Annotated in this window: 46 protein-coding genes and 1 tRNA gene; 24 read left to right on the forward strand and 23 right to left on the reverse strand. The window is 69.7% G+C overall.

Translation table 11 applies throughout. The features are described from left to right. Positions 1-262: 262 nt before the first annotated feature. A complete protein-coding gene (locus ON19_RS24700) occupies positions 263-541 on the reverse strand; it encodes a hypothetical protein (RefSeq protein ID WP_043697685.1) in 279 nt (92 codons plus the stop codon). Further along, positions 538-1,422 carry a mycothiol conjugate amidase Mca gene (gene mca / locus ON19_RS24705; protein WP_227954620.1) on the reverse strand — a complete coding sequence of 295 codons (885 nt, stop codon included), beginning with the start codon at positions 1,420-1,422 and terminating at the stop codon, positions 538-540. The genes ON19_RS24700 and mca overlap by 4 nt, the downstream gene beginning before the upstream one ends. A 102-nt stretch (positions 1,423-1,524) precedes the next feature. Between mca and ON19_RS24710 the strand changes: the two genes are divergently transcribed. After that, positions 1,525-1,995: a DUF4307 domain-containing protein gene (locus tag ON19_RS24710; RefSeq protein ID WP_043697690.1), complete on the forward strand. Its 471-nt coding sequence runs from the start codon at positions 1,525-1,527 to the stop codon at positions 1,993-1,995. Between the two features lie 298 nt (positions 1,996-2,293). After that, positions 2,294-2,788 carry a transcription elongation factor GreA gene (greA, locus tag ON19_RS24715; protein WP_043697694.1) on the forward strand — a complete coding sequence of 165 codons (495 nt, stop codon included), beginning with the start codon at positions 2,294-2,296 and terminating at the stop codon, positions 2,786-2,788. A 97-nt stretch (positions 2,789-2,885) separates the two neighbouring features. On the opposite strand, the gene ON19_RS24720 is transcribed toward greA, so the two are convergent. Then, positions 2,886-4,028, reverse strand: coding sequence for a cystathionine gamma-synthase (locus ON19_RS24720; RefSeq protein WP_043697695.1), 1,143 nt, complete (start codon positions 4,026-4,028; stop codon positions 2,886-2,888). Between the two features lie 230 nt (positions 4,029-4,258). Here ON19_RS24720 and ON19_RS24725 point away from each other — a divergent pair, with 230 nt between their 5' ends. Further along, the gene (locus tag ON19_RS24725) at positions 4,259-5,434 is read left to right on the forward strand and encodes an acyl-CoA dehydrogenase family protein (RefSeq protein WP_043697696.1); all 1,176 of its coding nucleotides are present in this window, start codon (positions 4,259-4,261) and stop codon (positions 5,432-5,434) included. A gap of 134 nt (positions 5,435-5,568) precedes the next feature. On the opposite strand, the gene ON19_RS24730 is transcribed toward ON19_RS24725, so the two are convergent. After that, positions 5,569-6,540 (reverse strand): mechanosensitive ion channel family protein, encoded by a 972-nt coding sequence (locus tag ON19_RS24730; protein ID WP_083899612.1) that lies wholly within the window; start codon positions 6,538-6,540, stop codon positions 5,569-5,571. A 280-nt stretch (positions 6,541-6,820) separates the two neighbouring features. Here ON19_RS24730 and ON19_RS24735 point away from each other — a divergent pair, with 280 nt between their 5' ends. Together ON19_RS24735 and ON19_RS24740 are read left to right on the forward strand one after the other, a co-directional pair. After that, the gene (locus tag ON19_RS24735) at positions 6,821-8,452 is read left to right on the forward strand and encodes an HD domain-containing phosphohydrolase (protein WP_043697700.1); all 1,632 of its coding nucleotides are present in this window, start codon (positions 6,821-6,823) and stop codon (positions 8,450-8,452) included. Positions 8,453-8,748: 296 nt separating this feature from the next. Next, the gene (locus ON19_RS24740) at positions 8,749-9,228 is read left to right on the forward strand and encodes a DUF4254 domain-containing protein (protein WP_051169277.1); all 480 of its coding nucleotides are present in this window, start codon (positions 8,749-8,751) and stop codon (positions 9,226-9,228) included. 13 nt (positions 9,229-9,241) lie between these two features. On the opposite strand, the gene ON19_RS24745 is transcribed toward ON19_RS24740, so the two are convergent. Continuing rightward, a complete protein-coding gene (locus ON19_RS24745) occupies positions 9,242-10,630 on the reverse strand; it encodes a cystathionine beta-synthase (protein ID WP_043697701.1) in 1,389 nt (462 codons plus the stop codon). A gap of 103 nt (positions 10,631-10,733) precedes the next feature. Between ON19_RS24745 and ON19_RS24750 the strand changes: the two genes are divergently transcribed. From ON19_RS24750 to ON19_RS24760, 3 genes are all read left to right on the forward strand, one after another. Next, positions 10,734-11,195, forward strand: a complete 462-nt coding sequence (locus ON19_RS24750; RefSeq protein ID WP_043697702.1) for a hypothetical protein — start codon at positions 10,734-10,736, stop codon at positions 11,193-11,195. Positions 11,196-11,293: 98 nt separating this feature from the next. Further along, positions 11,294-12,181: an SGNH/GDSL hydrolase family protein gene (locus tag ON19_RS24755; RefSeq protein ID WP_043697703.1), complete on the forward strand. Its 888-nt coding sequence runs from the start codon at positions 11,294-11,296 to the stop codon at positions 12,179-12,181. A 44-nt stretch (positions 12,182-12,225) separates the two neighbouring features. After that, positions 12,226-13,446: an acetyl-CoA C-acetyltransferase gene (locus ON19_RS24760; protein WP_043697705.1), complete on the forward strand. Its 1,221-nt coding sequence runs from the start codon at positions 12,226-12,228 to the stop codon at positions 13,444-13,446. 58 nt (positions 13,447-13,504) lie between these two features. On the opposite strand, the gene ON19_RS24765 is transcribed toward ON19_RS24760, so the two are convergent. Both ON19_RS24765 and ON19_RS24770 read right to left on the reverse strand, forming a co-directional pair. After that, positions 13,505-14,368, reverse strand: coding sequence for a Bax inhibitor-1/YccA family protein (locus tag ON19_RS24765; RefSeq protein WP_043697707.1), 864 nt, complete (start codon positions 14,366-14,368; stop codon positions 13,505-13,507). 134 nt (positions 14,369-14,502) lie between these two features. Further along, positions 14,503-15,654, reverse strand: coding sequence for a class I SAM-dependent methyltransferase (locus tag ON19_RS24770; protein ID WP_043697708.1), 1,152 nt, complete (start codon positions 15,652-15,654; stop codon positions 14,503-14,505). A gap of 672 nt (positions 15,655-16,326) precedes the next feature. Between ON19_RS24770 and ON19_RS24780 the strand changes: the two genes are divergently transcribed. The 5 genes from ON19_RS24780 to ON19_RS24800 all read left to right on the forward strand — a co-directional run bounded on the left by ON19_RS24780 (position 16,327) and on the right by ON19_RS24800 (position 25,412). Then, positions 16,327-16,902, forward strand: a complete 576-nt coding sequence (locus ON19_RS24780) for an AMIN-like domain-containing (lipo)protein (protein WP_043697710.1) — start codon at positions 16,327-16,329, stop codon at positions 16,900-16,902. A 61-nt stretch (positions 16,903-16,963) separates the two neighbouring features. Further along, complete coding sequence (locus tag ON19_RS39160) at positions 16,964-17,668, forward strand: hypothetical protein (RefSeq protein ID WP_051169271.1); 705 nt, start codon at positions 16,964-16,966, stop codon at positions 17,666-17,668. Between the two features lie 93 nt (positions 17,669-17,761). Continuing rightward, the gene (locus tag ON19_RS24790; protein ID WP_043697712.1) at positions 17,762-18,373 is read left to right on the forward strand and encodes a DUF305 domain-containing protein; all 612 of its coding nucleotides are present in this window, start codon (positions 17,762-17,764) and stop codon (positions 18,371-18,373) included. Positions 18,374-18,511: 138 nt separating this feature from the next. Further along, a complete protein-coding gene (locus ON19_RS24795; RefSeq protein WP_043697714.1) occupies positions 18,512-19,063 on the forward strand; it encodes an Rv2240c family protein in 552 nt (183 codons plus the stop codon). 181 nt (positions 19,064-19,244) lie between these two features. Further along, positions 19,245-25,412, forward strand: coding sequence for a non-ribosomal peptide synthetase (locus ON19_RS24800; protein WP_157229832.1), 6,168 nt, complete (start codon positions 19,245-19,247; stop codon positions 25,410-25,412). A 7-nt stretch (positions 25,413-25,419) separates the two neighbouring features. Here the strand turns inward: ON19_RS24800 and ON19_RS24805 are convergent, their stop codons facing one another. Next, on the reverse strand, positions 25,420-25,755 hold the full coding sequence (locus ON19_RS24805) for a hypothetical protein (RefSeq protein WP_051169273.1): 336 nt from the start codon (positions 25,753-25,755) through the stop codon (positions 25,420-25,422). A 98-nt stretch (positions 25,756-25,853) separates the two neighbouring features. After that, a complete protein-coding gene (locus ON19_RS24810; RefSeq protein WP_227954619.1) occupies positions 25,854-27,257 on the reverse strand; it encodes a three-helix bundle dimerization domain-containing protein in 1,404 nt (467 codons plus the stop codon). Between the two features lie 451 nt (positions 27,258-27,708). On the opposite strand from ON19_RS24810, the gene ON19_RS24815 reads away from it, so the two are divergent. Both ON19_RS24815 and ON19_RS24820 read left to right on the forward strand, forming a co-directional pair. Continuing rightward, the gene (locus ON19_RS24815; RefSeq protein WP_043697716.1) at positions 27,709-28,512 is read left to right on the forward strand and encodes an SDR family oxidoreductase; all 804 of its coding nucleotides are present in this window, start codon (positions 27,709-27,711) and stop codon (positions 28,510-28,512) included. A gap of 19 nt (positions 28,513-28,531) precedes the next feature. After that, a complete protein-coding gene (locus tag ON19_RS24820; protein ID WP_043697717.1) occupies positions 28,532-28,762 on the forward strand; it encodes a hypothetical protein in 231 nt (76 codons plus the stop codon). 120 nt (positions 28,763-28,882) lie between these two features. Here ON19_RS24820 and ON19_RS24825 read toward each other — a convergent pair. The 4 genes from ON19_RS24825 to ON19_RS24840 form a co-directional block, all read right to left on the reverse strand. Next, positions 28,883-28,959, reverse strand: a tRNA-Leu gene (locus ON19_RS24825). Between the two features lie 231 nt (positions 28,960-29,190). Beyond that, on the reverse strand, positions 29,191-30,108 hold the full coding sequence (locus tag ON19_RS24830) for a ribonuclease Z (RefSeq protein ID WP_043697719.1): 918 nt from the start codon (positions 30,106-30,108) through the stop codon (positions 29,191-29,193). A 52-nt stretch (positions 30,109-30,160) separates the two neighbouring features. Beyond that, positions 30,161-31,666: an amino acid permease gene (locus tag ON19_RS24835; RefSeq protein ID WP_043697721.1), complete on the reverse strand. Its 1,506-nt coding sequence runs from the start codon at positions 31,664-31,666 to the stop codon at positions 30,161-30,163. A 9-nt stretch (positions 31,667-31,675) separates the two neighbouring features. Beyond that, on the reverse strand, positions 31,676-31,945 hold the full coding sequence (locus tag ON19_RS24840) for a hypothetical protein (RefSeq protein ID WP_043697723.1): 270 nt from the start codon (positions 31,943-31,945) through the stop codon (positions 31,676-31,678). A gap of 403 nt (positions 31,946-32,348) precedes the next feature. On the opposite strand from ON19_RS24840, the gene ON19_RS24845 reads away from it, so the two are divergent. After that, on the forward strand, positions 32,349-32,867 hold the full coding sequence (locus ON19_RS24845; protein ID WP_051169274.1) for an SRPBCC family protein: 519 nt from the start codon (positions 32,349-32,351) through the stop codon (positions 32,865-32,867). 37 nt (positions 32,868-32,904) lie between these two features. On the opposite strand, the gene ON19_RS24850 is transcribed toward ON19_RS24845, so the two are convergent. The 9 genes from ON19_RS24850 to ON19_RS24895 all read right to left on the reverse strand — a co-directional run bounded on the left by ON19_RS24850 (position 32,905) and on the right by ON19_RS24895 (position 42,490). Beyond that, positions 32,905-33,852 carry a Ppx/GppA phosphatase family protein gene (locus ON19_RS24850; RefSeq protein WP_043697725.1) on the reverse strand — a complete coding sequence of 316 codons (948 nt, stop codon included), beginning with the start codon at positions 33,850-33,852 and terminating at the stop codon, positions 32,905-32,907. After that, positions 33,849-34,385 carry a DUF501 domain-containing protein gene (locus ON19_RS24855; protein ID WP_043697726.1) on the reverse strand — a complete coding sequence of 179 codons (537 nt, stop codon included), beginning with the start codon at positions 34,383-34,385 and terminating at the stop codon, positions 33,849-33,851. The genes ON19_RS24850 and ON19_RS24855 overlap by 4 nt, the downstream gene beginning before the upstream one ends. Beyond that, positions 34,382-35,005, reverse strand: a complete 624-nt coding sequence (locus tag ON19_RS24860; RefSeq protein WP_043697728.1) for an FtsB family cell division protein — start codon at positions 35,003-35,005, stop codon at positions 34,382-34,384. Before ON19_RS24860 ends, ON19_RS24855 begins: the two co-directional genes overlap by 4 nt. Positions 35,006-35,095: 90 nt before the next feature. Continuing rightward, the gene (eno, locus tag ON19_RS24865) at positions 35,096-36,382 is read right to left on the reverse strand and encodes a phosphopyruvate hydratase (RefSeq protein ID WP_043697729.1); all 1,287 of its coding nucleotides are present in this window, start codon (positions 36,380-36,382) and stop codon (positions 35,096-35,098) included. 114 nt (positions 36,383-36,496) lie between these two features. Further along, entirely contained in the window at positions 36,497-37,222 is a 726-nt protein-coding gene (locus ON19_RS24870) for a lytic transglycosylase domain-containing protein (protein ID WP_051169279.1), read from the reverse strand. An 87-nt stretch (positions 37,223-37,309) separates the two neighbouring features. Beyond that, positions 37,310-39,226 (reverse strand): ABC transporter ATP-binding protein, encoded by a 1,917-nt coding sequence (locus ON19_RS43960; protein ID WP_227954618.1) that lies wholly within the window; start codon positions 39,224-39,226, stop codon positions 37,310-37,312. Positions 39,227-39,228: 2 nt separating this feature from the next. Beyond that, the gene (locus ON19_RS24885) at positions 39,229-40,050 is read right to left on the reverse strand and encodes an ABC transporter permease (RefSeq protein ID WP_043697731.1); all 822 of its coding nucleotides are present in this window, start codon (positions 40,048-40,050) and stop codon (positions 39,229-39,231) included. After that, the gene (locus ON19_RS24890; protein ID WP_227954617.1) at positions 40,047-40,976 is read right to left on the reverse strand and encodes an ABC transporter permease; all 930 of its coding nucleotides are present in this window, start codon (positions 40,974-40,976) and stop codon (positions 40,047-40,049) included. Before ON19_RS24890 ends, ON19_RS24885 begins: the two co-directional genes overlap by 4 nt. Then, positions 40,973-42,490: an ABC transporter substrate-binding protein gene (locus ON19_RS24895; RefSeq protein ID WP_043697732.1), complete on the reverse strand. Its 1,518-nt coding sequence runs from the start codon at positions 42,488-42,490 to the stop codon at positions 40,973-40,975. The genes ON19_RS24890 and ON19_RS24895 overlap by 4 nt, the downstream gene beginning before the upstream one ends. A gap of 324 nt (positions 42,491-42,814) precedes the next feature. Here ON19_RS24895 and ON19_RS24900 point away from each other — a divergent pair, with 324 nt between their 5' ends. The 7 genes from ON19_RS24900 to ON19_RS24930 all read left to right on the forward strand — a co-directional run bounded on the left by ON19_RS24900 (position 42,815) and on the right by ON19_RS24930 (position 51,265). Next, positions 42,815-43,969, forward strand: coding sequence for a TauD/TfdA family dioxygenase (locus tag ON19_RS24900; RefSeq protein WP_051169276.1), 1,155 nt, complete (start codon positions 42,815-42,817; stop codon positions 43,967-43,969). Then, a complete protein-coding gene (locus tag ON19_RS24905; protein ID WP_174377728.1) occupies positions 43,941-44,951 on the forward strand; it encodes an ornithine cyclodeaminase family protein in 1,011 nt (336 codons plus the stop codon). The genes ON19_RS24900 and ON19_RS24905 overlap by 29 nt, the downstream gene beginning before the upstream one ends. Positions 44,952-44,994: 43 nt before the next feature. Beyond that, entirely contained in the window at positions 44,995-46,344 is a 1,350-nt protein-coding gene (locus tag ON19_RS24910; RefSeq protein WP_043697737.1) for an alanine racemase, read from the forward strand. Between the two features lie 34 nt (positions 46,345-46,378). Further along, positions 46,379-47,410, forward strand: a complete 1,032-nt coding sequence (locus ON19_RS24915; protein WP_043697739.1) for a PLP-dependent cysteine synthase family protein — start codon at positions 46,379-46,381, stop codon at positions 47,408-47,410. 73 nt (positions 47,411-47,483) lie between these two features. Beyond that, the gene (locus tag ON19_RS24920; protein WP_043697741.1) at positions 47,484-48,887 is read left to right on the forward strand and encodes an MATE family efflux transporter; all 1,404 of its coding nucleotides are present in this window, start codon (positions 47,484-47,486) and stop codon (positions 48,885-48,887) included. 172 nt (positions 48,888-49,059) lie between these two features. Continuing rightward, positions 49,060-50,148, forward strand: a complete 1,089-nt coding sequence (locus ON19_RS24925) for a glycerol dehydrogenase (RefSeq protein ID WP_043697743.1) — start codon at positions 49,060-49,062, stop codon at positions 50,146-50,148. A 163-nt stretch (positions 50,149-50,311) separates the two neighbouring features. Then, a complete protein-coding gene (locus ON19_RS24930) occupies positions 50,312-51,265 on the forward strand; it encodes a phosphodiesterase (RefSeq protein ID WP_043697745.1) in 954 nt (317 codons plus the stop codon). Here the strand turns inward: ON19_RS24930 and ON19_RS24935 are convergent. Further along, the gene (locus ON19_RS24935; protein WP_043697747.1) at positions 51,213-52,676 is read right to left on the reverse strand and encodes a stealth family protein; all 1,464 of its coding nucleotides are present in this window, start codon (positions 52,674-52,676) and stop codon (positions 51,213-51,215) included. The genes ON19_RS24930 and ON19_RS24935 overlap by 53 nt on opposite strands. 504 nt (positions 52,677-53,180) lie before the next feature. Here ON19_RS24935 and ON19_RS24940 point away from each other — a divergent pair. Beyond that, positions 53,181-53,500: flavodoxin domain-containing protein (locus tag ON19_RS24940; protein ID WP_043697774.1), on the forward strand; the 320-nt coding region annotated here is incomplete at its 3' end.

Raw genomic sequence — 53,500 nt, forward strand, 5'->3', positions numbered from 1 at the left:
GGCTGGGCGACCGTTGTCGTCCACGGCCTGGCCGCGCTCTCGAAGCCCTCGTCACCGGCCACCAGCACGCGGCCGGGCAGCGCGGTCCGCAGTTCGTCGAATGTCATTGCCTGTCCTGACTCTCAGCCTTCGGAAGCAGACGCGAGCAACGAATTCGATACCGGCCGCCCGGGAGGGGCCGTGGTTCGTGCCGCGACTATCTCAGTGACGAAAGAGAACGCGGAAAGGTAACAACGCGCAGCTCAGCGGGGCCGTGCGCCGGTCAGCTCGACTCGGCGCGCCCGTCGGGGTCGGCGCCCTTCGACTCCTCGGCACGCCGGGTGATGCCGTGCTCGGTCCCCTCGTCGGCCTCCTGGTCCGGCTCCGGGTGCTCGGGCTCGAAGGTCGCGGGCAGGCCCTTGATGTGCCGGTTCATCGACCGGATCAGCAGGAAGGTGCCCGCGAGCAGGAGCAGCACGATGACCAGGCCGAGCGGCGACGCCTTGCCGAACTCGGGGCCGGTCGGCGTGCCGGGCGTCTGGGCGAGCAGGACCAGCGTCACGACCGCTCGTCCTCGATGCCCGCGAACAGGTCGGTCTCCGGCAGCTCGGTGCTCACCCTGGTCTTGGCCAGCTCGAACTCCTCGGTCGGCCACAACCGCTGCTGCATCTCCAGCGGCACGGCGAAGAACGCGCCGTTGGGGTCGATCTGCGTCGCGTGCGCGCGCAAGGCGTCGTCGCGCTGCGGGAAGTACTTGGAGCACTCGATCTGGGTGGTGATCCGGGAGAACAAGTCACCGCGCTCGGCGGTGTACTTGCGCATCCGGTCCAGCCACTCCTGCATCGGGAACGGCTCGCCGAGACGCTCGTACTCCGCGGCGAACACCTCCATCCGCCGCACGCTGAAGCCGTGGTCGTAGTACAGCTTGAGCGGCGTCCACGGTTCGCCCGCCGCGGGGAAGCGCTCGGGGTCGCCCGCCGCCTCGAACGCGGCCATCGACACCTCGTGGCAGCGGATGTGGTCGGGGTGCGGGTAGCCGCCGGTCTCGTCGTAGGTGGTGATCACGTGCGGCTTGAACTCGCGCACCACGCGCACCAGGGCCTCGGTGGCCTCCTCCAGCGGAACCAGCGCGAAGCAGCCCTCGGGCAGCGGCGGCAGCGGGTCGCCCTCGGGCAGGCCCGAGTCGACGAAGCCGAGCCAGTGCTGGCGCACGCCGAGCGCGCGGGCCGCGGCGGCCATCTCCTCGCGGCGGATCTCGTGGATCCGCTCCAGGACGCCTGGCGTGTCCATGGCCGGGTTAAGAATGCTTCCGCGCTCTCCGCCGGTCAGCGTCACGACGAGGACGTCGTGTCCTTCGTCGGCGTAGCGGGCGGTCGTCGCGGCACCCTTGCTGGATTCGTCGTCTGGGTGGGCGTGCACCGCCATGAGGCGAAGGCCACTCACGTCTCGTTCTCCGTCGCTCTCGGTCGCGGGTGTCGGGGCTTCGTTACCTATAGTTCCATTCGACCCACATTTGTTCCGACGTACCCCCCGGGAGCGACCAGCATGAGCCAGCCCGCGCCGGAAGCCGGCGGTGACGCCGAGGCCAGGGCCGCGTCGCCCGGCGGCCCGCCCGCCGACCGCTACGGCACCCGGCCCCGCAAGCGGCGCCGCTGGGTCGCGCCCGCGCTCGGCGTGGTCGTGGTGCTCGCCGGGCTCGGCATCGCCTATCTCGGATACCAGAAGTACGGGCCGGACGACATCGAGGCCGAGCAGCTCGGGTACGTCGTCGTCGACGACTCGACCATGACCATCCGGCTCAAGGTCACCAGGGCCGACCCACAGCGGCCGGTCGTGTGTTTCGTTCGCGCCATGGCGCGTGACGGCTCCGAACTCGGCCGCCGCGAGGTGCTGGTCGAACCGTCGGGCAGCGGGACGGTGGAACTGACCACCGTCGTGCGCTCATCCGCACGGCCCGCCTCTGGCAGCGTTTACGCGTGCAGCGATCAGGTACCCGGCTATCTACGAGCTGGCTGATTTCCGCGCATTCACCGGCGACCTGCCCACGAAATCAACTCCGACCTGCACATTTGTGAATCATGCTAAAATGGCGTGATACACGGTTCCGGGGCTCGGAGCCGTGTTTGCTGCATTGGCGGCCAGCGCTGACGGTTCGGGCTTGCGAGCTTGCCCGCGACCAAGGGCCTGTCGGGGTTCGTTGAACTTCCCAGGATCGCTCTAGCCGTCGACTGGTGCGTGCCCGCTTCCGGGTGGGTACACGCCGGTGCTCAGGGAATCCCGGCCCGCCGGGAACAACTACTAGGGAGTGATCGAGATGACTGAGACGCAAGTGACCTGGCTGACCCCGGAGTCGCACGACAGGCTCAAGAGCGAACTCGACGCGCTCATCGCCAACCGTCCGGTCATCGCCGCCGAGATCAACGAACGCCGGGAAGAGGGCGACCTCAAGGAGAACGGCGGGTACCACGCCGCGCGCGAGGAGCAGGGTCAGCAGGAGGCGCGCATTCGCCAGCTGCAGGAGCTGCTGAACAACGCCAAGGTCGGGGTCGCCCCCACCAAATCCGGCGTCGCGCTTCCCGGGTCGGTCGTCAAGGTCTACTACGACGGCGACGAGACGGACACCGAGACCTTCCTGATCGCCACGCGCGAGGAGGGCCTCAACGATTCCAAGCTGGAGACCTACTCGCCGAACTCCCCGCTCGGTGGCGCGCTCATCGACGCCAAGGTGGGCGAGACCAGGGAGTACACGCTGCCCAACGGCAACACGATGAAGGTCACCCTGCTCAGCGCCGAGCCCTACCACAGCTGATGCACTCGGCCGTGGCCCCGCGCCCGGCCGACACCCCCGCGGACACGAGCGGCCGCGCCCGATCATCGGGTGCGGCCGCTTCCTCATATCCGTGAACCTAGCTCAATGCCTGCTCGATGTCCGCAAGCAGGTCGCTGACATCCTCGATTCCGACCGAGAGCCGCACCAGATCCGCGGGCACCTCCAGCTCGGAACCCTCCGTGGAGGCGTGCGTCATCGCGGCCGGATGCTCGATCAACGATTCGATGCCGCCCAGGGACTCGGCGAGGGTGAACACTTCGGTGCGCGAGCAGAATTTGCGCGCCGCCTCGACATCGCCGTGCAGGCGCACCGAGATCATCCCGCCGAACCGCCGCATCTGCTTGCCCGCGACGGCATGGCCCGGGTGCTCGGGCAGGCCGGGGTAGATCACCTGCGAGATCGCGGGGTGCCCGGACAGGAACTCGGCCAGGGTTTCGGCGTTGTCGCAGTGCCGCTCCATCCGCAGCGCGAGGGTCTTGATGCCGCGCAGCGTGAGGAAGGCGTCGAACGGGCCGGGCACCGCGCCCGCGCCGTTCTGCAGGAACGCGAACGCCGTGTCGAGTTCCGGATCGTTCGTGATCAGCGCGCCGCCGATGACGTCGGAGTGCCCGCCCAGGTACTTGGTGGTGGAGTGCACCACGATGTCGGCGCCCAGCAGCAGGGGCTGCTGCAGATAAGGGGTCGCGAAGGTGTTGTCCACCACCAGTTTCGCGCCCGCGGCGTGCGCGACGTCGGCCAGCGCGGGGATGTCGCCGATGCTCAGCAGCGGGTTGGTCGGGGTCTCGATCCACACCAGCTTGGTGTTCGGCCGGATCGCGGCGCGCATCTCGTCCACGTTGAACACGTGCGCGGGGGAATGCTCGATGCCCCACTGGCTGAAGACCTTGTCGATCAGCCGGAAGGTGCCGCCGTAGGCGTCGTCGGGGATCACGATGTGATCACCCGGACGCAGCGTGGCGCGCAGCGCACAGTCGGTCGCGGCCATGCCGGACGCGAACGCCCGGCCGTAGCGGCCCGATTCCAGCGCGGCGAGGTTCGCCTCCAGCACCGACCGCGTCGGGTTGCCGGTGCGGGCGTATTCGAAACCGCCGCGCAACCCGCCGACGCCGTCCTGGGCGAACGTCGAACTCGCGTAGATGGGCACATTCACCGCGCCGGTCTGCGGATCGGGTTCGTACCCGGCGTGCACGGCCCGTGTGGAGAATCCCAGCTCGCTCATGAGGGCCAGCCTAATCGGGGCGATGCCCGGGCAACTTCCCGGTCTTGCATATCGCGACCGTGCGCGCGGGCAAATCGGGCAAATCTCCGCAACGGCGTCGGCACGGCGCCCTCGCGCCCTTCGATGCGATCGAATTTACGTGCGCATCACTTCTGTGCCGGAAATCTTGCGTCCGAGACCGGCGACGTGAGCTCGGTCTCCTCGCATCCGTCCCCGTTTACGCTGAGTCCATGGTCACCGTGGAAGAACTCTTCGCCACCGATGCGCTGCTGTCCGAGGACGAGCGCGAGATCCGGGACACCGTCGCGGCCTTCGCGGCCGAGCGGCTGCGTCCGCACATCGCGGAGTGGTTCGAGGCGGGCACCTTCCCGGCCCGCGAGATCGCCCCGGAACTGGGCGAGCTCGGCCTGCTCGGCATGCATCTGGAGGGATACGGCTGCGCGGGCATGTCGGCGACCACCTACGGCCTGGCCTGCCAGGAGCTCGAGGCGGTCGACTCCGGCGTCCGCAGCATGGTCTCGGTCCAGGGCTCGCTGGCGATGACCGCGATCCACAAATACGGCTCAGAGGAACAGAAGCAGCAGTGGTTGCCCGAGCTGGCCGCGGGCCGCGCGCTCGGCTGCTTCGGGCTGACCGAACCCGACTTCGGCTCGAACCCGGGCGGCATGCGCACCCGGGCCGAGCGCGACGGCGCCGACTGGGTGCTGAACGGCTCGAAGATGTGGATCACCAACGGGTCGGTGAGCGACGTCGCGGTGGTCTGGGCGCAGACCGAGAACGAGGGCAAGCAGGTGATCCGCGGGTTCCTGGTACCCGCGGGCACGCCCGGGTTCACGGCGCGGGAGATGCACCGCAAACTGTCGCTGCGCGCGTCGGTCACCGCGGAGCTGGACTTCGACGACGTCCGCCTGCCCGCCGACGCGGTGCTGCCCGGGTCGCGCGGCCTGGCCTCGCCGCTGGCCTGCCTGGGCGAGGCGCGGTTCGGCATCGTCTTCGGCGCGCTGGGCGCGGCTCGCGAATGTCTGGCGTCCACCATCGAGTACGCCAGGACCCGCGAGGTGTTCGACAAGCCGCTTGCCGCCTACCAGCTCACCCAGGCCAAACTCGCCGACATGGCGCTGGAGTTCGGCAAAGGTCAGCTGCTCGCGCTGCACATCGCGCGGCTCAAGGACCGCGGCGCGGTCACGCCCGAACAGGTGAGCGCGGGCAAGCTGAACAGCACGCGCGAGGCCATCGCCATCGCTCGCGAGTGCCGGACCATCCTCGGGGCCAACGGCATCACGCTCGACTACCCCGTGCTTCGCCATGCGAACAATTTGGAGTCGGTGCTCACCTACGAAGGCACCGCCGAGGTGCACCAGCTGGTGCTCGGCCGGGCCTTGACGGATGCGAATGCCTTCCGCTGAAAACGCTTCGGACTTCGAATTTCTGGAGTTCGATTATCTGACGAACCGTGGCGGATAAAAATCGCCGATCAGAGAAAACTGGACAATTGCCACGCTGAGGCACATCACAACGGGGTGTGCCTCCAGGCGGGTCGCTAGCGGAAATCGTCCCCATCGAGGTAGTCCCCCGGCTGCGGATAGACCGGCCTCGACCCCTCCCCACGGTGCCGCCCCCGGGGCCGCGCGCCGTGCTGTTCCCAGTGCCGCGCCGGACCACCTTGCCACTGCCCTCCCTCGTCGGTACCGACCGACCGGTCCCACAGCCAGTCTTCATCGGGGCCGGGCCGGTCCTCCCACTGCTGCCCCCGCGCCGCTTGCTGATCCATCCACAGTTGCTCGCGAGCGGCGTCCGCGCGGCCGTGCCGGTATGCCGCGGCGTGTCCACGGACCGCGGGCATCTGCTCCTCGAGACCACTGAGCCAGTTCTCCCAGCGCTGCTGCATCGGGCGGATCATGCCGCCGCCGACCCCGACCACCAGGATGCCGCCGATGGTGGCGAGCACGGTGACCAGGATCGGCAGCGTCACCGAGGTGGCCACGCCGACCTGGTCGAGTGCCGCCACGATGCCGACGCCCCACACGAACACCGCCGCGATCCGGCCGACCATCGCGCCGTAGGACAGCCCGCCGAGCAGGCTGCCCACCATGTCGCGCACCGCGTGGGCGACCGCGCCCGCGACCACCAGGATGACGATCGCGACCCCCGCCTTGGGCAGCCAAGCGACCACGCCGGTGATCGTTTCGCTCACCGGGTTCGGGCCGAACACCCCGAAGCCGAGTTGCAGCGCGATCAACAGGACCGCGTAGTACGCCAGCTTCGCCAGGACCTCACCGGCGTCGTACCGGCTGCGCGACAGCACCTGCCCGATGCCGCCGCGCTCGGTGAGCCGGTCGAATCCGATCCGTCGCAGCACCTTGCCGACGATCGCGGCGGTCGCTTTCGCGACCAGCCAGCCGATGAACAGGATGACGAGAAACCCGGCGAACTCGGGCACGAACGTCGCCACGGAACTCCACGCGTCGGACAGCCCCTGCTGGTAATCGATGGCCGAACCGGAGGTGCGCATTACCTTCCCTTCGCTGTCTGTCGGCGACATGAGTGTTTGCCAGGATTGCGTCCCGCCTGGTTATACCTCCAATACTTGCCTCGAAGTCCGCATTCGCGAGTAAATTGCCATATTTATTTCCGACCGGTGTGGAATCGAATTCACCGTGTCGGAGACCGGAAGTGAGCCTGTTCCGGTCGCGCACGGGCTAATTCCCGGCATGCGGCACGGGACGCGGATTCCGTTCCACGAGAAGCGAATCGGTCCTGCGCGACCCGCGCGCGGACACTACTGTCGGTGCATGTCGTCGATCCGCGCCACCGAGGTGCTCGCGGCGCTGTCGCTCACCACCGATCTCGCCACCGGAATGCCGTTCGAGAAGGGGCTGGCCACCTGCCTGCTCGCCACCGGCCTCGCCGAACGGATCGGACTGCCGGACGCCGAGCGCCGCGCGGTCTTCCTCGCCGCCCTGCTCGGCGCGGTCGGGTGCACCAGCCGAGCCTCGGAGAACGCGGAGGCCTACGCCGACGACATCGCCTTCCAGCGTGCGTGCCACGTGCTCGATCCCGGCGATCCCGGCGTCTTCACCGCGCAGTTGCGCCGGTTCGGGAGTTGGTCGCCCGCGGCCCAATCGGCACTGCGCAATCGGTTCGTCGCGCAGATGCCGGCCGGCGCGCCGCAACAGGCCCTGCGCTCGTCGTGCGAGATCGTCCGGACGTTCGGGTCACGACTGGGTCTGCCGAACGCCGCCGTTCGCGCGCTGACCGAGGTGGAGGAACGCTGGGACGGACTCGGTGCGCCGGAACAGCTGCACGGAGAAGCCATCTCGCTTCCCGGTCGAATCCTGCACGTGGCCGAACAGGCGGTGCTCGCGCTCGACGCGGTCGGCCAGGAACCCGCGACCGGGCACGGCGACACCTCGCCCAGTGGCATCGGACATCCGGCGGACCCGGCAGCCGAGCCGGACCGGCCCCGCGCCGCCTTGGGCACTATCGCGCGGCGGCTGCACATCGTCCTCGCCGAGTTGCGGCGACGGGCAGGCGGGCACCTCGATCCCGACCTGGTCGCCGTCTGCGACGCCGCCCTCATCCGAGAGGCGCTCGACGTACCCGACCTGCTCGCCGCCGTCCTGGCCGCGGAACCGGGCACGCCGAGCTCACTTCCGGTCGAAGAACTCGACCGGCCCAGCCTGGCGCTGGCCATGATCGTCGACTTGAAGGGCCGCTACCTGCTGGGACATTCGGCGCATGTCGCCGGACTGGCCGCGGCCGCGGCCACCAGGATGGGCCTGCCCGCCGACGAACGGGCGGCACTGCGGGCCGCCGCCCTGCTGCACGACCTCGGCCGCGCCGCGGTGTCCAGCGCGGTCTGGGACCGCGGCGGCCCGCTCGGCCGCGCGGACTGGAAACGCGTTCGCCTGCACAGCTATTGGACCGAACGTATCCTGCGCCGCTGCCCCGGGCTGGCAGATCTGGCCGAGCTCGCGGCAGGTCATCACGAGCGGCTCGACGGCAGCGGCTATCCCCGGGGCAAGCAGGACACTTCGCCCGCCTCCCGACTACTCGCGGCCGCGGACGTCTTCGCGGCCTGCACCGAGGCGCGGCCCTATCGTCCCGCGGCCCGTCCCGCCGAAGCCGCGGCTCACCTGGGCGCCGAGGTCACCGCGGGCCATCTCGACGGCGACGCCTGCGCCGCCGTGATCGCGGCCGCCGAGGACCGCGCCCACCACGCCGCCCACGGGCTCTCCGACACCGAGGTCGACGTCCTCCGCCTGACCGCCCGTGGCCGCAGCGGCCGCGAGATCGCCGCCGAACTCCTTCTTCCCGAACGCACCGTCACCCACCACCTCACCGAACTCCGCGGCAAGACCGGCCAGCACACCCGCGCGGGCGCCGCCGTCTTCGCCATGTCCCATCAGCTCTTGCCCGGCTGACCGACCGCACGCCCCGGATGAGGTTCTCGCGCCTCGCACACCGAGCGAGGATGTATCGGGATGTGCCGCGGTAGACCTCACAGGATCGGGGCTGGAAGCGGTAGAGGATTGTTACCTCTTGTCATTCAGGTGCCATTTGAGCGTCACCCTCAGGCCAGCGCGAACGCGGATGATATAGGAGGACACGGGCATTGGGGCGATGCCTCCACCACCACCCAATCGGAGGTGCACGATGCACACGTTCTCGATCGACCGCAGCGCACTCCGGTCGGTTCCGAATGCACTGGGAGCCGACCATGTTCGTGCGTGACCACCTGCCGCGGCGCTCGCACGGCGTCGCCCGCACACTGCCGGATCAGCGCGAACTGGTCGCCGCCTTCGGCGGTCACCCGAGCGATTCGGGCGAAGACCACCCGCTGGTCGCCTGGGCCAGGGCACTGGCCGCGCTACACCGGCAGCGCCACTGCGATCCGCTGGCCGCCGCCGGAATAGATTGCCGCCGAGCCGAACTGGTGGCGACCATCGACGCGTGGGTGGTCGAGCAACTGCCGCGCAAGCGTTCGGCCGACCGTCTGCGCGCCGAATCCCTCGGCGCCACGGTCGACCGCATGGCCGCCGCCCACGTCCACGCCAGCCACCTACTGCACACCGCCGAGAAGGTGTCCGACGCCCGCGTGCACGCCGCCTGGTACCGGCTGGCCCTGCTGGCCGACGAATGGACCGACCTGATCACCGGCGGCGTGCGCGAAACGGTGCGCGGCAGGAGACCGGCCTAGCGCGCGGCCGCGCCTACTTGCCGAGGCTGCCCGTGCTGAGGAAGCCGAGCAGGTCGTGGCGGGTGATCACGCCGACCGGTTTGCCGTCCTCGACGACCATGAGCGCGTCGGTGTCCGAGAGCGCCTTGGTCGCGGCGGAGATGGGCTCACCCGAGCCGATCAGCGGGAACGAGGGGCTCATGTGCTGGGCCACCGAATCGGTCAGGTGGGCGCGGCCCTCGAAGACCGCCGACAGCAGATCGCGTTCGGAAACGCTGCCCGCGACCTCGCCCGCCATGACCGGCGGCTCGGCGCCGACCACGGGCATCTGGGACACGCCGTACTCGCGCAGGATCTCGATCGCGTCGCGCAGCGTTTCGGACGGGTGGGTGTGCACCAGGTCGGGCAGCTCGCCGGACTTGCCGCGCAACACGTCACCCACGAGTGGTTCGGCTGTGCCGTCCAGCCGTTCGCGCAGGAAGCCGTAGGAGCTCATCCACTCGTCGTTGAAGATCTTCGACAGGTAACCGCGGCCGCCGTCGGGCAGCAGCACCACGACCACCGCGTCCGGGTCGCGCCGCGCCACCTCGACGGCCGCGACGACCGCCATGCCGCAGGAACCGCCGACCAGCAGGCCCTCCTCGCGGGCCAGCCTGCGGGTCATGTCGAACGAATCCGCGTCGGAGACCGCGATGATCTCGTCCGGCACGGCGGGGTCGTAGGCGGACGGCCAGAAGTCCTCGCCGACGCCCTCGACCAGATACGGCCGCCCGGTACCGCCGGAGTACACCGAGCCCTCCGGGTCGGCGCCGATGATCTGCACCTTCCCGCCGGAGACCTCCTTGAGGTAGCGGCCGGTGCCGGTGATGGTGCCGCCGGTGCCGACGCCGGCCACGAAGTGGGTGACCTTGCCGTCGGTGTCGCGCCAGATCTCCGGGCCGGTGGTCTCGTAGTGGCTGTCGGGGCCGCCGGGGTTGGAGTACTGGTCGGGTTTCCACGCACCGTCGATCTCGCGCACCAGGCGGTCGGAGACGCTGTAGTAGCTGTCGGGGTGATCCGGCGGCACAGCGGTCGGGCAGACCACGACCTCGGCGCCGTAGGCGCGCAGCACGTTGCGCTTGTCCTCGCTGACCTTGTCGGGGCAGACGAACACGCAGTTGTAGCCGCGCTGCTGGGCGACCAGGGCGAGGCCGACGCCGGTGTTGCCGGAGGTGGGCTCGACGATGGTGCCGCCGGGCCGCAGCTTGCCGGACTGCTCGGCGGCGTCGATCATCTTCACCGCGATCCGGTCCTTCGAGCTGCCGCCGGGGTTGAGGTATTCGATCTTGGCCGCGACCAGCCCCGCGTTCGGTCCCACGACCGAGTTCAACCGGACCAGCGGCGTGTTGCCGATGAGATCCACGACATGATCCGCGATGCGCATGGACCCCATCGTTGCAGACGCACTAACTGTGAGTTCGCGCACGCCGCACGCAGCGGGCCCGGACTACCGGCGAATCGGCGCGCGCACCCTTAGGATCGCTGCCATGAGGCAGCCGAACATCGCCCGGGCCGCAATGCTTCTGGCCGGATCGGCGGTGGCTCTAATGGTCGGATCCGGTGCGCAAGCGGAAGCGGCGACCGTCGAGTTCCCGCAGGTGCCCACACTGGCGCGCGGTGGTCTGTGCTGGACCAGCATCCGCACCTGGGCCGACACCAGTCCGGAATGGCCCGGTCGCGCCATTCTCAATGTTCGTGCGCTACCCGTGACCGGCATCGGGCCCGGTATCTATCCGCTGGCGCCGCTGTGCGAGGTGCGCACCACGGTGGCGTGGCGCAATGTCACCACCGGCGCCACGGGCAGCTACGACAACACGGTGGTCACCGGCATCTACGGCAGCATCCAGTACGCGCTGTTCCAGGACACCGGACCGGGCTTGGTGGAGGTCACCATCTCCACCGACGCCGCGAGCGTCCCGGCCCGCGGCGCGTTCCTGGTCCCGGCCTGACGGAGGGATATCCGGTCGACCGCATCCGAGCGGTTGCCGACCGTGGGTGACGCGGTCGGCCACTGGTCGTTTCGGCCGGATTTCGTAAAATTCCTGCCGTGAGCGCACCTCAGTTTCGCTGGCGTACCGCGGCGGTGACCGGCGCCGCGGCCGTGCTGGCCGGTTCGGGCGCGGGCACCGCATGGTGGGCGACCTATCGCCTGCTCATGGCTCAGGCGGGCGTCGCCCGCGGCGCGATCGGCCGGGACACCTCGAAGCCGCCGGAAGCGGACGGCATCTACACCGCGGGCTGCGCGGAGCCCGAGCCGTGGCGCACCGGAAAGCACACCGACCTGCACCTGATGATCTTCGGCGACTCCACCGCGGCGGGCCTCGGCTGCCTGGTGGCCGACGAGGTGCCGGGCGTCCGCCTGGCCCGCGGCCTCGCCGAAGCGACCGGCCTGCGGATCCGGTTGAGCACCAAAGCGATCTCCGGCGCCACGTCCAAGGGCTTGGCCGGTCAGGTGGACGCGATGTTCGTCGCGGGTCCGCCGCCGGACGCCGCGGTCATCCTGGTCGGCGCCAACGACGTCACCAAGAAGCATTCGATCCGGGCCTCCGCGCGCAGGCTCGCCGCTGCCGTCGCCCGGTTGCGCCGCGCCGACGCGGTGGTGGTGGTCGGCACCTGCCCCAATCTGGGCACCGTCACGGCCATCCCGCAGCCGCTGCGCACCGTCGTGCACAACTGGAGCCTGCGGCTGGCCAGGGCACAGCACGTGGCGACGACGGTCGCGGGCGGGCATCCGGTGCGGATGGGCTACCTGCTCGCCCCCGAATTCCGCGCCGCACCCGAACTCCTCTTCGCGGCCGACGGCTTCCATCCGTCTGCGGCGGGTTACGAACTGGCCGCTGCGCAATTGCTGCCGGTACTGCTCGAGGCGCTGGGCGGGACACCCGCTTCCCGTACTCCACGGCGGGACGTAGATTCGGTACGAACCCATGAGTAACCGAACGAAGGGTTCGTCAGAACCGTCCGACCCAAGGAGTCCTCATGCCTGAGGCCGTCATCGTTTCGACCGCACGCTCCCCGATCGGCCGGGCCCGCAAGGGTTCGCTGGTCGACCTGCGGCCCGACGATCTGACCACGCAGATTGTGCGGGCAGCGCTCGACAAGGTGCCTGCCCTGGACCCGGCCCAGATCGACGACCTGATCCTGGGCTGCGGTTCGCCCGGCGGCGAGCAGGGCTTCAATATCGCCCGCGTCGTCGCCGTGCAGCTCGGCTACGACTTCGTGCCCGGCACCACCGTGCACCGCTACTGCGCGTCGTCGCTGCAGTCCACCCGGATGGCGTTCCACGCGATCAAAGCGGGCGAGGGCGACGTGTTCATCTCCGCCGGCGTGGAGACCGTGTCGCGGTATGTGAACGGATCGTCCGACAGCTGGCCGAACACGCAGAACCCCCTGTTCACCGAGGCGCAGGAGCGCACCGCGAAGACCGCGGAGGGCGGCTCGGGCATCTGGCACGACCCGCGCGAGGACGGGCTGATCCCCGACGTCTACATCGCGATGGGCCAGACCGCCGAGAACGTGGCGACCTCCACCGGCATCACCCGCGAGGACCAGGACCGCTGGGGCGTGCGCTCGCAGAACCGCGCCGAAGAGGCCATCAAGAACGGCTTCTTCGAGCGGGAGATCACCCCGGTGACGCTGCCGGACGGCACCGTGATCAGCAAGGACGACGGCCCCCGCGCCGGCGTCACCTACGAGGCGGTCTCCGCGCTCAAGCCGGTGTTCCGCCCGGACGGCACCATCACCGCGGGCAACTGCTGCCCGCTCAACGACGGCGCAGCGGCGCTGGTGATCATGAGCGACACCAAGGCCGAGGAGCTGGGTCTGACGCCGCTGGCGCGGATCGTGTCCACCGGCGTGTCCGGCCTGTCGCCGGAGATCATGGGCTTGGGCCCGATCGAGGCGTGTAAGCGCGCGCTGGCGCTGGCGGGCAAGACCATCGACGACATCGACCTGGTGGAGATCAACGAGGCGTTCGCCGTGCAGGTGCTCGGCTCGGCACGGGAGCTGAAGATCGACGAGGACAAGCTGAACGTCTCCGGCGGCGCGATCGCGCTGGGCCACCCGTTCGGCATGACCGGCGCCCGGATCACCACCACGCTGCTCAACAACCTGCAGACCTACGACAAGCAGTTCGGTCTGGAGACCATGTGCGTCGGCGGCGGTCAGGGCATGGCGATGGTCATCGAACGTCTGAGCTGATCGGCATACGAAAAAGGGCGGTCGCCGGAGAACCGGCGACCGCCCTTTTGCCGAATGGCTAGTCGTTCTGGAAGTAACTCAGCAGCCGCAGGATCTCGACATACAGCCAGACAAGGGTGATGGTGAGGCCGAGGGCGACACCCCACGCGGCCCGCTCCGGGGCCTGCGCGCGGATCAGCTGGTCGGCGGCGTCGAAGTCGAGCAGGAAGCTGAACGCGGCGATGGCGATGACCACCAGGCTGAACACGATCGCCAGCGGGCCACCGTCACGCAGGCCGAGGCCGCCGTCGATGAAGAAGCTCGCGACCAGGTTGCCCAGCACCAGTACCAGGATGCCGATCATGGCGCCGACGATGATCCTGGTGAATCGCGGCGTCACCCGGATGGCGCCGGTCTTGTAGACCACCAGCATGCCCGCGAAGACACCGAACGTGCCGAGCACCGCCTGACCGATCAGCGCGCTACCGCCGACGCCACCGACCGCGATGTTGGTGAACATGAACGACAGCGCACCGAGGAAAAGGCCCTCGGCGACGGCGTAGGACAGCACCAGCACCGGGTTGTCCATCTTGTTCGCGAAGGTCGCGATCAGCACCAGCACCAGGCCGACCAGGCCGCCGCCGATCACGAACAGCGGGGCGAGCGAGGTGTTCGCGTTGGTGAGGCCGTAGGAGACGATCGCCGACAGCGCGAGCACGGCGAGGGTGATGCCCGTCTTGGTCACCACGTCGTCGATGGTCATCGCCCGGGTGGTGGGGGGAGCCTGCTGGTACTGCTGCGGATACTGCCCGTACTGCTGGGGCTGCTGACCGTACTGGTTGCCGAACTGTCCCGCGGAGGTCACGCCCGAACCGAAGCTGGCGTATCCACCGCCCTCCTGCCTTGGCAGGTTCCTGAAAACCGGATTGCTCGTGGTACGCATGTGAACGGCGTCCCTTTCTGGAGTCGTTGCCGCTGATCATCGAGTTGGTCCACTCGATATCCAACTGCCCTGTCCAACGTTTGTCATCCGTCGCGGGTTCCCGAGGGAGTCCCGCAGACCAGACAATTCGGACTCTACCGTTGCCGTGGGTCGTGCAGACCACGCACGGAACGAGTCACAGTGAATTTCCGGTTGCGGCCGACCACCTCGGTCCGGCCCACCATCCGTTCGACCACGGCCCGATAGTTCAGATGTGAGTTGTACACGGTCCACAGCTCTCCGCCGGGGCGCAGCACCCGCCCGGTCTCGGCGAACATCTTGATCGCCGATCCGGTGTGCACGGCCGCGCCGACGTGGAACGGCGGATTGCACAGCACCAGATCGGCGCTGTTGTCCGCGGCGGTGGACATCGCGTCGTCGCGCACGACGCACACGCGGTCGGCGACACCGTTCGCCTCGGCGGTCGCCCGCGCCGAGGCCACGGCGGCGGCGGATTGGTCCGTGGCGGTCACCTTGATGCCCGGCCGCGCGGTGGCCAGCGCGACGGCCAGGATGCCGGTACCGCAGCCGAGATCGATGGCGTCGCGGGCGTCCGGCTTCATCAGCTTCAGATGCTCGAGCAGGAATCTGGTGCCGATGTCCAGGCGCGCCCCGGAGAAGGCCGCGCCGTGCGCGACCACCTCGAGACCCAGTTCGTCCAGCCGATCGCGCACCGGAAACGGCTGACCCGCCACCGGTTTGGGTCCGGCCACCAGCAGGGTCCGCGACTTCTGCCTGCCGCGGCTGGCGCGCACCTCGGAGAACGATTGGGCCAGAACGTCGTTCATCGCCTTGGTCAGATACTTGTCCCGCCCGCCCGCGAACACCTCGACCGCCGGATCGGCGTAGCGCGCGATGGCGTCGGCGACCTCGGCCAGCCCCGCCAGCACCCGGGGTAGGCGAAGCAGCACCACCTGGGCATCACGCAGCAACCCGGCGCCGAGCGGGTGTGCGGTGTAGCGGTCCGACAGGCCGGCCACGCGAGCGTTGTTGGCCAGCGCGAGTTCGCCGGTGAGCAGATCCTGATGCACCCGGACGTCGCGCAGATCGTGCCCCGCGATGGCGCCGAGGGTCAGCGCGCCATAGGCGTCACCGACAATGGCTACCTTTCCGCTATCAGCGGTCGCCAAGGCGTCGGCCGCGACGTCGAGCATCAGCCGATCAGCGGCGTCCACGGCGTAGAGATTCAGTGCCTCCACGTCCGGATACCGCCGCAGCCGGCTCAGTACGTCCTCGACATGTCCCACACCTCAAGTGTGCTAGATCGTTGCCCACCGGTCGCGCCCACCCCGCCCTATCGATCTCGCGACCTGCGCGGCGAACCGGTGCGCGCGCTGAAGCGCACGCCGACAGACTGTTTCGCGTCGACGCCGGACAGCCGGCGTGACCGCCGTGTGCCCGCCGTCACCGGATCGTGCGAGACGACCGCCGGACGCGCTCGTCGCCGACGGAGTGCGGCGGGCGGACATCACCGCGACGCGCACGGTGCGGTTGTCACGCTGCGGACGCCCGAGCGCACCATCCACGAGATCGACTGCGCCGTCGACCCGACCAGCGGACTCGGCTCGGCGCCACACCGCGCCTCCATCATCACCACCGACCGCCGCCCGCGAGCAATCCCTGTCGCATCCGTAAATCACTGCCCCGCAATTCGATACCGAAACCTCGCGTCGCCGCAGACATCCGCTCCGGTCGGCGCCCTCGTGAAAGTGAACTGCCTACGGCAACCGGTACACGCGTGACGCCAGGACCCTTACACGCCGAACACCAGGAATGGCAATCGATTAGCAATCAGCCCGGTCGCACCGGCATACCAGCCGCGTCCACACTCGCCCGCGCACGCGGCCACCTGAGCGCGAATCAGCCGCAACACTCTCCGGTTACGCCATCCGAGCCCCTCCGCTGAGTAGCATCGGGCCATGCGCAACAGGATGGTGCTCACGGTCGCGGTCGCGACGGCACTTCTCGCGGGCTGTGGTGACGACCAGTCCACACCGGGTCTCCCGGTCGCTTCCATCACCGGCACGTCGGCCGCGGTTGCGCAGGCTCCACTACCCCAGGACACCGCGCCGAAGCAGGGCAAGGCGTCCGGCGACGCCGCGCTGACAGTGACCGACATTCGCCTCGGGCGGCAGTCCGGCTTCGATCGCGTGGTCTACGACCTCGGCGGGGTCGGCACGCCCGGTTGGCTCGTCCGCTACACCGACGCCGCCGTGCAGGACGGCAGCGGCAATCCCGTGGACGTGGCGGGCCGGTCGATCCTCGAAGTGCGCATCCTCGGCTCGGCTTACCCGTTCGACAGCGGCGTGACGCCGTACGCGGGCCCGGACCCCGCCGTCGATTCGGCGGTCCCCGGCGTCGCGGGCGTCTACCGGACGACGGTGTTCGAAGGCGCCACCCAGTCGTTCATCGGCCTCCACGCCGACCGGCCCGCCTTCAGCGTCAGCGCGCTGTCCAACCCGACCCGGCTGGTCATCGACATCGCGAGCCCATAGATACCCCTACACCCAGGGGGTATGTTCAGCGGCGGACCGGCGGCGACTAGACTCGGCACTTGTGGTCGAACGCCGCCTCCGCCGCGCCGCCGGGCTCGCCCGGCTGCTCGGTGTGCTGGCGTTGCTCGCCGGGGTGGTCGCCATGCACTCGGTGATCTTCGGATCCGGGGCCCACACCCACGCCGCCGGTGCGCACGCGACCCCCGCTTCCGAAGCAGTAGTCGACGGAACCGGACGGCCTGGCGCGCCACCGGCCGCTTCCACTCCGCGACCGGCCTCCGATCATGACGAGACCAGACCGCATCACCATCGAGACGCAGTACCGTCGCCCGCGGACAGCACTTCGATCGGCCACGACCGGCTTCAGCCACAGGAGCCGACACACCCGGACAGCAGTGGGTTCTCGCCCACCATGGAAGCGCCGATAGTCGCTTCCGCCGATTCCTATGCCGCGCAGGTCACAAGGGCGATCACCGGCCCCGCGTCCTGGGCCGAAACAGCACGCTCGATGGTCGCGGCGGCCCTCACCGCGGACGACTCCCACTGCGCGGGCGGCGGGTGCGACGGCGCGCACAGCGCCTTGCACGGTTGCGTGTTCATCCTGGTCTCCCTCGTCGCACTGGTCGCGTTGGTGCTGCTCTACCGCATGGCGGTCGATCGCCCCGGCCGCGGTGTGGCGCGGCCGCGGCACTGGCGGCCGCGGCCGGAACGACCGCCGCCGTGGACCGTGCTCACCAGGGCTGAACTGGCGATTCTGCGGATCTGACACCTCCGCCGCCGCCGTGTGTCCGAACCACGGTCGCGGCGTTGTCCACTCCGTCCTCAGACTTCGCACTTCGCACTTCGCTAGGAGCCACCCATGTTCTCCACCCGTACCCGCCTGCCCCTCGTGCTCGCCGCGGCCGCCGCGGTGAGCCTCGCCGGATGCGGCGACGCCGACACCGGGCACACCACCGAGCACGGCAGCTCGACGACCGCTTCGGCCGCCCCCGGCACATCCGCGCGCGCCGAGCACAACGACGCCGACGTGATGTTCCTGCAGATGATGTATCCGCACCACGCGCAGGCCGTCGAAATGGCGCGGCTGGTGCCCACGCATACCGACAACCAGCAGCTGCGCGCGCTCGCCGCCAAGGTCGAGCAGGCACAGGCGCCGGAGATGCAGCAGATCACCACGCTGTTGCAGAGCTTCGGCAAGCCGGCGCCCACCCCGAGCGAAGGGCACGGCGGCCACGGAATGCCCGGCAGGATGTCCGCCGAGCAGATGGCGGCGCTGCAGGCGGCATCGGGTCCGGACTTCGACCGTCAGTGGCTGACCATGATGATCGAGCACCACGCGGGCGCGATCGCCATGGCCGAAACCGAACTGGCCGATGGCCGGAACCCCGACGCGAAGGCGCTCGCGGGCACGATCATCGCCGCCCAGCAGGCGGAGATCGAGCAGATGCGGGCCATGCCCGGCCAGAGCTGAACCGCCGCCCGCGCCGATATCGGTTGATCATCGATACCGGTGCGGGCGCACGTCGCTCGCCCGCACAACGTACGGTCGGATTGTCCGGCTCTGTTCCTCTGTCCCGGCCGGACTTCCGAGGGGAGTGAGGGACCGACCATGCCACTACTCGAACGCGCCGGCTTGCTCGCCGCCGCGATGGCCACCGCCGCGGGCGTGCTGATCATCGGCGCCTGCGCGCAGCAGGTTTCCGGCACGGCCGAGGTCAACCGGACCGACCTGGCCGCGTACGCCTCGGAGGTCACCTCCTCCTCGGCCGCCGCCTCGTCGTCGCGGACCGCCGCCGTCGAACGCGCGACCGGATCGGCGTGCGACGCCTTCCTCGCCGCGAACGGCAGCTCGGTGCGGGCGTTCAACGACTACATCGATGCCAGCAACGCAAAAGGCCGCAGCGATCCCGATACGAACGGCAAAGCCGACACCGCTGTCTCGACGCTGCGCAACAATGCGCGCTCGGTCGACCAGAACGTGTCCAGAGAGGTGCCGTCCGCGATCGCGAACCCGTTGCGCGCCTACCGCGACGACACCAATGCCTTGGCCGACACGCTGGACCGCCGGGCCGACACCGACACCCTGAACGCGGCGATCGACCGGTTCAACGCCACCAAGAACACCGCGCTGACGGCCTGCGAGGGGCACGGCACCCGTTAGCGGGCTGCCGTTCGCGCTTCGCCTTCGGACTCACTGCGTGCCCGACGGCATCGTGGCGAACGCCGACGGATGACGAGAGCGCCGGTCCGGAAAGGCTGAGCGGCGCCTTCTCATCGGTGAAGAATACCGCCGGACGGCTATAACATCTCCGCGTTTGCTGCTACGCGGAACGGACGAAGTCATGGCCAGCGGTATCCGGGATCCTCGTCCACCCGTCCGAGGCGCCCGCCGCCGCAGATCAGCCGATCCGGGCCCGCCCACGCTCGCCGCGCTGCTCGCCGCCGCGGCGGAACACGATCCCGACCGCGTCGCCGTGGTGTGCGACGACACCGAGATCACCTACCGCGACCTCGACGCCCGCTCGTCCCGGTTGGCGCGCACGCTGCTCGCCTCGGGGGCGGGCCCCGAAACGGCGGTCGCGGTGGCACTCCCGCGTTCGGCCGATTCGGTGCTCGCGGTGTGGGCGATCGCCAAGACCGGCGCCGCCTTCGTACCCATCGATCCGGCACTTCCGCCGTCCCGCATCCGGTTTCAGGTCATCGACAGCGGCGCCACGCTCGGATTGACCCGCTCGGGGCACGCGGCGGCGCTGCCCACCGAGGTGAACTGGCTCGCGCTGGACGACGCCCAGGTGATCGCGCGGGTAGCGGCGAACCCGCCGAACCCGATCGCGTACTTCGAACGGCCCGCACGCCTGCGGGCCGCCCATACCGCGTACCTGATCTACACCTCGGGATCGACCGGACGCCCGAAAGGCGTCGCGGTCACCCACGCCGGGCTCGCCGCGCTGTGCGCCGAACTGGCCGCCCGGCACGCGCTGGAGGAGCACGCGCGGGTGCTGCATTTCGCGTCGCCGAGCTTCGACGCCTCGGTGCTGGAACTGCTGCTCGCCATCTCCCGCGCCGCCACGCTGGTCGTCGCCCCGCCCACCGTCTACGGCGGTAGCGCCCTGGTGGAACTGCTCGCGCGGCAAGCGATCACCCACGTCTTCCTGACACCCTCCGCGCTGGCCTCGATCGAACCCGCCGGACTGCCCGCGCTGCGCTCGGTCATGGTCGGCGGCGAGCCCTGCCCCCCGATGTTGCCGCGGCACTGGGCCACCGAAGGACGCCTGTTCCACAACGCCTACGGCCCGACCGAGACCACCATCATGGCGACGCTGAGCCCGGCGCTGTCGCCGGACGAACCGCTCACCATCGGATCCGCCGTGCGCGGCATGCGCTGCCAGGTGCTCGATCACCGGCTGCGTCCGGTCGGCACCGGCGTCGTCGGCGAGCTGTACGTGTCCGGGCCCGGGGTCGCGCGGGGATATCACGGACGACCCGGCCTGACCGCCCAACGGTTTCTGCCCGATCCGTTCGGGTCGCCCGGCTGCCGGATGTACCGCACCGGCGACCTGGTCCGGCGTACCACCACCGGTCACCTGGACTATTTCGGCCGCGCCGACGACCAGGTGAAGGTACGTGGCTTCCGGATCGAACTCGGCGAGATCGACGCGATCCTCGCCGCGCGGCCCGGCGTCCGGCTGGCCGTGACCGTCGATCGGAAGACGGCCGCGGGCGAGACCACGCTCGCCGCGTTCGTCCAGCCCGAACCGGGCCACGTCCCGGACACCGCCGCCCTGGCGGACGCGCTGGCGGCGCTGCTGCCGAAGTACATGGTGCCCAACACGATCACGGTCCTGGAACGAATCCCGCGCACCCCGACCGGCAAGGCCGATCGGCCTGCGCTGCGCGTGCGTGCCCTCGATGAGCCGGACCACCGGCCCGCCGCCGATCTCGGCGAGGAACTGGTCGCCGAGATTCTCGCCCGCGTGCTCGGGCGGGAGCGGTTCGGCGCCGACTCCGATTTCTTCGCCGCAGGCGGCAATTCGCTGCTGGCGACGCAGGTCGCCGCGCGCCTGAGTGAAACCTGGCGGGTGCGCGTACCGCCGCGGCTGGTGTTCGACCATCCGACGGCCGCCACCTTGGCGACGGCGATCCGCTCGCAGCGGTTCGACACGGCCCGCCCGGCGCTGCGCGCGCGCACCAGGCCTGCGCGCATCCCGCTCTCCCCCGCCCAGCTGCGGTTCTGGCTGCGCAACCAGTTCGACACGGCGTCCTCGGTGGACAACGTCGGCTTCGCGCTGCGGCTGTCGGAGCTGGATGTCCCGGCCGTGCGCGCGGCATTCGCCGACACGGTCGAACGGCACGAGTCGTTACGCACGATGTACCCCGCCGACGAAGCCGGACCCCGGCAGCAGGTTCTCGCCGCCGAGTGTGTGGCCGCCGACTTCGCCGTGGAGGAACTGCCCGACGACGCGGTGCCCGACCGGGCGCGCTCGATCCTGCGGCAGGGCTTCGACGTGTCGGCCGAGGTGCCGCTGCGCGTCCGGCTGCTGCGCACGCCCACCGAGTACGTCCTGGTCTGCGCCCTGCACCACATCTGCGCCGACGGCTCGTCGCTGGCGCCGCTGGCCCGTGACGTCGCCCTGGCCTACGCGGCCCGGGCCGAGGGCGCGCCGCCGGCCTGGCGGCCACCGGAGGTGCAGTACGCCGATTACGCCCTGTGGCAGCGGGAGCTGCTCGGTTCCCGCGACGATCCGGATTCGCTGTTGTCGCGGCAACTCTCGTACTGGGCCGGTGAGCTGGCCGGCCTGCCCGACGAACTCGACCTGCCCGCCGACCGGCCGCGACCGGCGGTGGCCACGCTACGCGGCTCGGCCATTCAGCGCTCGGTACCCGAGGCCCTGCACCGAGACCTGCTCGCCGTCGCGGGCGCCCACCGCGCGACCCTGTTCATGGTCATGCGCTGCGCGCTCGCCGTCCTGCTCGCCCGCCTCTCCGGAAGCACCGACATCGCCATCGGTGTGCCGATGACCGATCGGGCGGAGCCCGCGCTCGCGGATGTCGTCGGCATGTTCGTCAACACGACCGTCTCCCGGACCCGCATCGATTCCGCCGAGAGTTTCGCCGGACTGCTGCACCGCACCCGGGAACGGGACCTGGGCGCTTTCGCGCACGCCGACGTTCCCTTCGAGCACGTGGTCGACGCGGTCAACCCGACGCGCTCGCCGGGACGGCACCCGCTCTACCAGGTCGGCTTCGCGTTCCAGAACTTCACCCAGGCCACCCTCGACCTGTCCGGGCCGAGCGTGTCGTTCCTCGACGTGGACGCCGATACGGCGAAAACCGACCTGCACATCGGCGTGGTCGACACCCGCGACGCCGAGGGCGAGCCGGGCGAGATCATCATCCGGTTCGGCTACAGCACCGACCTGTTCGACGAACACACCGTGCAGCGTTTCCTCGACGGCTACATCCGCATCCTGCTCCAGGTGGCGGCCGATCCCGGCGTCGCGGTCGGCGACCTGGACATCATGGATCCGGTCGAACACAAGCGAATCCGGTTCTGGGGCACGGGATCCGAGCACAATGTTTCGGCCGGACCGCTCACCGCCGCGTTCGAGCGGCAAGCGACGGCGACGCCGGACGCGATCGCGCTGGTGTGCGGGCCCGAGACGCTCAGCTATGCGCACCTGCGCGAGCGGTCCGCGCGCCTGGCTCGATGGCTGATCGAACAAGGCGCCGGTCCGGAGACCGTCGTGGCGGTGGCGATGCGGCGGTCGATCCAGCAGGTCGTCGCGCTGTACGCGATCGTGGCGGCGGGCGCGGCCTGGGTGCCGATCGACCCCGGCCATCCCGCCGAACGCATCCGGTACGTCCTGGAATCGGCGGCTCCCCGGTGCGTGCTGACCACCGGCGCGGACGATTTCACGGCCACCGACGCCTGCGACGTCGATACCCTCGACCTCGACCGCTTCGACGCCTCGCCCGTGACCGACGCCGAACGCCGCGCGCGACGGCACGCCGACCACCCCGCGTACGTCCTCTACACCTCCGGATCGACCGGCCGCCCCAAAGGCGTGGTGGTCGCGCACCGGGCGATCGCGCACCAACTCGCTTGGATGCAGGCCGAATACGGCGTCGACGCCACCGACGTGTATCTGCACAAGACTCCGGCGACCTTCGACGTGTCCCTGTGGGGCTACTTCCTGCCACTACGCGCGGGCGCACGGCTGATCCTGGCCGGACCGGACGACCACCGCGACCCGGCGGCGCTGTGCCGCCTGATCGCCGAGCACCGGGTGACGCTCACCGATTTCGTTCCCGCGATGCTCACGATCTTCGCCGAGCACGCGACGGCGGACGCGTTGCGCTCGCTACGAGCCATTTTCGTCATCGGCGAGGCGCTGCCCCCGGAGACCACGCGCGGCGTCGCGAGTGTGTGCCGGGGCGGCCTGCACAACCTGTACGGGCCGACCGAGGCAGCGGTCAGCATCACCCAGCACGCCGTCTCCGCCGCCGACCGCACCGCGCCCGGCATCCCCATCGGTGTGCCGGAATGGAATTCGCGATGCCAGGTACTGGACGAGCGGTTGCGGCCGGTTCCCGTCGGCGTGCCCGGCGAGCTCTATCTGGGTGGCGTTCAGCTCGCCCGCGGCTATCACGGTGCACCCGGCCCGACCTCGGCACGCTTCCTCGCCGATCCACTGCACCCCGGCGAGCGGATGTATCGAACCGGCGACCTGGTGCGCTGGAACCGCGGCGGCACTCTGGACTACCTGGGTCGCACGGACTTCCAGGTCAAGATCCGCGGCCACCGCATCGAACTCGGCGAGATCGAGGCGGCTCTGCTGGCCGATCCGGCGGTCGGCCGGGCGGCGGTGGCGGTCAAAAGTTCCGATGCCGGAGATCGACTGGTCGGCTATGTCGTAGCCACGCCGGGCGCCACGGTCGACCCGGACGCGGTGCGTCACGCGGTCTCGCGCGTACTGCCGGCGTACATGGTGCCGTCTGCGGTGCTGGCCCTCGACGCGTTCCCGGTGAACACCAGCGGAAAACTCGACCGTGCCGCGCTACCGCAGCCGGTGTTCGCCGCACGCACCGGCTCCCGTCCGGGCACACAGCTCGAGCGCGCGATCGCGGAAGTCTTCGCCGACGTGCTCGCGGTGTCCCCGATCGGGGCCGAAGACGACTTCTTCGAGCTCGGCGGATCGTCGCTGCTCGCCTTCACCTTGCACCAGCGGCTGTCGGCCCGGTTGCGGCGCGACGTGCCGATGTCCGCCATCCTCGCGGCTCCGACCGTCGGCGGCCTCGCCGCACGGTTGGCCGGGGCGGCCTCGCCCATCGCAGCGACACCGGAGCGGGACGCGGTCTTGGAACCGGAAATCGGCATCGGCGGATGCGCCCCCGCGCACACCGGCCAGCCGCAGGAGGTCCTGCTGACCGGCGCGACCGGCTTCCTCGGCGCACACTTGCTGCAAGAACTGCTGGACCGCACCGAAGCACGGGTGTGGTGCGTCGTGCGCGCCGACGACGCCGAGGAAGGAATCGACCGGATCCTCACCGCGCTGAACCGCTACCGGCTCAACGGGACCTGCGCCGCGGATCGGATCGTGGTCGTCGCGGGCGACCTGACCACGCCGCGCCTCGGCCTGGACACCGGCGATTACGACCGCCTCACCGACAGCATCGACGCGATCTATCACAACGGCGCGCGCGTCAATCACCTCGACCCGTACGCGCGGCTACGGCAGGCCAACGTCGAGGGAACCCGAGAGTTGTTGCGGCTGGCGACGACTCGGCGGGTCAAGCCGTTCCACCTGGTCTCCACCATGGGCGCGGCCGTCGCGACGACGCCGGACACGCCGGTGGTCACCGAGGACGTCCGCCTGCGCGCCGACCAGGTGTCCGGCAACGGCTATCTCGCTTCCAAATGGGCCGCCGAGGAACTGGTCCGCCAGGCCGGTGAGCGCGGGGTGCCCATCGCCATCTACCGGCCGGGCACCATCTGCGGCTGCCCGAGCGTCGGCGTGAACAGCACCGACGATTCGCTGTGGAACATGGTGCGGGCCGCCGCGACACTCGGCATGGCCCCCGATGTCGGCGACGCCACCGTCTCCCTGGTTCCGGTGAACTACGTGTCCGGCGCGATCGTCGAGATCTCGGTTCGCCCGCGCTCGGAAACCGTCTACCACCTGGTCAATCGGGCTCCGGTAGCGGTCGGTGAGATCCTCGCCAGTCTGCGTGCGCACGGATTGCCGGTGGCGACGGTACCGGAGGACACGGTGCGCGCGGGTCTGGTCAGGGAGGCCCGGCGCCGCGATGCGATGGGCGACGATTCGCTGGTGCGCGCAGCGCTGCTGAGCACCGATTTCGCCGAGCTGGCCGGACACCTCGACTGGGCCGACGCACACAGCCGCGCCGCGTTGGCAGGCACGGGAGTGGACTGCCCGGCGGTGGACCGCACGGTGGTGGATACGTTCGTGCGGGAATTCATCGAATCGGGCTTCTTGCCCAGGGATTGAGGAATCGTCAGTATCCCGGCGGCACGGTTGCGTGCTCGGCGGGTTGTTCGGTGTGCCGGCGGGCCTTCGCTCGGGCGCGCACCTGCTCCAGCACGATCATGCCCACTCCGACGATCAGGAAGACGACGGCGATGATCGCGGCCGCGACCGAGAGACGGCCGAACCCCCAGCCCGCGAACACCGCGGACACGATCGCGACCGCCGCGGCGACCAGCAACAATCCATAGCCCGGCCAGTTCCTGGTGTCGGCCATCGCCGCTCCCGGTTGCGGCGCGCTGTCGCGCGCGATGTCCGGAGCGTCATCGATCGGAGGTATCTCCCATGGCCCGTCGTCCGCTGTCACTTGTGCTTCCTCCCGCCGCGATGCCCGCCGTGGTTTGCGGCATCTGATGCCAAGAGGATGCCCGGATCGTCTCCACCGAAACGCGGGCGCGACGGGCTTCAGTTGTAGGTCTTGGTGACTCCGTCGAGCAGATGCTCCAGCGTGTCGTAGGTCGGGGTGGCGACCACGTCCAGCAGATCCGGCGCGACCGGGACGTTGCGTTCGGCGGCGACCTTCGCGAACTGGGCGCCGTCGTTGGTGCGGAAGCCGTGCTCGGCGGCCAGCCGCTGCAACTCCGGGTCGGTGGACAACAGGCGGCCCAGCTGGTCACCCGTCGCGCCGAACGGCACCAGCGTGTGCCGGGACAACACCGTCGGAGACGGATACAACAGCGTCATCTCGGGTTTGGCCTGTCCGCGCACGGTCGCCTCGACGTACTGCGCCTCGTAGATCCAGACCATCGGCGTCGGACCCATCCCCGTGGCGAGGTAGTTGTTGAACGGCCCCTCGGTGGTGTTCTCGGTGTAACCCTGGCCGACGAACAGCCGCGACAACGCGGGCAGGACCGCCTGCTCGGCGCTCTGGCCCTGCACGATCGTGTTGTTGTTCGCGACATAGCTCGCCGCGGCCACATACATGGCGGCGGAGTTCGAGCTGCGCGGGTCGGTGGTGGAGATCAGGATGTTCTTGCGCACCGGGTAAGCGGTGTTGTCCGGAAGTTCGTCCCAGCGCTTGCCGCTGCGGACCAGATCGAGGTAGCGGCGCAGGTCCAGCGTCGACACCGGGCCGGGTCGCACCGCTCCGGCCTTCGCGAGCAGATCGGCGATCGGGGTGAACGTCGCGACCGCCATCGGCGAGGAGAACGGCGTGTACTTGGCGGTCACGTTGCGCTGCCGCTGAATTCGCTCGGCCGCCTGTTCGCTGGACGGGAAAGCGAAGTCGAACTTCGTGAGATCGATGGAGGTGGCGATCTGCCGAGACCCGGCGGGCTCGACCTCGACGCGCACACCGTTGCGTGCCAGCGCGTCGATCACCTTCGGGTCCTGGAAGAACGCCATCTTCTCCGACCCGACCACACCGTGGACCACCGTGAGCGGCGCGGCAGGGGCCGGGGCGGCGGCGGGCGCCTCGGGAGCGGGTTGCCGCACGGCGAGTACGACGGCGATCACCGTCACGATGACGACGGCACCCACCGCGTACGGCGCGAAACGCTTCTTCGACGACCACAACTCACGCAGATCCGGCAGTTTCCCGGAGGCGGCCGCGGCGGGTCCGGGAGCCTTTTCCATCGGTACCGTCGCGGGTTGGACTTCCGCTTCGGGGGACTTCTCCAGTTCCCGGCGCACCAGTCGCTCGATCAGGATCGGCACGAACTGCCGCACCGGGCGGCCGGCGAACTTCTGCCGGGCCGCACCCACGGTGCTCTCGATATGCTCCGGAGAATAAGTCTCGGTGTAGTTTTCGACCAGTCGCTCCGTCATCTGACGAATCGCCTGTTCCTCGCGGACGGTATCGACAACCACCACATTCTCCTCGGCGTCGGGGGGTAACACGGCAGCGTCTCCGGCCTGCACCGCGCCGGCCAACACTAGCCCCATCACACGACCACCGACATCCGCGCGGACTTCCCGCCAGTGAACGATTTCGGCTGCGCCGGTGCACATCTCACGTCCACGCACACAGCCGTCCGCCCAGCTCACAGGCCCACGACCGGTCGGAGCACGGCACGCGCGGCGTCGCCGTGTTGCCGCGTGCGGTCCTGAACCCGCCATGGAGAATTCAATGGGCAATCCCCGATCCGCCACCACGCGTTGTATTCCCGTTTCCCGCCGCCGCGCGGACGGGCCGGTGCACTCGTGGCGAGTTGGCTCCGTACCCGACCGACTACATCGCGTGCGACGCGAAGTTACTTCCCGGTAGCGCGGATCGGTGAGCTGACGATATCGTCAGCGTATTGCTGTCGAAAGGAGCGCTATGTCTCGCGTCGCTGTGGTCACCGGTGCGTCGTCCGGAATCGGAAAGGCCACGGCCGCCGCGCTGGCCGGGCGGGGGTACCGAGTGATCGGAACCAGCCGTAACCCCGATGCCATCGGCTCCGACGCCCTCGTGCCGGGGGTCGAGTACCGGGCGCTCGACCTGACCGATTCGACCTCGATAGCAGCCTTCGCGGCCGGTCTGGACCAGGTCGACGTGCTGGTCAACAACGCGGGCGAAAGCCAGGCCGGTCCGCTGGCCGAACTGCCCACCGACGCCGTCGAGCGACTGTTCCAGCTGAACGTGCTGGGCCCGGTCGCCCTGACCAAAGCGGTGCTGCCCGGCATGCGCGAACGCGGGTACGGGCGGGTTGTGATGGTCGGGTCGATGCTCGCCAGTTTCCCGATGCCCTACCGCTCCTCCTACGTCGCCACCAAGGCGGCCGTGCGCGGCTTCGCGGTCGCCGCCCGCTTCGAGGAATCCCCCTTCGGCGTCTGGATCACCGCCGTCGAGCCCGGCCAGATCGACACCGGCCTCCGCGAGCGGCGCACCAAATACCTCACCGAAGGTTCGCCCCACACCGAGGATTTCACGACCTTCATGGCGAAACTCGACGAAAAGCAGGCGAAAGGCATCACTCCGGACAAGGTCGCCACCACGATCGTCAAGGCGATCGAAGCCGACCATCCCCAATCCCTCTACGCCATCGGCAGCAACGCCCCCGCCCTCTTCACCCTGCGCCGCCTCCTCCCCCGCACACTCATGGAACGCATGATCGCCCGCGCCCACGGCCTTTCGCGCTGAGCCCCTGAACCCACCGACCATGGCGCTGTACGCAGAGGTTCGAAAAATAGAAGAGGACGAGCAACAGGTCCGCTACGCCTACACCGACGTGTCCGGGACCGAGCACACCCTTCGTCTCGACAAAGTCGCCGAGACGATCCGCCCCGAGACCGGCCGCGACGACATGCTGTTCCGTGCGGTCGCGGGCAAGATCGCCTCGGCCCGGCTGCACGGCGCAGATGCGCCCGACCGTTTCATAGTTCAGTCGTAGGCCGCGCGTACTTGCTGGGACGTGATGAACGGGCAGCACCGACTTCTGCGGACTCATGCGGAACAGGGCGTCGACGCGGTCGAGCCGGACGATTGGAAACACGTTCTACCTGCGGTTCCGTGGTGCCCCCAGTCGGACTCGAACCGACACTTGGCGGATTTTAAGTCCGCTGCCTCTGCCAATTGGGCTATAGGGGCGTCCGGGACAGCGTACCGAGTCGTACGGCTGTACCGGAATTCCGACAATTCGTCGGGGTGGCGGGACGTCGGCCGTTGCCGGGTGCCGGACGGCGTGGTCGGTTGACCAGCGCCGGTGGCGGTAGTTCGACACCCGGGTTGGCAGGCGTCCCAGAGAACTAGATCGGTGGCGGCGGGCTGGTGTTAGCGTCCGCGGAGCATCTCGTCGCGGCGAATGTTTGTGGCGCGCCGTCAGCGGCGGGGCGGCAGCGGGATTCGGGCCAGATCGGTGGCGATGTGAATCTCGCCGGAGAAGTACTTCGCCGCTTCGGTCAAGTGCTCGTCGAGGTCGCGGTAGCGCTGCGAGAAGTGGGTCAGGACCAGGGCGCGGACACCGGCGTCGGCGGCCGCCCGCGCCGCCTGGCCTGCGGTGAGGTGGCCGTACTCGGTGGCCAAGTGTTCATCGGCGTCCAGGAAAGTGGCTTCGATGACGAGCATGTCGACGTCGGCGGCGAGTTCCTGGACACCGGGGCACAACCGGGTGTCCATGACGAAGGCGAAGCTCTGGCCGGATCGTGGCTCGCTGATCTCCGCCAAAGTGACCGTGCGACCACCGAACTCGACACTGCCGCGCTGTTGCAGCTCGGAGATGATCGGGCCGCGCAGCCCCAGGGCGCGCAACCGGTCCGGCAGGATGCGCCGGCCGGGCGGCTCGCTGAGCCGATAGCCGAAGGTATCCACCGGATGCGAGAGCCGGACCGCGGTGACCGTGAACGGCGCCTCGGGCAGGTCCACCGGGCCGGGGCCGATCACCGGACGCGGTCGCAGCTCGGCGCGGTGATAGTAGGACGTCGCGTTGACCAGGCGGTCGTAATACGCGGCGCCCGACGCCGGGAAGACGACATCGACCGGATGGGGCACCCGATCGAGATTGATCCGCTGCACGACTCCGGCCAGGCCCAGGCTGTGGTCGCCGTGGAAATGGGTGATGGCGATCCGGGTGAGCCCGGTGACGGACACACCGGCGTAGGTCATCTGCCGCTGCGTACCCTCACCAGGGTCGAACAGGATCGACTCGTCGTCCCACCGGAGCAGATACCCGTTGTGGTTTCGCTGTTTCGTCGGTACCTGACTCGCGGTACCGAGAACAACCAACTCACGCTGCGACACCGCGTCAGGCTATCCGCCGATACCCGATGAGCCCGAACAGGCCCGTAGGTGCCTACGCGGCCGGTGTCTTCCGGAGCAGGGAGTTGCGCCGGGAGTAGGCGAAGTAGACGACGAAGCCGATCGCCATCCACACCAGGAACCGCAGCCAGGTCTCCACGGAGAGATTCAGCATCAGCCACAGGCACGACAGCACGGCCAGGATGGGAATCAGCGGCACGAGCGGAACCCGGAAGCCGCGCGGCAGGTCGGGGCGCGTGCGCCGCAGGATGAGTACGCCGACCGACACCAGCACGAACGCGAACAGCGTCCCGATGTTGACCATCTCCTCCAGCGTGCCGAAGTCCACGAACCCGGCCAGCAGCGCGCACCCCACGCCGACGATCACGGTGACGCGGACCGGCGTGCCGTTCTTGCCGGTGTGCGCGAGCTTGCGCGGCATCAGCCCGTCGCGCGCCATCGCGAACAGCACCCGGGTCTGCCCGAGGTACATCACCATGACCACCGTGGTGAGCCCGGCCAGGGCGCCGATCGAGATGATGTTCTTCGCCCAGGTCACCCCGTGGATGCCGAACGCCGTCGCCAGTGTCGCGTCGCCACCGGACAGGTCGGTGTAGGGCACCATGCCGGTGAGCACGAGCGACACCGCGACGTACAGGACGGTGACGATGAGCAGCGAGCCGAGGATGCCGCGCGGCACCGCCTTCTGCGGATTCCTGGTCTCCTCCGCCGTCGTGGCGACGACGTCGAAGCCGATGAACGCGAAGAACACCAGGCTGGCCGCGGCGAGCAGGCCGTACCAGCCGAAGTTGCTGTCCCCGGCGCCGGTCAGGTAGGAGAACAGCGACTGCCGCATGCCCTCGCCCCGCTCACCGGCCTGCGACGGCGGAATGTAGGGCGACAGGTTCGAGGACTTGAAATAGGTGAGGCCGACGACGAGCACCAGCGCGATCACGCCCAGCTTGATGGCGACCGCCACCGCCGACACCCGCGAGGACACCTTGGTGCCGGTCGCGAGCAGCACACCGAGCACGGTGATCAGCAGCACCGCGCCCCAGTCGAAACTCACCGAACCGATGTGCACGACCGGGGAGGTGGTGCCGAGCACTTCACCGAGATACTGCGACCAACCCTTGGCCACCACCGCCACGGCGAGCGCGAACTCCAGGATGAGGTCCCAGCCGATGATCCAGGCGACGAGTTCGCCGAAGGTGGCGTAGGAGTAGGTGTAGGCGCTACCCGCGACCGGAACGGTCGACGCGAACTCGGCGTAGCAGAGCGCGGTCAGCCCGCAGGCGATCGCGGCGAACACGAAAGCGAGCGAGACGGACGGACCCGCGACATTGCCCGCGGTGCGTGCGGTGAGGGTGAAGATGCCCGCCCCGACCACGACGGCCACGCCGAAGACGGTGAGATCCCAGGCGGTCAGCTCCCTGCGGAGTTTGGAGTCGGGCTCGTCGGTGTCACGGATCGACTGTTCGATGGATTTGGTGCGGAACAAACCGCCCCACCGAGACGAGACGTCACCCGTCGGATCGGCTTGTGGCCCGGGGTTGGTCACGCGTTCTCCTTAGATCGTGCTGCTGTGCTGGGTGTTCTGTACCCGCGCGGCGCGCTGATGCACGCCTGCCATGAGTTCGCTGATGGGCGGTGCGCTGGCGGCGACGATCAGCCCCGCAAACGCCACGACCGTTCCGGTGATACCGGAGTAGGCGAACCCGTGACCTGGGTCATAGAACCGGGCAAAATTACCCGACATCGACGTTTCGATACCAACCGAGAAAAAATACAGTGCCATCTCCTCAGCCCGGAAAGCTTCCGGTGCGAACCCGGTGGTCACGGCAAGTCCGGCCGAGCGTTACCGGCGCACCGCCAGGTCGGCCAGGGCGAAGCCCCCGGCCACGACCACGATGCCGCCGGAAAACAGGAGGCGTTCCGCAACCGAGCAACCGGTTGGCGAACCAGCCGCTCAGCACGGTGGACGAGTAACCGAGGCCGCCGTAGGCGCCGACGATGACCACGACGGTGTCCGCGGCCGGGTCCCGACCGCCATCGGTAGTCGTAGTCGCCGCTTCAACCATGCTCCGAAGAGTCCCATCCGAGACCGTGCGGCGGAGGATTCGTGTGTTCTGTTCAAGCGAGACCGGAGCGGGCAACGACGGAGGTTTGCCCGCCGCACGTCCGGGCACCCCGCAAGCGACAGGCAAACCGGCCGAGGCCGCCACCCAGAAAGCGTTGAGCTGATGGTCCACGTGGAAATCACCGTGCCGACTACACCGGATGAGGTTTTCGCCGTCCTGGCCGACGGGTGGCTGTTCTGCGCCTGGGTGGTCGGCGCGACGCACATCCGCGACGTCGATGACAACTGGCCCGCAGTCGGCTCGAAGCTGCACTACAGCGCAGGCGTGTGGCCGATCACCGCGAACGACACTACGCAGGTCGTCACCGTCAATCCGCCGCACGTGCTGGAACTCGAGGCCAAGCTCTCGCCGCTGGGCGCCGCGTGGATCCGTCTGGAACTAGTCGAGACCGCGCCCGAGGAGACCCAGATCCGGATGTACGAGCATGCCGAACGCGGATTGGGCGTTCTGGTGCCCAACGTGCTGCAAGAGCTCCTGCTGGTGCCCCGGAACAAGGAATCGCTCTCCCGGCTCGCCGATATCGCGGTCGGCAAGGCGCGCCACAAGAGTGGGACCGCAGTTCGCGCCGGAGCCGAGCCACACGCCGAGGTGAAGCTGAACGGACACCTTCCGCCGGGTTGACCGAGCGTGCGCGTGACGGCTCCCGCTATGGCGGCGGTCAGGCGATCGACAGGGCGATGCCGTCGAGGATGTCGTGCTCGCTGACCACCATTTCGGAGATGCCCGCACGCCGGGACAATTCCTCCGCGAGCACCTCGGTGATGACCGCGCCGCCGCCGATCACGTCGACCCGGCCGGGGTGCATCGGGCCCAGCGCGGCACGCTGATCGTGGTCCATGGCGATCAGCCGGTCGCAGACGTCGTGGATCTGGTCCATGGTCAGCCGGGTGAGGTGCACCCGTTCCGAGTCGTATTCGGGCAGATCGAGCGCCACCGCGGCAAGGGTGGTCATGGTGCCCGCGACGCCGACCCAGGTGTGGGCGCCGTCCACCGGGACGTGCGTGAACGCCTCGGTCAATCGCTCGGTGGCGAAGGCGCGGGCGGCGACGACCTGTTCGGCGGTGGGCGGGTTGCCTGCCAGGCAGCGCTCGGTGATCCGGACGCAGCCGATGTCCGCGGAGAACGCGGCCCGCACCCCGGCACTGTCCCCGAACACCAGCTCGGTCGATCCGCCGCCCAGGTCGACCACGACGAAAGGCCCTGCCGCCTCGGACAGTTCGCCGATCGCGCCGGCGAACGAGAGCCGCGCCTCCTCGTCACCGGTGATCACCTCGGCCTCGGCGCCCGCGACCACGGTGCCGAGTTCGGCCCGGGCCATGGCGAAGAAGTCCTCACGGTTCGCGGCGTCCCGGGTGGCGGAGGTGGCCACCATGCGCACCCGGCCGACCCCTGCTTCGCGCATCAGCGCGGCGTAGTCGGCCAGTGCGGCGCGGGTGCGTTCGATCGCCTCCGGCGCCAGCGAGCCGGTCGCGTCGACCCCTTGCCCGAGGCGGACGATGCGCATCTCGCGGTGCACGTCGGCCAGGCGTCCGTCGCCGAGCACGTCGGCGATCAGCAGGCGGATGGAATTCGTGCCGCAATCCACGGCGGCTACCCGGTCACTCATCGCTGTGCTCCAGTCTCTCGCGGGCCGGCCGGCCGAGGCGCGGGCCAGTCAGCAGGAATCGCGGTGCCACGCAGGCCGTGCTCGGCGGCCAGCGCCACGGCTTCGTCGCCGAACGGGTTCACCCCCGGCCCCTTGGCCAGCGAGTGGGCGATCAGGACGTGCAGGCACTTGACCCGCTCGGGCATCCCGCCGCCGGTGAAATCCGTACCGAGCGATTCGATTTCGTCCCGTTCGGCCAGATAGCTCTCGTGCGCGGCGCGGTAGGCGGCGGCCAGCGCCGGGTCGGCGGCGAGCCGCTCGGTCATCTCACGCATCACACCGGCGGATTCCTGCCTGCTCGCCTCGGCGGTGAGCCGGGGATCGGTCAGGTAGTACAGGGTCGGGAAGGGGGTGCCGTCGGGCAGGCGCGGCGCGGTCTTCACAACGGCCGGGATCCCGTCCGGGGTGCGGTAGGCGATGGCGAGCACGCCGCGCGGGGCACGGCCCAGCTGCTCGGCGATGATCGCGAGATCCTGGTCGTTCGGTGCGGTCACCTGGGTCCTTCCAGTCCTTCCGGTGCTTGCGGTCGCGGGGCGGCGGGCGGCGCGGCCGCCGGTGTGGGCTGCGGCTCGGAGATACTGCGCCACACTTCGGTGTACCAGGGATCGGGTTCGCGCGCCCTGGTGGGCGCCGGGGGCGGGGCGGGCGCCTCGATGCCGGGCACCTGCACGATGTACGGCGTCTCCCCCGGCATCACCAAGCGCAGCCGGTCACGCGCCTCGGTGCGGATGAAGGCCGGATCCTGTTGCTGCGCACGACGATCCCGCAGCCGGGCCAGATCCGCTTCCAGTTCCGCGCGCTGTTGCGCCAGCTGCGCGGCTTCCGCGCGCTGGGTGAAGTACGTGCGCATCGGCACCGCGAGGGTGAGTGCGAGCCCGCACACCACCATCGCGAGGATCACGGCCTTGCCGGTGGACAAGCCGAGGAACGTGTGGTCGTGCCGGTCGGCGGCGGAACGCGACGCGCTCTTGCGCGGCTTCGGCTTCTCCGCGGCCTCCGATCGCCTGCGGCCGCGCTTGGCCGCGGAGTCGGCCGGGCGGGATGTGGCGGCACGCGACGTGCGGCGGTCCCCGCGTCCGGCCGGACTGGTCCCACGCGCACGTCGCTCCGTCATCTCACGCCTCGGTCTCTACTTCGCGGTACTCCCGTGGCCCTGCGAGGTCACGCACGCCACCTCCGCCGGGCCCGCCGCTCGCACCGCAGGTCAGCCTTCGAACGCGAAGCGGGGAAACGCGACGTCGCCTGCGTAGCGCGCCGAATCGCCGAGCGCGTCCTCGATGCGCAGCAGCTGGTTGTACTTGGCGACCCGCTCGCTGCGCGCCGGGGCGCCGGTCTTGATCTGGCCGCTGCCCACCGCGACGGCGAGGTCGGCGATGGTGGTGTCCTCGGTCTCGCCGGACCGGTGCGACATCATCGTCTTGTACCCGTTGCGGTGCGCCAGCTCCACCGCGTCCAGCGTCTCGGTGAGCGTGCCGATCTGGTTGACCTTCACCAGCAGCGCGTTGGCGGCGCCCTTGGCGATGCCCTCCTCCAGGCGCTCCGGGTTGGTGACGAACAAGTCGTCGCCGACCAGCTGGACCTTGTCGCCGATCTGGTCGGTCAGGGTCACCCAGCCGTCCCAGTCGTCCTCCGACAGCGGGTCCTCGATGGACACCAGCGGGTAGGCGCCGATCAGGTCGGCGTAGAACTGCGCCATCTCCTCGGCCGAGCGCACCACGCCCTCGAACTTGTAGCCGCTGCCCGAGGTGTAGAACTCGGTGGCCGCGACGTCGAGCGCGAGCGCCACGTCGCTGCCCAGCTTCAGGCCGGTCTTGGCGATGGCCTCGCTGATCAGGTCGAGCGCCACCTTGGTGCCCGCCACGTCGGGTGCGAACCCGCCCTCGTCACCGAGGCCGGTGGCCAGGCCCTTGGCCTTCAGCACCGCCTTGAGGGCGTGGTAGACCTCCGCGCCCCAGCGCAGCGACTCCTTGAAGGTCGGAGCGCCGATCGGGGCGACCATGAATTCCTGCACGTCCACGCCGGTGTCGGCGTGCGCGCCGCCGTTGAGGATGTTCATCATCGGGACCGGCAGCACGTGCGCGTTCGGACCGCCGAGGTAGCGGAACAGCTCGAGGCCCGAGGACTCGGCCGCGGCACGGGCCACCGCCAGGGACACGCCGAGCAGGGCGTTGGCGCCGAGCCGGGACTTGTCCTGGGTGCCGTCCAGATCGAGCAGCACCTGGTCGACGGTGCGCTGCTCCACGGCGTCCAGGCCGATGACGGCGGGCGCGATCTCGTCGAGCACACCCTCGACCGCCTTGCGCACGCCCTTGCCGCCGTAGCGCTCACCACCGTCGCGCAGTTCGACGGCCTCGTGCTCGCCGGTGGACGCGCCGGAGGGCACGGCCGCGCGGGTCAGGGTGCCGTCGTCGAGAGCGATCTCGACCTCGACGGTGGGGTTTCCGCGCGAATCCAGGATCTCGCGAGCTCCGACCTGTTCGATGATGGCCACGAAAACGACACTCCTTCGGCTGCTGACACGGTTGGTCTCACGGGATGGGCCGTGCGCTGCGAGCCTATCGTCCCGGCCGCGCTGCGGGTAACCGGCACTCCGGGGACCGGCCGATCACACCCGGCGGCCGACGCTGTAGCTCGCGGCCCGGTCACGCACCGTCAGCAGATAGCTGTGCGACTGGTTATAGGTGAGCAGCGCCCGCTGCCAACCGTGCTCGGAGGTGAGGTCGCCGCCGCTGGCGCACAGGTACCTGGCCGCGGTGAGCGCGGCGTCATCGATGCTCTGCGGATCGGCGGTGCCGTCTCCGTTGGCGTCGACGCCCCAGCGCTTCCAGGTCTCCGGGATGAACTGCAACGGACCGACGGCGCGGTCGTGCACCGGGTCATGGTCCAGGGCGCCGCCATCGGTGTCCTCGATCAGCGCGACGCCCGGCGAACCGTCCAGCGGGACGCCGATGATCGGCGGGCGGACCGAACCGTCCGGGCCGACCTCGGCACCGCGATGGGTGCCGTGCTTGCTCTCCACACTCGCGATGCCCGCCAGCGTCGTCCACGCGACGCCACAGTCCGGGCGGGCTCTGGTCATCACGGCCGCCGCGTAGCCGTAGGCCTCCAGGGCGATCGACGGGATGCCCAGCCGACCGGCCTGATCGTCGGCCCAGCCGCGCAACTGGACGGCCGTGCGGCCGGGCGCGTCGAGGTCGATCACGGGCAGCGGCGTGCCCGGTCCGGGCGGAATGCCCTCCGGGATCGGGGTGCGGTCGATTCCGCAACCGGCGAGCCCGAGAATCACCACGACGGCGGCCGAGACGCCGATCTTTCGCAACACCCTTTCCATGATCCAGATGACGGCGAGTGCCCGCGGTGATCCGGTGACGCAGTCCACCGCGTGTCGGATCTGCGCATGGCCTCGGGCCGGGCCGGCTCAGACGAGCAGCTCGCCGGTGGCGTTGTGCGTCGGCGCGGCGAGCACCGTTGCGGTGTGACCGGATTCGACGACGCGCCCGTGATCCAGAACGAGCAACGCCGGGCAGTATTCGGCGACCAAAGGCATGTCGTGGGTGATGATCAGCAGGGCGGTGTCGCGCTCGGCCCGGATCCGGTCCAGCAAGCCCATGATCGCCGCCGCGGTGGTGTGGTCGAGGGCCGAGGTGATCTCGTCGCACAGGAGCACGGCGGGCTCGGCGGCGAGGGCGCGGGCCAGCGCCACCCGTTGACGCTGTCCGCCGGACAGCTCGTGTGGGTAGCGGTCGGCCAGGTCGGCGGACAACTCGACCGCGGCCAGGAGTTCGGCGATCCGCCCCGCGAGATCCCGGCGCGCGACGCCGCCGATCCGCCGCAGCGGGCGGCCGAGCGTCTGCGCGACCGTGCGGCGCGGGTTGAGCGCGGACCTGGGGTTCTGGGTGACGAGCTGAATTCCACCTGCGCCGTAGCGGATTCTCCTCTTCGCGCCCACGGCGATCCGGTGCCCGCGCAGCTCGAGCGAACCGGTCGCCGAACGGTGCAGACCCGCGATCACGCGCGCCAAGGTGGTCTTGCCCGCGCCCGACGCGCCCACCACCGCGAGCGCCGAACCCGCGCCCAGAGCGAGGTCGATGTCGGCGAGCACCTGGTGTCCGCTGATCGAGGCGCTGATGTCCTGGGCGCGTAACACGACGTCCGGCGACTGGTTGTCCGTCGCGACGACGGCCGGAGAGCTGTGGCCGTTGCGCGTGAGTTCTACGCTTCCGTCCCGGGTCGAGCGGAGGTCCCGGTGGGCGCGACCGTCCATAACAGCAAATTTCGGTTCGCGTCCGTTGACCGACTCGACTGACTCCGGCTCAACACGACGAGCCTCGGCACCGGTCCGTACTCGACCGACGGACCGGGGCCGAGCGTCCGGCTCACGGTCCCGCACGGCGCGCTGCTCGCGCCCGACCGCCGAGGCCGTTTCTGCCGGGTCGAAGCCGCCGGTATCCGACACCCCTCCGGCACCGTCCGGCGCGGGCGGCGGTTCGGTCCCATCACCGAGCGCCAGTCCGTTGGCCGGGGCCATCGGGTGCTGTGCCGACTCGGTCGCGACGCTGAAAGTTTTCCTCAGCGTGTGGCTTTCCTGCCGCAGCCGAGCCGGGTACACGGCGGCAGGGTGGACGGCGCCCAGCTCGACCACATCGTCCGCGATCGAGTGCACGAGGGCGGTGTCGTGACCGGACAGCAGGATCGCCGCCGAGCGCTCCCGGGCGATCTCCGCGAGTTGTCCTGCGATGTCGGTGCGCAGCGCGCCGTGCAGTCCGGCCAGCGGCTCGTCGAGCACCAGCACACCCGTCCGGCGGATCAGCGCCCTGGCCAGAGCGACACGGCGCTGCTGGCCGCCGGAGAGTTCACCGGGGCGGCGGCGCAGGTACTCCGCCGAGAGGCCGACCAGCGCCAGCGTGTCGGTCAGCGTGGACTGGGACGCCTTGGGCGCCACCTCGCGCAGCAGGGCGCGCACCCGCAGCAGCGGGTTCAGCGCGGATCCCGGATCCTGCCCGACATAGGCGATGTGGTGGCGCCGAAACCATTGCAGTGCAGCATGTTCCAGCGTGAACACATCGTGCCCGGCGACCGATGCCGACCCGGCCGCCCGTGCCGAGGCGGAGGGCAGTTGTCCGAGCAAGGCCCGCATCACCGTCGTCTTGCCCGAACCGGACGGACCGGTGAGCGCCGTGACCGTGCCCGCCGGTATCCGAAACGTCGCGGGACCGGCCAATTCCCGCCCGTCCGGGCCGAGCACGGTCAGATCGTCGACCGCGACGAGGGCGCCGGTCACCGGTTCGGCATCATCCGCTCCCGCCGTCCGGCGGTCCCGTTTCGTGACGCTCACATTCATTCCCGCTCCCCTTGTCCGAACGCCGACACCGCCAGGTTCACGCTCACCGCGACGATCGCGATCGCGAGACTCGGGGCGAGCACCGCCCAGGGATTGAGCAGCATGCCGGAGGCGTTCTCGCGCACCATGACCGCCCAGTTGCTCGCACCGAGCGTCGTGGGCAGTTGCAGGAACGACGCGGTGCTGACCAGGTAGACGCCCGCGACGAAACGCAGCCCGAGCTGAGTCGTCCACACCGCACGCAGATTCGGGATCACTTCCCGGAACACCAGATGCGCCAGCGATTCACCGGCGGCTTGCGCGCTCTCGACGTAGCCGGTCGCCGCGACACCCGCCGCGGCGGCCGTGAAGATCCGCGCGCAATAGGGAACTCCGAACAGCAGTGCCACAACGATCAACCCGGGGATGCCCGCGTCCGGCCACGAAGTCAGCACGAGCAGGATCCCCAGTACCGCGGGCACGAGGAGGAGGAAATCGGTGCCGAGTTCGATCCACGCGCCGATCCGCGGGCGCAGCGCGGCGACCGCGCCGAGCACGCCGGACAACCCGGTCACCAGCACCGCGATGACCGCCGCCACCAGCAGCAATCCCCAACCGCCGTAGAGCAGCTGGCTGAGCACGTCGCGGCCGAGCCGGTCGGTGCCCAGCGGCGCGCCGTCGCCGGGATCGCCGAACGGTATGCCGATCGCCTGCTCGGCGGGGTGCGGCGCCAGCGTCGGCCCGAGCGCCGCCAGCAGGGTGACCAAGAGGGCGGGAGCGACGATCAGCCGGCCGAGCCGTCGCCGGACCGGACGCGCGAGGTCGATCGATACGTTCATCGCCGCCCCCGCAACGACCAGCTGCGGATGCCGTCGGCGGCGGCCAGCATGACCATGATGACCACCCCCGACAGCGCGACCACCGCGGCGACCACCGAGGTGTCGCGGTCGGCCACCGAACCGGCCAGCACCGCGCCGAGACCGGGGTAGTTGAAGATGGTCTCCACCACCAGGGCGCCACCGAGCAGCATCCCGACCGTGGTGGCGAAACTGGCGACGATCGTCGGCAACGCGAACGGCAGCACGTGCCGCGCCAGGACGACGCGACCCGAAAGCCCGTCCAGCACCGCGCTTTCCACGTGCGGCGCCAGCGCCGCGTCGGACAGGGCGGCGCGTACCACCCTGGTGTTCCAGCCGATCTGGGGCAGCGCGAGCGCGAGCACCGGCAGCACCAGCATTTCGGGGCCCGCCGGGAATCCGGACCGGCCGGTGATGGTGACCGCGGGCAGCCAGCCCAGCGCCAGCGCGAACACCAGGATCAGCACCGTGGCGATCACGAACTCGGGAATCGCCACCGCCGTGGTGGTCGTCGGCTGCAACACCCGCGCCGCCGCACCGCCCGGACGGGTCGCCCACCACGCGCCGAGCGCGAGCGACGCGAGCACGGTCATCGCGAGAGCGAGCCCGCCGAGCAGCAGCGTGGGCGGGAACTTGTCCACCAGCAGGTCGTTGACCGGCCACCCGCGCGCGGTTCGCCCGAAATCGCCGGTCGCGACGCCCGCGATCCAGTCCGAGAACCGCACCGCCAGCGGACGGTCCAGTCCGAGTTCGCGTTCCTTGGCCGCGATCTGCTCCGGAGTGGCCTCCCGGCCGAGAACCGCGCGGGCGGTGTTGCCCGGCAGCAGGTCCACGGCGACGAAGACGCAGGCCAGCAACGTCACCAGCAGGGTGACGCGCCGCAGCAGGAGTCGCGCGAAGGAGATCACCCGGCCAGCCAAGCCCTTTCCAGCTGAACGCGGGCGAACCCACCCAGCGTGGGCAGGTCGCGCACGCGGGAGGACGCGATGTCGATGCCGTCGGCCATGCCCCAGACCAGGTAGCCGCCACGCTCGTACTGGATGCGCTGCAACTCCTGCGCGGCCTGCTGGTACTCCGCGTCACTGTGCGCGGCAAGCGCTTTGGCGGTAGCCGTGTCGAACGCCGCGTCCTTGAAGTCGGTTTCGTTCCGGTTGGATCCGCCGGCCAGCAGTCTGCTGGCAAAGAAGAGGGCGGAATCGTTGGTTCCCCAGGAGACGGTGTACAGCGGCGCCTTCAGCCAGGTCTGGTCGTAGAAGGCGTTCGGCTCCTGGGTGACCACGTCCAGCCGGACGCCGATCTCGGCGAGCTGGGTGGCGATGACCTTCGCCGATTCGACCTCGCCGGGCACCTCGGCCTTGGTGACGAACGGATAGCTGCGAGCGGTGTCGAAATTCGCCTCGCGCAGCAGCGCCTTCGCACGGTCGGTGTCCCGGGTGCGCTGCGCGATGGACGTGTCGTAGAGCGGGTCGCCGGTGCCGAGAATGTCGTTGGCCACCGTTCCGTAGCCGGAATGCACCTGCTTGACCAGGGCTTCGCGGTCGACCCCCAGCCGGACGGCGGTGCGCACCCGCGCGTCGGCGAACGGCCCGTCGGAGGTCCGCATGGCCACGCCGAGCATCGTGTCGTTCGGGCGGCGCACGACCGTCAGGTCGCCGCGCCCCTCCGCGGTGCGGCCCGCGATGGCGCCGACGTTGGAGGCGAGGTCGATCTGCCCGCCGAGCGCCGCGTTGCCCAGCGCGGTCACGCTCTCGAACATGGTGATCTCGATGGCGTCCAGCAGCGGTGGCGTGCCGTGCCACCGGTCGTTGCGCACCAGCCGGGCGTTTCCGCCCTGGTAGGACTCCAACCGGAACGGTCCGCTGCCGATCGCCTTGGTGAAGTCGGTGGTGTCCTTCTTGACCGTGAAGGTCATCAACCGGACCAGCAGCGGCAGTTGGGTATTCGGCTCGGGCACCGCGAGGATCACCCGGTTCGGTCCGTCGGCGGTGATGTCCTCCACGGCCACCGGCATCTTCGACGCGCCGCCGACGGTGCGCAGTCTGCGCAGCGACCACACGACGTCGTCGGACGTCACCGGCGACCCGTCGTGGAAGGTCGCGTTCTCGGCCAGGGTGAAGCTCCAGCGCCGCCGATCGGCGTCCGGTTCCCATCGCGTGGCCAGGCGCGGGACGACATTCGGGTCCCCGCCCGGCACGGTGAGGGCGTCGTAGACCAGGGAGGCGATCAGGAAATCACTGTCGTTGCTCAGGTTGGCGTGCGGGTCGCGTTCGAGGCGAGCCGCGGTGCCGAGCGCGCCGACCCGCAGTGTGCCGCCGCGCCGCGCGGGGCCGGACGAGTCGGCTTCGTCGGAACAAGCGGCTACCAGCAGCACCGCCCCTACCCCGAGACTCGAGCGCAGCAGTTGCCGCCGATTCAAAACCATTGCACTGCCTTCTTCCTGAACCGACCCACTGCGGTACCCGCGAACCAAGTGTATTGATCAGGACAGGCTAGCCTAATGCATTGCGCGACTCGCCGATACCGGCACCGAAACGGCAGCGCAATGGCGTACCGGCCGCAAACCTCCGACGGAGGTGCCGGAGTCCTCCACCGGCCGACAGCCGGCTACCGGGCGGCAGTTATACGATTCGGCTATCTTTTCGCCGACTCGCTTAGGTAAGCCTTGCTTCACTACGCCGGAAGAGCTACCTTCGCATTACCAATCGTGACCCCTGCTTTTCGAACCGATGCGAAGAAGGGATACCCGGTGAAAAGCGTTCTCTCCGAACGTAAGACGCTTCACCCCAAAGACCTCGAACGGCGCGAATTGTCCGCGGAAGCGGGCCGGTCGGTGCGCGAGCTCGCCAGAGAGATCTCCGCCACAATCGACCTCCTCCCCGATCCGGCCGCCGCCGCGCGCACCCTCACGGATCCGGCGCTCATCGAGCGGATCGATGCCGGCGTCGCGGAACTGCCTGCCGAGGTGCGCCACACCATGCGCCCACCCGCCACCACGGCCGGAGCCACCGTCGTCGGTCGCCTTCCGTTGCAGGACAACGAATTAGGGCATACCCCGCCGAGCTGGCGGGAGGCGGCGCGCTGGAGCGGTGATCCGGCGCTGCGCGCGCACTCGTTCGAACTCGACCTGGCCATGCTGCTGCTCGCGCGCAGCGCGGGTGAGCCGTTCGGTTGGCAGGGGCAGCAGGAGGGACGGCTGGTCAACAACATCGTTCCCGCGGCCGGTCACGAGCACGAACAGTCCGGCGCCAGTAGCAAAGTTCTGCTGAGCCCGCACACCGAGGACGCCTTCCACCCGCGGCGCGCGCATCTGCTGATGCTCGGCTGCCTGCGCAATCCGGACCTGGTCGGCACCACCGTCTCGTCGGTGCGCCGGATCGAGCTCGCGACCCGGCAGCGTGAATTGCTCAGTACGCCCGCACTGCCGATCCTGCCCGACGTCTCCTACGGCGCCGGGCACGAAACCTACTCCGCCGCACCGATTCCGACTCTCTGGAGCGCCGCGGGTCCGGACCAGCAGACCCTGCGCTACGATCCGGCATACACCCCGTTGGCGCAGGCAGGCCCCGAATTCCGCGCCGCCTACGAACAACTCACCGCGGAGCTCGAACGCGTCAGTGTCACCGCCGTGCTCTCCCCCGGCGAGCTGTTGCTGGTGGACAACGACGTCGCGGTGCACGGCCGGGTGCCGTTCACCGCGCGGTACGACGGCACCGACCGGTGGCTCAAGCGAGTGAACATCCGGCTTCCGGAACGACGGCGGCGGACCGAGGAAGCCGACGAGAATGGCTACGGGCAACAAATCGTGGCCCCGTTCCGAGCGGCGGACACCCTGCCGGTCGAGAGCGGCACTCATGAGCGGGATGCAGTACGACATGATCGAGGACCCTTTGAGCACGCGTGACCGAAGCACACCCCTGCGGGTGTTGAGCCGCAGCGACCTCGCCGACGTGCCGATCACACCGGCGGCGGTGGTGCGCGCGGTGGAAGAGGCGTATCTGGCCTTCGCGGCTGGCGATTCGGACAACCCGCGCAAGCTGAGCGTCGCGAACCCGGACGGGTGGTCGGTCGCCTACGCCATGCTCGGCCGCGACGGCCGCAGGCGCGTGGTGGCGATGAAGACCTCCTACAAGTTCGACCCGGGACACGACCGCAGTACGAAGCGGTACTACACGACCATCACGCTCTACGACGACTCCACCGGTGCGCCGATCGCGATGATGGACTGCGCGCGGGTCGGCGCGCTGCGTACCCCGGCCGTGTCGGCCCTGCTGGTGCGGGAGACCGTGCGGAGCGGCGCGGAGAGCGTCCTGCTGATCGGCACCGGAACCCAGGGCCGCAACGCGCTTCCGCATCTGCTCGCCGCGAACCCCCAGCTGCGCAAACTGATGGTCTACGGCACGCACCGCGAGGGGCTGGAAGCCGTGCACCGCGTCCTCGCCGAACACCATCCGCACGCCCTGCTCGAGACCGTGACCGATCCCCGCGAGGCGGCGGCCGCCGCCGATGTCGTGCTGGCCACCGCGGGCCCGGCCACCGAGGTCGCGCTCGAATCCGGTGATCTGGCACCCGGTTCGGTGGCGGTGCTGGTCGGTTACGGGCTCGCGCCGTCGGCGCTGAACGACGCCGACCGGGTGATCGCGACCAGCGCCGAACAGATGGCGCTGACCGGCACCGACATGGTCGGACCCGACGGCACGCTGCGTGCGGTGGACGCCGAGCTGCCGCAGATCCTGAATCGCCGTGCGGTCGCGCGCCGCTCGGACGAGGAGCGCGTCTTCGTCTACAACAGCGGGCTCGTGCTGACCGATATCGCGGTGGCCCACGCGCTGGCCGAGCGGGCGATCGCGGAAGGCCGTGGCACGGAGGTGCCGCTGTGGGACTAGCGCACGGAGGCGACCGGTGGACCTAGAACACGCGAGCATCGCCATGGAACCGAAGGCGGACGCGCACGATGCGATCGGCGCGTCCCCGATGCCCGCGCATCTCGATCCGTGGGAGCGCCGCCTGCTCGCCGATCCGTCCCTGCTGGGCGACCTCGCCTTCGCGATGGGCGGCCCGTTCCATGTGATGTACCCGGAGCGGGTGGCGCACAACATCCGCGCCTTCCACGCCGCCTTCACCCACGCCGGCGTGCACGGCACGATCTACTACGGCAAGAAGGCGAACAAGGCCGCGTGCGTCGCGCGAGCGTGCGCGGAACACGGTGCGGGCGTGGACGTCGCCAGCGTCGGCGAGCTGACCGCCGCGCTGGCGCAGGGCGTGCGCGGCGACGAGTTCATGGTCACCGGACCGGCCAAGGCGGACGAGCTGCTCTGGCTGGCCGCCAGGCACGGTTCGCTGATCGCCGTGGACGACCTCGGTGAGCTGGGCAGACTCGCCGCGCTCACGGCGCGGGACGCGCCCGCGCGCGTGCTGATCCGCGTGCTGCCCGCGGCCTCGGCCAGCCGGTTCGGCATGACCTCCGGCGAGATCGAGGACGCGCTCGCGGTCTGCGGCAGGCACGATTCGATCCGGCTGGAGGGCTTCAGTTTCCACCTGTCCGGCTACGACGCGGTGGCGCGCGCGGAACTCGCGGGCGCGCTGATCGCCCGCTGTCTGCACGCGCGCACCCTGGGGCATCCGGCGACCACCGTGTCGATCGGTGGGGGCTTCGGCGTCGACTACGTGGCGGCGGAGGCCGCGATGGAGTTCACCGAAGGCGTGGGCAGGCAGTGGTTCCACTCCGGGAAGTCCTTCGATTCCTATTATCCGTACCACTTTCCGGCGCCGGGTGCGGCCATGCTCGCCCAGATCCTCGACCACGAGGACCTCGCCGGACGGCTGCGCGACAACGCCGTGCGCCTGGCGATCGAACCGGGACGCGCGCTGCTCGCCCACGCGGGGTGCACCGTCTTCCGCGTCCAGGGCAGCAAGACCAGGCATGCGCACGGCAAGCCCTACCGGTTGCTCACCGTCGACGGCACCAGCCTCAGCCTCTCGGAGCAGTGGTTCGACAGCGAGTACCTGCCCGATCCGCTGCTGTGGCCCGCGCGGCCGGGCTCCGTCACACCGACCAGCGTCGGCGCGGCCACCTGCCTGGACTCCGACATGCTCAGCTGGCGCCGGGTGCCGCTGCCCCGCCCCGCCGAGGTCGGCGATCTGCTGATCTACCCGAATACCGCCGGTTATCAAATGGATTCGAACGAGTCCGCCTTTCACGACCTGCCCATCCCACCGAAAGTCGTGCTGCACGACGCGCCCGGCGACCGCTTCCGCTGGACCCGCGACGGCAGCTGAGCCCGACTTCCCCGACACGAACCAGGAGATAGCAATGCCGCTCGTCACGCGCGTGACGGATCTGATCGGTCGCACGCCGCTGTTCGAGCTCGCGGCCACCGCGACAGGCACCCGCTTATTACTGAAACTCGAGCAGTTCAACCCGACCGGCGCGGCCAAGATCCGGATGGCGCGCGAGATGGTGCTCGACGCCGAGCGTCGCGGTTTGCTGCGCAGTGGCGGACATATCATCGAGTCCACGTCCGGGAACACCGGGCTCGGCCTCGCGGTAGTTGCCGCCGAACGTGGGTATCGCTTCACCGCAGTGGTCGACCATCACGCATGTAAGGACAAACTGCGCGCGATGCGGGCAATGGGTGCGGAACTGGTGTACGTCGCCGACGAGGGCGACGACAACCTGGCCACCTCGGCACGGGAGGACCTCGCCGAGGCGATGGCGGCCGAGCGCGACGACGCGTTCTTCACCGAACAGCACAACAACGACGCCAACGCGGTGGGCTACTACGCGGTGGCCGAGGAATTGCTCGAAGACGTCGAGCGGGTCGACATCCTGCTCTCGGCGGTGGGTACCGGCGGTTCGCTGTTCGGCACCGCCACCCGGCTGCGCCAGCTCGGCTGCGTCCCCTACGTGATCGGCGTCGAGCCGGTCGGCTCGATCGCCTTCGGCGGGCCGGGCGGCCCGTACTGGCAGTCGGGCACCGGCACCCCGTCGGGGGCCACCATCGGTACGGCGGTGGACTACTCGCTGCTGGACGAAGGCGTCAAGGTCACCGACGTCGCGGCGTTCGCGACCGCGCGCGCCGTGGCGGCCGAACTGGGCCTGATGATCGGCGGCTCGGCGGGCGGGTCGGTGCACGCCGCGCTCACCCGGCTCGAGGAGTTCCCGCCGGGCTCCACCGTGGTCACCATCGTGTGCGACGGCGGGGAGAAGTACTTGGACACGGTGTTCGACGACGAATGGATGATCGAACGCGACCTGCTCGACGCCGCTGCCGAACGCGAGGTCGCGGACATGCTGCGGCGCTACACGCCCGCCGCCCGGAACACATTGGTGGAGGTGCGGTGAGTCCCGGACGCTCGTACGGCGCGGCGCTGCCCCCGCGCGGGGCGACCCGCACGCCATCTGCGAAGGAGGACCGGTGATCTTGACGAGCTTCCGCGGCGACGGCGGGCGGCTCACCGCCCTCGCGACGCCGATCGCACTGACCCAGCTGGCCCAGATCGCGGTTTCCACCACCAACATCGCGCTGATGGGCACGCTCGGCGTGCGGCAGGTGGCCGCGGGCGGGCTGGCGATCGTGCTGTTCAACCAGATCCGCACCATGTGCGTCGGGTTGATCACCGGCAGCGGCAACCAGATCGCCACCGCGGTGAGCGCGGCGGGCAAGCGCGGCGACTCCCCGGATCCCGAGATCCGCGAGCTGCTGCGGTCGAGCTTCGCGATCGCCACCGTCGCCGGGCTCGTCGGCGGCGCGTTGCTGATCGGGCTCGGCTGGGTGCTGCCCTGGCTCGGGCAGGACCCCGGAGTGCTCGCCGACGCCCGTCCGCTGATGGTGGCGCTCGCGCCCGGCCTGCTGCCCTGCCTGTGGTTCCAGGTGCTGCGCCAGTACACCGTGGGCATGCAGCGCCCGCAGGCGCTGTTGCTGGTGACGCTGGGTTCGGTGGTACTGAACCTGCTGCTGGCCCTCGGCTTCATCCACGGCAAGGCCGGACTGCCCGAACTCGGACTCACCGGTATCGGCGTCGCCACCTCGCTGGTGTTCCTGATCACCTTCGGCGTGTTCTGGGCGATGGTGTGGCGCGACCAGGAACTCGGCCGAACGCTTCCGATGACCCCGCTGCCGGTGCGCTGGACGACGATTCGCGCCGAGTTGAAGCTGGGCACGCCGATCGCGCTGACCTACGGCTCCGAGGCGGGCATGTTCTCGGTGCTCGCCCTCGTCATGGGCAGCATCGGACCGGCGGCGCTGGCCGCGCACAACGTCGTCTACCAGATCATCTACATCGTCTTCCAGGTCGCGATCGGCCTGTCGCACGGAGCGTCGATCCTGGTCAGCCACGCGGTGGCCCGGGACGAGCACCCGCACGCCCGCGCGCTGGCCTGGCTCGCGCTGCGCCATGCCGCGGTGATCGCTGCGGTGACGGCCGCGGTGTACGTGGTCGCGCCGGACCTGGTGCTGCGCCCGTTCCTGGAGTCGTCGGACACCGACACCCTCCGGGTCGCGCACACTCTGCTGCTGATCGGCATCGTGCTGCAGTTCTTCGACGCCGCCCAGAACATCGGCACCGGCCTGCTGCGCGGCCTCAAGGCGACCAACGCGGGCTTCCGGCTGTCGCTGATCGGCTACTGGGGCGTCGGCCTGCCGGTCGCCCTGCTGCTGGCCTACCCGGCCGGCCTCGGCGCCGCAGGCGTCTGGTGGGGCCTCACCGCGGGCCTGGCCACCACCGCGGTCCTCATGCTGCGCCGCTACTTCGCGCTGCTCGACGGCATGGAGCGGGACCGCCCGCGCCTGCTCCCGGAAACCCTCACCACCCCGAGCTGACCGGGTCGCGGACGCGTCGTACGCCATCGTGCGGCGCGGTCCCGTGGCCCCGCCCGCCGCGCGGCGAGTTCATCGACCATGTCCGCGAAATGCCGCGCGTCACGTAGCGTTGAGGTGTCGTCGGACTGAGATGGCGCGTGCGATTCGCAGCCCTCGGATCGGGAGGTGCCAGGTGCTGAGCGTGTTCTCCTCACCGGGACATTACGTGCAGGGCCGGGACGCCACCGCCGCGCTCGGCGCCGAGATGACCCGGCTCGGCATCGGCGGACCGGTGCTCATCGTGTGCGGCTCCAGCGCTTTCCGGCTGCTCGCCGGCACCTGGGAGCGCACGCTGACAGATGCGAAGATCGCCTATTCGATCCACCTGTCCGGCGGGGAATGCAGCAGGGCGGAGATCGCCCGGATCGCCCATGCCGTCGAAGAGACCGGCAGCACGGTCGTCCTCGGCGCGGGCGGCGGCAAGGTGCTCGACGCCGCGCGCGCGGTCGCCGACGATCTCGACCTGCCGATGATCAGCTGCCCGAGCACCGCCTCCAGCGACGCGCCGTGCAGCGCGTTGTCGGTGATCTACACCGAGGCGGGCGAGTTCGAGGCGTACCAGCTGGTCCGGCGGAATCCGGCGCTGGTGCTGGTGGACACCTCGGTCGTCGCGCAGGCACCGGCCAGGCTGCTCGCCGCGGGCATGGGCGATGCCCTGGCCACCTGGTTCGAGGCGCGCACGTGCAGCGTCGCGCAGGTGCGCAACATGCGCGGCGGCGCGTCCACGCGCAGCGCCACCGCGCTGGCCGAACTGTGTTACCGCACCCTGCTCGCCGACGGCGCGCAGGCGCTGGCCGCCGTTCGCGGCCACAGCGTCACACCCGCGCTGGAGCGCGTGGTCGAGGCCAACACCCTGCTGTCGGGGCTCGGTTTCGAATCGTCCGGGCTGGCCGCCGCGCACGCGGTGCACAACGGCCTCACCGCCGCCGCACAGACCCACCCGTTCCTGCACGGCGAGAAGGTCGCCTTCGGCACCCTCACCCAACTGGTCCTGGAAGGCGCGCCCACGTCCGAGATCGACGTGGTGGTCGATTTCTGCGCCGAGATGGGCCTGCCGACCACGCTCGCCGCATTGGGGCTGGCCGACGCCGACGACGAGACGCTCTCGGCCATCGCGCACCGGGCGACCGCTCCGGGCGAGACGATCCACAACGAACCCTTCACGGTGAACGCCGCGATGGTGGTAGACGCCCTGCGCACCGCTGACGCCCTCGGACAGTGACGAAAACCACTCCGGCCTGCGTTTGCCCAGCGTTCGACACCGAAACCTCACCTTCCCGCAAGCGTGTCTTCATCAACCGTCGGGAAACCTGTCCGTAACCGCCGCTATCGTGGCGACGGAGCCAAGCCAATGGCGGGCAAACCGCCAGGAGGGATTCGGTCCGGTGTCCATCACCAGAGTCGCGGAGTACCCGCGTCCGGATCACGTGTTGTTCCACTTCAGCGACACACATCTCATCGCGGGCGACGACCCCCTGTACGGCGATGTCGACGCCGACCTGCGGTTACGCCAACTGCTCGAGCAGGCCGCGGCGAGCCGGATCCGCCCGACCGCGATCGTGTTCACCGGCGACCTCACCGATCGGGGCGAGCCCGCCGCGTACGCCAAGCTGAAGTCGATCGTCGAGCCGTTCGCGAGAAATTTACAGGCGCCCATCGTCTGGGTCACCGGCAACCACGACGACCGCGCCGCGCTGCGCGCCCGCCTGCTCGGCGAGTACCCCACGACATCCCCGCTGGACCGGGTGCACCTGATCGACGGGCTGCGCATCATCTCCTTGGACACCTCGGTTCCCGGGCACCACCACGGGGAGATCTCCGACGCCCAGCTGGAGTGGCTGCGCTCGGTGCTGGCCGAGCCCGCGCCCTTCGGCACCATCCTGGCCATGCACCATCCGCCGGTGCCGTGCGTGGTCGACCTCGCCGTCACCGTGGAACTGCGGGACCAGCGCAGGCTGGCCGACGTGCTGGACGGCAGCGACGTGCGCGCCATCCTCGCCGGACACCTCCATTTCTCCACCAGCGCGACCTTCGCGGGCATCCCGGTCTCGGTGGCGTCGGCCACCTGCTACAGCCAGGATCTCGGCGTGGCGCAGGGCGGCCTACGCGGACAGGACGGCGCGCAGGCCTTCAACTACGTGCACATCTACCCGGACACCGTGGTGCACTCGGTGGTGCCCATCGAGCGCGGCCGCACGGTCGGCGCCCCCGCCACGCCGGAGGAGGCGCAGCAGCGGCTCGCGGAGGAGGGCATCGTGATCCCGCCCGCCGCGCGCATCCCGCACGTCATGCGGCGCCCGGCGTCGACTGCGGAATCGGACGACGAGGCGGTCTACTGAGCCCCTCCCACGGCGCCGGCTCCGGGTAGTACCCGGCCAGGAACTCGGAGACGATCCGCACCCGCTCGGACTCGGCGACCTCGGGGAAACTGCCGTCGTTGAGGCAGAAGAAGTCGACGTCGCGATGGCGCGCCAGCCCGTCCAGCATGGCCAGGCCGTTGTAGCTGGTCGTGTCGACGTAACGCACTTTCGCCGTCTCCTGCGGCACCGCTCGACCGGTCAACAGGGCGTAGTAGTGATACAGCGAGTTGGTGACCGAGATGTCGGTGGCCGCCCGGAACCGGCTCGCGCTCGTGCGCGCGAAATCCGCGGCGAATTCCTCTTCCATCTCCAGCAGTACGCTGCGCCGCAGCGGCGCGGGCGTGTGCTCCAGATGCCGGGTGATGACGTGACCGAAGCGGTCGGCCAGCAGCGCCCGGTTCACCCGCGCGGCGTTCTCGAAACCACTGCGCCGCTCATGGTTGCTTCCCGGCCCGATCCGCAGGTCCGCTTCGATGAACCGGCTCACCCCGCCCGGGGTGAAGAACATCGACGGACGCACCGGCCGCGCGAAGAACATGTCGTCGTTGGAGTAGAGGAAGTGCTCGCTGAGCCCCTCGATGTGCTGCAACTGGCATTCCACCGCGTGCGAATTGAACACCGGCAAGCCGCTCACGTCGCGGAAGTGGTCCACCGCGCGCACCACGGTCACCTTCGGATGCGCGGTCAGCCAGTCCGGCGGCGTGGAGTCGGTCGCGATGAAGATCCGGCGAATCCACGGCGCGTTCTTGTACACCGACCGCAGGGCGTACTTCAGTTCATCGATCTGCCGGATCCTGGCGTCCGCGTCGTCACCTTCCCCGACCACGACCTGGGCCAGCATCCCGGCGCGGCGGGCGCGGAATGCGGGGTCGGAGCCGTCCACCCAGGAGAACACCAGGTCGATGTCGAAACCGACGTCGCCGGTCTGCGGCGCGAACATGTCCGCCAGGGTGGGCCAGGTCCGGTCGAACAGCCGCACCTGTGTGGGCTGGACGTCGGCGAGGTCGAAGACCGGGCGGGTCAGCGCGTTCGGGCGCGGGCAGGTCACCGTGTCGCCGTGGTACTCCCACAGTTCCAGCTCGACGTGATGCGCGGGATCGTGGTCGCGCCCGAGCCGGAATACGTTGTGCTGCAATTCCATACAGGAGAATCCCGCCGACATCGCGGCGGCGGTCACCCGGCGCACCATCGGGCGATGCGCCGCGTCGGCCGCGAGCACGAGCCGGTGCCCGCTGTCGCGCACGAGCAGGAACGGCACCTCCGCCGCCGCCAGTTCCGCGCGCAGGTACCCGAGATCCTCGATCATCGCCGCGGACACGGCGAGATTGCTCACCATGTGCCGCGTCACCATTTCCACCGCCCCCGAATTCACTGCTCCCCTGTCCACCATCACTGTCTCCACATCCGTCTGTCCGCCGGTTTCCGATTACGTCCGGGGCACCGCGCCGAGCCGTGATTCCGCCGATGCCGAGACATCGACAGAGATGACCGCGCCCGGCGCGGTGACATTCAGAAATGGGGAAGGGTGCCGAAGCGGGGGTGCGAATTGATCACCCGGCATGCAGACGACTGGTGGACCATTTCGTATTCACCTCACTCACGGCCGGACGCGCGAAGCGTCATGGATGGAAGCGCTGCACTCGTGCGGTACTCGAAGGGCACGGGCGGCAGCCGCGGAGCCGGACAGTCATCGGCCGGCGAAAGTGGTCTGCCCAGAAAATACCGGGCACCTCTACGAATGATGCAACGCGCTGGAGATTCCGTCAATCGGCGCTGCTGAACTGCTCATGCCCTTCCGCTGCCGCTGACCCCGTGCGGACGGCCGGGGCGTGGCACACCGCGGGCTACATAGTTAGGATAGGCTCACCATATTGACTGGAGAAAGGTTGTGCCGGTGCGTGTCATCATCCTGTTCGGAACCGAGATGGGCACCGCGGAGTCCGCGGCGAACAGCATCGCCGGAGAACTCCGCGGGGCGCACGACGTCTCGGTGCACGACATGACGGACTTCGACATCGCGGATCTGGACCCGCGCCACTTCCACGTCGTCGTGTGCTCGACCTACGGCGACGGCGACCTGCCGACCGGCGCCGAACCCTTCTACGACGCCCTCGACCGCCACCGCCCGGATTTGCGCGGCCTGCGGTTCGCCGTGTTCGGGCTCGGCGACACCGTCTACGGCGACACGTTCAATCGCGGCGGCGAGATCATCGC

The sequence above is a fragment of the Nocardia abscessus NBRC 100374 genome (genome assembly GCF_000308455.1).
In the GTDB taxonomy this organism is placed as follows: Bacteria; Actinomycetota; Actinomycetes; order Mycobacteriales; family Mycobacteriaceae; genus Nocardia; species Nocardia abscessus.

Excerpts from the sequence above, each read along its gene's own strand:
- ON19_RS24745 (WP_043697701.1), bottom strand. The coding sequence starts at position 10,630 with ATGCGCATCGCGGATCATGTCGTGGATCTCATCGGCAACACGCCGCTG.
- ON19_RS24800 (WP_157229832.1), top strand. The coding sequence starts at position 19,245 with ATGGCCAGCGGTATCCGGGATCCTCGTCCACCCGTCCGAGGCGCCCGC.
- ON19_RS24795 (WP_043697714.1), top strand. The coding sequence starts at position 18,512 with ATGCCACTACTCGAACGCGCCGGCTTGCTCGCCGCCGCGATGGCCACC.
- ON19_RS24845 (WP_051169274.1), top strand. The coding sequence starts at position 32,349 with ATGGTCCACGTGGAAATCACCGTGCCGACTACACCGGATGAGGTTTTC.
- ON19_RS24760 (WP_043697705.1), top strand. The coding sequence starts at position 12,226 with ATGCCTGAGGCCGTCATCGTTTCGACCGCACGCTCCCCGATCGGCCGG.
- ON19_RS24730 (WP_083899612.1), bottom strand. The coding sequence starts at position 6,540 with ATGCGCACCTCCGGTTCGGCCATCGATTACCAGCAGGGGCTGTCCGAC.
- greA (WP_043697694.1), top strand. The coding sequence starts at position 2,294 with ATGACTGAGACGCAAGTGACCTGGCTGACCCCGGAGTCGCACGACAGG.
- ON19_RS24860 (WP_043697728.1), bottom strand. The coding sequence starts at position 35,005 with ATGACGGAGCGACGTGCGCGTGGGACCAGTCCGGCCGGACGCGGGGAC.
- ON19_RS24870 (WP_051169279.1), bottom strand. The coding sequence starts at position 37,222 with ATGGAAAGGGTGTTGCGAAAGATCGGCGTCTCGGCCGCCGTCGTGGTG.
- ON19_RS24915 (WP_043697739.1), top strand. The coding sequence starts at position 46,379 with ATGCCGCTCGTCACGCGCGTGACGGATCTGATCGGTCGCACGCCGCTG.
- ON19_RS24790 (WP_043697712.1), top strand. The coding sequence starts at position 17,762 with ATGTTCTCCACCCGTACCCGCCTGCCCCTCGTGCTCGCCGCGGCCGCC.
- ON19_RS24820 (WP_043697717.1), top strand. The coding sequence starts at position 28,532 with ATGGCGCTGTACGCAGAGGTTCGAAAAATAGAAGAGGACGAGCAACAG.
- ON19_RS24765 (WP_043697707.1), bottom strand. The coding sequence starts at position 14,368 with ATGCGTACCACGAGCAATCCGGTTTTCAGGAACCTGCCAAGGCAGGAG.
- ON19_RS24815 (WP_043697716.1), top strand. The coding sequence starts at position 27,709 with ATGTCTCGCGTCGCTGTGGTCACCGGTGCGTCGTCCGGAATCGGAAAG.
- ON19_RS24740 (WP_051169277.1), top strand. The coding sequence starts at position 8,749 with ATGTTCGTGCGTGACCACCTGCCGCGGCGCTCGCACGGCGTCGCCCGC.
- ON19_RS24910 (WP_043697737.1), top strand. The coding sequence starts at position 44,995 with ATGGAACCGAAGGCGGACGCGCACGATGCGATCGGCGCGTCCCCGATG.
- ON19_RS24750 (WP_043697702.1), top strand. The coding sequence starts at position 10,734 with ATGAGGCAGCCGAACATCGCCCGGGCCGCAATGCTTCTGGCCGGATCG.
- ON19_RS24850 (WP_043697725.1), bottom strand. The coding sequence starts at position 33,852 with ATGAGTGACCGGGTAGCCGCCGTGGATTGCGGCACGAATTCCATCCGC.
- ON19_RS24780 (WP_043697710.1), top strand. The coding sequence starts at position 16,327 with ATGCGCAACAGGATGGTGCTCACGGTCGCGGTCGCGACGGCACTTCTC.
- ON19_RS24725 (WP_043697696.1), top strand. The coding sequence starts at position 4,259 with ATGGTCACCGTGGAAGAACTCTTCGCCACCGATGCGCTGCTGTCCGAG.
- ON19_RS24735 (WP_043697700.1), top strand. The coding sequence starts at position 6,821 with ATGTCGTCGATCCGCGCCACCGAGGTGCTCGCGGCGCTGTCGCTCACC.
- ON19_RS24935 (WP_043697747.1), bottom strand. The coding sequence starts at position 52,676 with ATGGTGGACAGGGGAGCAGTGAATTCGGGGGCGGTGGAAATGGTGACG.
- ON19_RS24720 (WP_043697695.1), bottom strand. The coding sequence starts at position 4,028 with ATGAGCGAGCTGGGATTCTCCACACGGGCCGTGCACGCCGGGTACGAA.
- ON19_RS24895 (WP_043697732.1), bottom strand. The coding sequence starts at position 42,490 with ATGGTTTTGAATCGGCGGCAACTGCTGCGCTCGAGTCTCGGGGTAGGG.
- ON19_RS24905 (WP_174377728.1), top strand. The coding sequence starts at position 43,941 with ATGATCGAGGACCCTTTGAGCACGCGTGACCGAAGCACACCCCTGCGG.
- ON19_RS24710 (WP_043697690.1), top strand. The coding sequence starts at position 1,525 with ATGAGCCAGCCCGCGCCGGAAGCCGGCGGTGACGCCGAGGCCAGGGCC.
- ON19_RS24885 (WP_043697731.1), bottom strand. The coding sequence starts at position 40,050 with ATGAACGTATCGATCGACCTCGCGCGTCCGGTCCGGCGACGGCTCGGC.